This window comes from Pantoea sp. RG18, from assembly GCF_025910075.1.
Taxonomy (GTDB): domain Bacteria; phylum Pseudomonadota; class Gammaproteobacteria; order Enterobacterales; family Enterobacteriaceae; genus Pantoea; species Pantoea agglomerans.
Map to the genome: position 1 here is coordinate 346029 of NZ_JAPCIL010000009.1, position 57671 is coordinate 403699.

Here is a 57671-nt window from a genome sequence, read left to right on the forward strand (position 1 = left end):
GGACTTCTCAGCACAGCTCAGCGCCTGTACCGCCTGGTAATCAGCCAGCCGCTGACTGGCGATCAGCACCGCGCCCGCTTCAAGATGGAGTTCAAAATCAGAGGGCAGATTCAGGCAGCCGCTGCGATAACGCCCGGCAGGCAGGGTCAGACGGCCACCGCCCGCCGCCGCAATCTGATCCATAGCGCGTTGCAGCACGGCCGTGTCCGGGGTTTCGCCATCGGCGACAGGGTGAAAATCAGCAAGGGAAAGGTGCATCATGCGTCTCCCGCAGGATTGAGGAGGAGGAATTGCAGCACGATACGGCGCGGCAAACCTTTGTCTGGCCGCCAGTGCGCCGTTTCGTGCGGGCTATCACAGATTACTTCACGGCCCCTTCGGTGACGCCGCTGATGAACTTGCGCTGGAAAATCAGGAACACCACGATCAGCGGCATAATCACAATCATCGCGCCCGCCATCAGCACCGGAATGTCGATGGTGTTTTTGTTCTGGAAAAACATCATGCCAATTGGCAGTGTGCGTAACTCATCCTTGTTGACCAGAATCAGCGGGATCAGGAACTCATTCCAGGTCCAGATAAACAGCAGCAGCCCCAGCGTTGAGAGGGTCGGCCAGATAGCGGGCACCAGAATGCCCCACAGAATTTTGACCCGCGATGCCCCATCCATTACCGCCGCTTCCACCAGTTCTTTCGGCACCTGCTGGAAAGCACTGGCGATCATCAGCGTGGTAAAGGGCAGCGACAGGGCAATTTGCGGCAGGATCAGCGCCAGATAGGTGTTGGTCAGCCCCATCCAGCGCAGCTCGTGATAGAGCGGAATGATAAAGGCTTCACTCGGCAATACCATCCCTAGCGCCAGCATCGCTCCGATGACTTTTTTACCAGGGATTTTCAGCCACGCGAAACCGAACCCGGCCAGAATGCCCAGCAGCACGCTGAACAGCACCACCGGAATCACCACCAGCACTGAGTTGAGGAAGTAGACGTTGAAGTGTCCCTGTTGCCACGCGGTCAGGTAGTTTTTGAAATTCAGCGAGGCGGGCAGCGTGAAGACCCCCTGAAACAGCTCCATCTGGGTTTTGAACGACGTCATCAGCGCCATCAGGAACGGCAGAATCGTCATCAGCGCCACGATCCAGATCAGCGCGCGTGAAATCACCGGCGTGCTTCGCATCAGTAACGCTCCTTTAAGGCCAGATGGATCAGATAGTTAATCCCTAAAACAATGACCATGCTGAACACCGCTACCGACGAGGCGTAGCCAAAGTAGTGCAGATCAAAGCCCTGCTTATACATAAAGATGTTGGTCACCATGGTGGAGGTGCCCGGGCCGCCCTGCGTCATCACATAGACCAGGTCAAAGGCTTTCAGACTGGCGATCACCGTCAGCAGCAGTGCAATCCGCAGCTCGGGTCGCAGGCCTGGCAGCGTAATGCGCATAAACTTCTGGCGACGCGACGAGCCATCGAGATCGGCCGCTTCCAGCAGTGACGGATCCATGCGCTGCAGGCCCGCCATAAACAGCACCAGACAGAAGCCGAAGAAGTACCAGGTGGCGACCAGACCCACGGCGGGCAGCGCCCAGGTAAAATCACCCAGCCAGGAGAGCGCCAGCTGGGGCAATCCGATTGCGCGTAATATCTGGTCGATCGGACCAAACGCCGGGTTATAGAGCCAGCGCCACACCACGCCCAGCACCGCCATCGGCATGATGTAGGGCAGGAAAAAGAGAATGCGCAGCACGCTGCGTTCGCTGTTGTTGCGCGTGTCATACAGAAAGCTGCAGAGCAGCAGGCCGACGCCAATCGGCAACAGGGTATAGAACAGCATCAGGATGGCGTTATTGCCCAGTGCAATCCAGAACACCGGATCGCTGAACATCCGCAGATAGTTGCTGACGCCGCTAAACACCGGCAGCGAGGTGCCGTCCCATTCGGTAAAACTGATGCCCAGCGAGGCCAGTAGCGGGAACAGCAGAAACACCGCATAGACCAGCACCGCAGGCAGAACATAGAGAAAATTACGCCAGCCACTTAAATTCAACATAACTCTACTCGTGGTTCAGAACGAGGCTCAGGCCCGGCTGTTCGCCGGGCCTCCGGCTTAATGCTTCAGTGTTTTCAGGTAACGCTGATAGTTGTTATCAAAATTAACTACCATCTGATCGGGTGTCTGACGGCCCGCCAGCAGCAGCTGAACGTTCTGATTCAGCTCGGCGTTCATGGTGGGTGTCGCCCAGTCCACGTAGTGACCTAAACCGTCGTAATCATTGAGCGTCAGCCAGACCTGATACGCCTCGGCCAGCAGCGGATTGTCCGCTGGCATTTTCGCCGCTTTGTTGGTGCTGGCAGGCAGGAAGCCCACCTTCAGCCAGCGGTTCGCCATGGCATCAGAGACCATATAGTTGATGAACTTCGCCGCACCTTCCTGCTGGTCTTTGCCTTTGGCAGTGCTGGTGATGGAGAACGCCAGATCGGTACCGCCCACCATCAGCGGTTGCTTTACGCCTTCACCGGCAGGCATCGCGGCAAAGTGAATATCTTTGTTGTCTTTAAACTGGCCGAGATACCAGGTGCCGCTGACCAGGAACGCAGCCTGGCCGTTCTGGAACAGCGTCGCCGCATCGTCGTGACCGATGCCCTGGAAGCCAGGGAAGAAGTACCCTTTGTCGGTCCAGCTCTTCATCATAGAGGCGGCATTGACCAGCTTGCTGTCTTTGAAGGTGCCGCCCACATCGTAAATCAGATTATCCAGCGTCTTGCGGTCGTGGCTCTCAATCTGCGCCTGCCACAGGGTGCTGAGCAGCTGCTGGCCCATGTTGCCATCCAGCAGACCGAGCATCATCGGCGCGGTGCCCTGCTGCTTCAGTTTCGCCATCGCGCTTTCCAGCTCAGCCAGCGTTTTCGGCACGGCAATACCTGCTTTATCCAGCAGCGCTTTGTTGTAATAGAGCCCGACCATCTCGCCCAGGCTGGCGACGCCATAGAGTTTGCCGCTGCCGAACTCGCCGCTGTCTGACCAGCGGTTACGTTTCAGAATCGAGTCCGGGAAGCGTGTGGTCCAGCCGTTGCTGGCAGCGTAGCTGTCGAGCGGCAGCAGCAGCTTATCTTTAACCAGCGAGCCCATATCACCGCCGCCCTGGTTGACCTGAGCGATCTGCGGGCCATCACCGGCAGTCAGCGCCAGCTTCAGGGGAATACGGGTATCTTCAAAGGAGTGAACCGAGCGGTTAATCACAATGCCGGGATTCTGCTGGGAAAACTCTTTAATCCCTTCATCTACCGCGGCAGTCTGCTCCGGGTAGTTGTAGATATCCCACTCATTCAGGGTAACGGCGGCGTGGGCGGCATGCGAGACGCTGCCCGCCAGCAGGCCCGCTGCCAGCAGCCGACCCACATTGCGAATTCGGAACGAACGAACGGAGGAAACAGACATTATGCTCACCTTCTTCAGACCAGGATCGGCATCCTTTCATCTCACCGCCTGACATCCTGCAGGCTGCAGCCGCACACAAACGCACTCACTCATACTTACTTTAATAAAAAAATAAAGTCAAACAGCCTGCGCGGGGAATTGCAACGCTGTGAGCACGCGCAAATAAACAGCGGCATGGCGTGAAATACAGCACACTGCGCTGGCATTTACGCGATTAACCGTGGCGGTGCGTCGCCAGCTACTTTTTCTGCAGCAGGAGATGCCAGTGCAATCATCGCAAAATAACCTCCTGATAAAACATACGAAAATCCTATCACGCTCACACTTTTCCCCTTTCACTGGCCGTGAATCTGCTGCCAGCCGCCACAATCCGGGCGTGTTGGCGATCACAGTTGTGCATCCCGATGCCGGTAAACATTGCCGAAGCGCCCGTGTTAGTGAGATAAGGTAATTATTCTATCTTGAAAACTAAGTCCACTTTCATTAACGTAACTTTTATCTGCGGATCTGTTCAATCCCTGACCGATTCACTCACTCACGAGAATTCACCATGGCGAATCAAGGTGTCATTCGTCCGGCCACCCCGGCGGACTACCCGGCGCTCTACCGCATCTGCCTGGAAACAGCCGATGCAGGTGGCGATGCCCGCGCGCTCTATTCCGATCCTGACTATCCCGGCCAGCGTTTTGCTGTGCCTTATGCGCGTTTCGCGCCTGACTTTGCTTTTGTGCTGGAGCGGGACGGTGAGGTGCAGGGTTATGTGGTCGCCGCGCCCGATACCCGCGCGTTTGAAGCGCAGCTACAGGCCGAATGGTGGCCGCAGCTGCAGGAGAAATATCGTGATCGCAGCGCCAGCGCGCCGCTCGACAGCAAAGTGCTCGATGCGATCCGCCACCCCGACCAGGCCGCTGACACGCTGGTGACGCAGTGGCCCGCTCATCTGCATATCAACCTGCTGCCGGCGGCACAGAAAGGCGGCTGGGGTCGCCGGATGATTGAGCATGAGCTGGCGGCGCTGCGCGCTGCCGGTGTCACTGGTGTCCATCTTGGCGTCAGCCTGCAGAATGAGCAGGTCTGTGCCTTTTATCAGCGCATGGGGTTCACCCCAATCCTGCGCAGCAATGCCATCTACATGGGCCAGTTACTCTGAGTGAGGTAGCCGATGACCAGCCTGCGCTTGCAGAATGTGAAGAAGTCTTATGAACACGTTAATGTCATTCATGGCATCGATCTGACGATCAACAGCGGCGAATTTGTGGTGTTTGTCGGGCCATCCGGCTGCGGCAAATCGACACTGCTGCGGATGATCGCCGGGCTGGAGGAGATCAGCAGCGGTCAGTTGCTGATTGAGGAGCAGGACATGACGCAGCAGCCCGCCACCGAGCGCGGCATTGCTATGGTGTTTCAGTCTTATGCGCTCTACCCCAACATGACGGTGCGCGGCAACCTGGCCTATCCGCTTGAGGTAATGAAAAAGTCCAAAGCGGAGATCAACGAGGCGATTGCCCGGACGGCCGCCCGCCTGCATCTCACCGAACTGCTCGACCGCCTGCCGCGCGCGCTCTCTGGCGGACAACGGCAGCGCGTGGCGATTGGCCGGGCAATTATCCGTCATCCGCGTATCTTCCTGTTCGATGAACCGCTCTCTAACCTCGATGCCGAGCTGCGTTTGCAGATGCGGATTGAGATTGCGCGGCTGCACGCCTCGCTCGGCAATACCATGATTTATGTCACCCACGATCAGCTGGAAGCGATGACGCTGGCTGACCGCATCGTCGTGCTGCGTCAGGGCCGCATTGAGCAGGTCGGCGCACCGCTGACGCTCTATCACGACCCGGATAACCTGTTTGTCGCCGGCTTTATCGGCTCGCCAAAAATGAACTTCCTGCGGGCGGAAATCAGCGCCACGGGCAAGGGTGAAGTGCAGCTGCGGGTGCCGGAACTGAAGATTGAGGGGCTGGTGCTGAAAATCGCCGCCGACTGCCGCGAGGGGCAAACCGTGACGCTGGGAATTCGTCCCGAGCATTTCCAGCCTGCCGCGCAGACGCCGGAGGCATTGCGCTTTCACGGCGAGCTGGCCTATGGCGAAATGCTGGGCCACACCAACTATCTCTACCTGGATATCGGGCGTGAAGAGATGCTGGTGGTGGAAGAGCGTGAAGCAACCACGCGCGATCTGGGAACCCAGGTTGAACTGGGCTTTTCTGCCGCACACTGCCTGCTGTTTGATGATCAGGGGATGCGCCTGCGCTAAGGGAAGCGCGGAAACAAAAACGGGCGCCGTGGCGCCCGTTTTTATTCGAGGGATAACTCAGGTAACCGGCTCTTCATCGGCCTGCGCCGCCAGCAGATCAAGCAGCCGGTTGACAGCAAAACCCGCCGCGCCCAGCGCCCACATGCGGTTCGATTCAGTCAGGAACTGCAGCGGCGTCATGTGCGGCGTCAGTTTAAGCCGGTAGGCCTGGAAGCTCTGGGTGATGTGATCGAGCAGAATGCGTGACGCCATGTGCGGCTCCATCGCCAGATAAACCACATCCGGATCGTAAGCCACCGACAGGTTCGCCAGTGAAATTCCCAGCTCGCGTCCTGCCTCTTCCAGCACCGCCAGCACCTCGGGCGTTGGCCGCTGATCCAGCGCCTGCAACGTGAGGCCTTCCACCGGTTCCTGCTCAGCAAGCCGTTGCAGAATGGCGCGCGATGAGGCGACATCTTCCAGCAGACGCAGTGAGCCGTCGCCCACCAGCCCGTTGCCAATCTCCCCCGCCTTGCCGTGACGACCGCGGTAGAGCTGACGATTCAGGATGATGCCCGCCCCGATCCCTTTGCCGTAGGTGGCGATCACCGCCGACTGCGCGTTGCCGAGCTGACCAAACACCAGCGCCGCCATTGCCATGGCGTTGGCGTCATTCTCGATAAACACCGGCAGCGAAAAACGCTCTTCCAGCAGGCGCGCAATCGGGACGTTGTCCCAGTCGAGCACTTTGGAGCGGATACAGTAGCCGTTTTCGGCATCGACCAGTCCCGACAGTGCCAGGCCAATGGCGCCCACCCGCTTCTCCTCAACACCGCGCAGGAATTTCGCCAGCGCATCGCCGAGCTGGCGCGGCGTCAGCGTGCCTTTCGACATCTGCTGCTCGCCCAGCAGATTGCCGCTGAGATCGGTCATGACGATCAGGTTGCGTTCCGCATTGAGCTGAATGCCAATCACGCTGGCGCGATCGGGATTGAGCCCAAGCAGCGTTTTTGGCCGCCCCATCGACACGCGACGCAGCCCCAGCTCCTGCACAATTTCCTGCGCCAGCAGGCGATTAGTCGCCTGCGACACGGTCGACATGCTCAGTCCGCTACGAACTTTCAGGTCTGACTGGCTGATCGGCGCATTTTCAACAATCAACCGCAGAATGCGCGCGGTTACGTTGGGAGCGGTCATAAATTCCTCGGGTTATCCGGCTGAGGATGCTCAGCCAGCTTCAGATCGGTAATCGGGCAGGCGTCAGCTGCTGCGCCAGTATCAGCGCCCCGCTCAGGGCATCGCCCTGCGGCGTCACCAGCCGGGCCTGAATATCGTCATCCAGCCAGCGCTGAATCGGCGTGGCCAGTCCCCCCATCAGCGCCACGGGTCCGCTGCTCAGGGCAGTCAGACGGCGGACCATCAGGCCGATATCGGCTGCGGTCTGATGCAGCAGATCCTGTGCATGACCATCGCCCGCGTCGGCGGCCGCAAAAATCTGTGGCACCACGCGAGCCCAGTCTGCAGGCGTCGCTGAGCGCGTCCAGAGCAGCATGGTTTCCGGGCCGTGGTCGAACTGCGCCATCAGCTGCCGGGTAAGAGCGCTCGGGGTAATAATCGCTTCATGGGCCAGCAGCGCCAGCCGCAGCGCACGACGGCCCAGCTCAGCGCCCGATCCCTGGTCAGACAAGGCAAAGCCCCAGCCGCCAAGCAGCGTAAACTGTTCGCCATCCCACGCGGCTCCCTGACTGCCGGTGCCGATAATAAAGACGGCGCCAGGTGCGCCGCCATGGGCGCCCGCACAGGCGATCTCCACATCACTGACCACCTGTAACGCCGCGCAGGCAGGTTGCCAGCTGGCGAGCCGCGCCTGTACCGAGGTGACGTTCGCACCGGCTAATCCGGCCACCAGCGCGGTTTGCGTCAGCGCCTCCGGGGCTAATCCCGCCTGTGACAATACCCGTTCGATCAGCTGCCCGACGCAGGTCAGTGCCGCGTCATAGTCTGACCAGACGTTGGCAGGCCCGCCGGTGGCTTCCGCCAGCATGCGACCCTGCAGGTCGGTTAACCGCGCGCGACACTGTGTACCGCCGCCATCAATGCCCAGAAGATAGTGTGGTTGCACGCGCTTCCTTCCCTGATTAAGGGTTATAGCCATAATGAGCGAACGATAGGATAAAAAAACTTAAATCGCAATAACAAATAAATATAGCAAAATCATATCTGAATTTTCTTCTTATTTTACATCATCATAACAAAAACCCCCTCGCAAAACTCGCAGTGCGTTATTGACATTAGTTTTTCTGTCGTAATAAGTTGGTGGTCAGATTATCAACAGGCGCGCCCGATCACAGGCGGGCTATGCATCATGCGATTTCAGGAGCAGGGGTTTAACATGAAAGTAGGCATTATCGGTCTCGGCTTTCGACTGTCCCACGTGATCAAAGAGTTCAGCAAAGCCGACGACGCCTTTTCGGTAGTGGGTTATTACGATCCGGCACCCGCCGGACTGCCTAATCTGCACAGCTTTGGTATCGCGCCCGGCCAGGCCTTTGCGTCAATCGATGCTCTGCTGGAACATGGCGGAATGGATGTCGTGCTGGTTGGCTCTCCCAACTTTCTACATCTGGAGCATGTGGGTCAGGCGCTGGCAGCGGGTTACACGGTGTTTACCGAAAAGCCGGTGGTGATCAATGAAGAGCAGACCATGGAGATGGCGAAGCTGGTGCGTCAGTATGGCGAAGCGCGCATTCTGGTCGGCCTGGTACTGCGCTATTCCCCGCTCTATCACGATCTGCTGGCGGCACGCGATGCGGGTCAGTTGGGTGAGATCACCTCGATTGAGGCGACAGAACATATCAAGCCTTATCACGGCGCATTCTTTCAGCGCGACTGGCGCCGTCTGGAGAAATATGCCGGTCCGTACATTCTGGAAAAATGCTGTCACGACATCGATCTCTATCAGGGGCTGTTGCAGGAGCGCCCGATCCGCGTCGCCAGCTTTGGTGGCCGGAAATCCTTTACTCCCGCTCATGCGCCGCAGGGAGCTATCACCGCTGACTCAGAACTTTATCACGTGAAGCCCAGCGGCTGGTCGAGCACCGATGCGGTGTTCGACAGCGATGCCGATATTGTCGACTACCAGACTGCCCTGATTGAGTACGAAGGCGGCGCGACGCTGGCCTTCCACGCCAATCTGAATGTGCCGGATGAGTTCCGCCGTTTCTGTGTCATGGGCACCGACGGCATGGCGGAAGGCGACTTCGTGCGCAACTACTTCCGCGTACACAACGCGCGCAGCGGCGAGAAAGAGGTCGATACCGCCTACAGCGGCAATGCGTATGATGGCCATTACGGCGCAGATGCGTTGATGGCTGAAGAGATCGTTAAACATATTAAACAGGGAACACCGCTGAAAGTTTCAGTAGTGGACGCGCTGGAAGCGGGCCTCACGGCAATTAAAATCGATGAGGCTCGTAAAACCCGCAGCGTAGTGGACATGCGTGAAAGCTGGCTAACATTTGACGCCAACCTGGGAAAAACCGGGGCCTGATGGCCCCAGCCTGCGGGTCGGCCTCCCCCTCTGACCCCAGGATTTTAATGGCAGTATGACTGGTAACTTCCTGTACTGGCCTTCGGGCCAGTGACAATATTGAGGTTGAGCTGGCTCGGGAAACCGTTGCCAGCGACAACTCAACCGCCCCTTCTCCAGCCCTCTTCTCCGAAGGCGTATTTGATTAAGCTGAAGGTAGCGCTTAATGAAGGTTTTTTTCATTCCGGGCGCAGACCGAGGGGCGCTGGCAGTGAAGGTATTCATACAGCAGCAGCATTCCTACCGGGTTATCCTCCAGATTTTCGAAATCAACGTGAGTTTTTTCCAGAAGATATTTTCTCAGGGCGCTAACCGGGATGTTTTTATGGGAAGCCAGCGCCCGGCACAGCTGCGCCACGATCTCGCACTTTACTGAATACGGCACATCAGGATTATAAATTTCCGGAATGGAGTGAGTCTGATTCATAACGGTACCCTCTATAAGCGCTTAAGCTGACTGAGGAGGCCACAGGCCTGCCGATGAGAGATAAGTTATAGCAAGGAACGCGTTTTCGTGTAAATCAGGAACGTTTTGAAAGGCGTCACGGAGCTTTGCGTTCGTCCGGTTTGCGTTTCAGTCAGAGGCAACTTACATACTCACAGCGAATGGATGGCGCTTTTGCGTCTTTGCGCAAGGCATAGGCTCCCTGAGACTGCACTCAATTCTACAACCGCATCTGCCTCACCAACCTCGGTTGTTCAAACCGGATCCACCTCATTCTCCAGCTTCTGACGACGCCGCAGATGTGGAAACAACTTCATCCACAGCGCCACCACCACCAGCGTACCGATGCCGCCAATCGCCGCCGCCGGTGCCGCACCCATCCAGGCCGCCAGCAACCCAGACTCAAACTCGCCCAGCTGATTCGACGTATTAATGAAAATCGCGTTAACCGCATTCACCCGACCACGCATGGTATCCGGCGTATCCAGCTGCACCAGCGCACCCCGGATCACCATACTCACCATATCAAAGCCACCCAGCGCACAGAGCGCCACCAGCGACAGCCATAACTGCGTGGAAAGCGCGAACACCAGCGTGGCAACGCCAAAGCCCGCCACCGAGCCAAACATAATCATCCCGACATGCTTCTCCAGCTTGTGACGGCTCAGCCAGATGCCCACCAGCAATGCTCCCACCGACGGCGCGCCGCGCAACATCCCCAACCCCCAGGGCCCGGTATGCAGAATATCTTTGGCAAAAATCGGCAGCAGCGCCGTTGCACCGCCCAAAAGCACCGCAAACAGATCGAGCGAAATTACCCCAAGCACATCTTTGCGCTCACGGATAAAGTGAATCCCGGCAAACAGATTCTTCATATTCATCGGCAGACGAGCCTGCACCGGGCGTTCATAACGCAGCAGACTCACCAGCGTCAGCGAAACCAGATAAAATAGCCCGGAAACCCCATACACCACATGCGGCCCGGCGACATAAAGCAGCCCGCCAATCGTCGGCCCGACGATAACCGCTGCCTGACCGCCCACGGAGTTCATCGCCATCGCACGCGCCAGAATCGAAGGCGGCACCAGCGATGGCAGCATCGAAGACATCGCAGGCCACTCCAGCGCTTTCGCCACTGCAATCATAAACACCAGCCCCCACAACGCGGTCTTATCGGGGGTATGGAATAAGGTAAGCACCACTAATGCCAGCAGTGCGGCAAATTCCACCAGCTGACCCAACAGCACGATCCGTCGCCGGTCATATTGATCCGCCAGATGACCCGCTGGCAGCGCCAGCAACACCGACGGCAGAAACTGCATTAAGCCAATCATCCCTAACGCCATTGCGCTGTTGGTCAGCGCATAGATCTGCCAGCTGATTGCGACCGAGAACATCTGAAAACCAAATGATGAGCAGGTACGCGCCACCCAGAAGGCGACAAATGTCCGATGTCGCCACAGCGACTCTTCCGCTGCCGATGCCATAAATCCCATGTCTTATCCCAAATCAGGTGAGGAAACCCGCGTCGTTGCGCGGTGTTATTGGTGTGGTGATTGTCGGCTTCACGATAGCAGACCGGATGCGAGCAGAAGGCCTGCGGCTCCAGCGCAGCCTCCCTGCGCGATAAGCAGCGTCCCTGTCCGGCCGAGGCGCGTCAGACCCCTCATGATTATTACCAGCCTATTGGTCCCGACTATTGAATATATTCCAGCACATCATCAGACGCCAAAGAAATTATCGTTTCTTTGCTAACAGGTTTATTTACTTTCTCAGGCAATAAAAGGATGATTTGGATTAAGCATGTGATCTATATTTATTCACGCGTTTAGAAAAATGCGACTTTTTATATGCTTAATTAACAACAAATCCTTTCTATTGAATTTCATAGAGATAATGAAAAACAGTTTATATAACCCCTATGTTACTGAACCAATCCATCACGTTAAGCGTAATGTCACTGGCATTTGCTATAGCGTGCCTTATCTTCAGCAAAACCAGGATAGCGGCAATATACTTAATACAAACAACATTATTTCATTACACAATCAAATTGCTACTGAAGCAGCATTAATGGTTGTTCCGGTGGAAGATATTCGATTACGGGGAATGATCGCGGTTCCGGATGCCTATACGCATTTACAAAATGCGCGTATCCGGATTGGAATTAATTATTCCAGTCTGGCAGCACACAGTACGTCACTGCTTGAATTAACAAAGAAATTTGATTTCTGGCTTTATGATTTTGCGCCACCGGGTGCAGACTGGCGACTACTGGAATCTTTTCCTTTTTCAGGAATTGTTTTAACCGAATCTTTCTTTAATGATAATTATGAGAAATTTACCTTTCCCTTTTTTATGGCGACGTTTCGTGAAAAAGGGGCAGAGGTAATCGTACGAAGTCATACGCCGCCCTTAACCGCTGAGCAGTTTGCTGAGATAAATATCAGCGGCTGGCAACAGCAACGCTCGGACGGCGATCTTATTAGCTGCTGATTCACAAATCCTGCCTTCCGGCGTTAAGGGCACACGGCGGTGCGCTTAACGTCCTTTAATCCCCCATAAAATGTCGTTTTATTCCAGTTGTTAAGCGGTTTAAGCCAAAAAAATCAAACCTCGATCTGATTTTGCTATAACATTTAACACAAAGGGATCGTCTGTCTTAACGGAAGAGATACTTCAGAACACCCTAATCATTTGTACTTGATAACTGGAAACAGCCTATCTGGTTGTTTTCGTGTGTTTTATGGCAACGAAACGAGGTCGATATTATGGGGAAAAACTCCTCATCTTTTGGCGTAATTCGTTTCCTGACGGTGCTGTTCGCAGTGCTGACGGGCGCGTTTATGCTGATTGGCGGTGGCTGGTTAGCCGCCATTGGTGGTTCCTGGTATTACGTTTTTGGCGGTGTGGTGATGCTTATCACCGCTTATCTGCTTTCCCGTCGTAAAAGCACTGCGCTCGTTCTCTATGCGCTGCTGCTGATCGGCACCCTGATCTGGGGTGTATGGGAAGTGGGCACCGACTTCTGGGCACTGGCACCACGCACCGATGTGCTGGTGATCTTCGGTGTCTGGCTGATCCTGCCGTTTGTTTATCGCAGCTTCAACGCGGGCAGCAAAGCCGCGCTGGGTACCATGGCTGTGGCGCTGATTGCCAGTGCCATTGTGCTGGCCTATGCGGTATTCAACGATCCGCAGGTCATCAACGGGTCAGTACCAGAAACCGCTGACAACGCCCCGCAGGCTGCGCCGCTGAGCAACATCCCGGACGCTGACTGGCCCGCTTATGCGCGCGATCAGCAGGGAACCCGTTTCTCTCCGCTGAAGCAGATTAATCATCAGAACGTGAAAGAGTTGCAGGTTGCCTGGCAGTTCCAGACTGGCGACATGAAAACCCCTAACGATCCGGGTGAAATTACCGACGAAGTCACGCCGATTAAAATCCGCGACACGCTTTATCTCTGTTCGCCACACCAGATCCTGTTTGCACTGGATGCGGCCACCGGTAAGCAGAAGTGGAAATTTGATCCGGGCATGAAGGTCAACCCGACCTTCCAGCACGTGACCTGTCGCGGTGTTTCTTACCACGAAGTGCCGGCAGCCGCCGATGCAGCGAACACTCAGCCTGCGCTGTGTTCACGTCGTATCTATCTGCCGGTCAACGATGGTCGTCTGTTTGCACTGGACGCAGAGACCGGCGAACGCTGCCCGGCATTTGGCGTCAACGGCGAGCTGGATCTGCAACACAAACAGCCTGTCACCACTGCGGGTCAGTATGAGCCGACCTCACCGCCGGTGATTACTAACACCACCATCGTGATGGCGGGTGCGGTTACCGATAACTACTCAACCCGCGAGCCGTCAGGCGTGATTCGTGGCTTTGATGTGAATACCGGCAAACTGCTGTGGGTATTTGATCCAGGCGCAAAAGATCCTAATGCCATTCCGGCTGATGAACACACCTTCACCATGAACTCTCCGAACTCATGGGCACCGGCAGTTTACGATCCGAAACTGGATACCGTTTACCTGCCGATGGGCGTGAGCACACCGGATATATGGGGCGGTAACCGCACACCAGAGCAGGAGCGTTATGCGAGCAGCGTGCTGGCCCTGAACGCCACCACCGGTAAGCTGGTCTGGTCTTATCAGACTGTGCATCACGATCTGTGGGATATGGATCTGCCGTCGCAGCCGACGCTGGCTGACATCACCGACAAAGATGGCAACACCGTACCGGTTGTCTACGCGCCAGCGAAAACCGGCAACATCTTTGTACTGGATCGCCGTACCGGCAAGCCAGTCGTGCCTGCGCCAGAAACGCCAGTGCCACAGGGTGCTGCTAAAGGCGATCACGTTGCCGCCACTCAGCCCTACTCTGAGCTGACCTTCCGTCCGAAACAGAATCTCACGGACAAGGATATGTGGGGCGCAACGATGTTTGACCAACTGGTGTGCCGCGTGATCTTCAAGCGCCTGCGCTATGAAGGTCCGTTCACCCCGCCATCTGAGCAGGGTACGCTGGTGTTCCCGGGTAACCTCGGTATGTTCGAATGGGGCGGCATCGCAGTTGATCCTCATCGTCAGATCGCGATTGCTAACCCAATGGCGCTGCCGTTTGTCTCTAAGCTGATTCCACGTGGCCCAGGCAACCCGATTGAGCCGCCGAAAGGCGCTGAAGGTGGTTCAGGTACCGAAACCGGTATTCAGCCTCAGTATGGCGTGCCGTATGGCGTCGAGCTGAACCCGTTCCTGTCACCGTTTGGTCTACCATGCAAACAGCCTGCCTGGGGTTACATCTCCGCGGTGGATCTGAAGACCAACAACGTGGTGTGGAAACAGCGTATCGGTACCGTTCGCGATAGCGCACCGGTTCCGCTGCCGTTCAAAATGGGTATGCCGATGCTGGGTGGTCCTATCACCACCGCAGGTAAGGTGTTCTTCATTGGTGCGACCGCAGATAACTACCTGCGTGCTTTCAGCACTGATACCGGCGAACTGTTATGGCAGGCACGTCTGCCAGCAGGCGGCCAGGCGACACCAATGACCTATGAAGTGGATGGCAAGCAGTACGTTGTCATCGCGGCAGGGGGTCACGGCTCGTTTGGTACCAGGCTGGGCGATTATGTCATTGCCTACGCGCTGCCAGACCAGAAGTAATTCACGCAGCTGTGAATAAACTAAGGCGGACTCCGGTCCGCCTTTTTTGATCGCACTACTTTTTCATGCCACGCCAGTTGAGCCAGGCGCAAAACAGCATCACCACGCAGGTTGCCAGAAACACCGGCCGCATCCCGAATGCACCGCCCACCAGCCCACCGAACAGCGGCCCGCTGACCTGGCCGATATATTGTGCCGATGTCGAATATCCCAGCATCCGCCCAACCTGTGAGCCCGGCACGTTATGACGAATAATCGCCGTGATGCACGGCATCAACCCGCCCAGCGCCATTCCCATCAGAAAACGCAGCAGCACCAGTTGCCAGGCCGCCGTGATAAATGCCTGGGGAATCAGCAGCAGCCCGCTAACGACTAAACCGCCGGTCAGCACCCGCCAGTGCCCTACCCGATCGGCCAGCCGACCCAGTCGTGGTGCCGCCAGGACCGTGCCCAGCGCCGCCGCGGACATCACCAGTCCGGCTATCAGGGTGATCTGGTGGTCGCCCTGCACAAACTCGCCTACGTAAAGCGTAATAATCGGCTCAATCGACATGCTGGCGAAGATCAGCAACATGCCAGAGAGCCACATCAGCCGTATCAGGCTGTGATTAACCGGCCCGGCTTCAGGATGCGGTTGCTGGCTGGCGCGCGATGTAGCGGGAGCACGTGGCTGCTCTTTGAGTAAAAAGGTGGTGGCGAGGAAGGCGAGAAAAATCACGGCACCGGTCAACCAGAAAGTCTGACGAATCCCGATCAGTGGCGGTAACACACCGCCCAGCAGCGGCCCGACCACGTTGCCGGCCATAATGCCGGAGGACAACACCCCCAGCGCCCAGCCGGTCTGCGCTTTCGGCGTTTGCGCCGCCACCAGAATGGTCGAGCCCGACGCGTAGCCGCCCAGCAGCCCCGCCAGCAGGCGCAGCGCCACCAGTTGCCACGGCGCGGTCGCCATGCCAATCAGCGACATCGCAATCGCCATCCCGAGACTGGCCCGAATCAGCATCAGCTTACGACCATAGCGGTCAGCCAGCCTGCCCCACAACGGCGCCGTCAGTGCGGCGCTGAAAAAGGTCGCGCCGTAGGCAAGGCCGGACCAGCGGGCGATAGCGGCAGGCTGCTCAACGCCGAGTTGCTGAACATAGAGCGGCAGGAACGGCAGCAGCAGCGTCATCGCCACGATAGTGGTAAAAGAGCCGACGACGCAGACCCCTAAGTTACGTCGCCAGTGCTGAAACTCTGCAGTTTCGGGTGACTGTTGCATGATGATATCCGGTGAGTAATCAGGGATACAGGCTAACCGGCGTAGCGGAGTAACAACAGTCGCGGCGGGATAGTTACTCTGTGGCGCTGATTGTTGTCAGCAGGCAACAATCAGCCTGTATTCAGCGCCGCAACCAGGGCATCGCACAGCAGCGTCACGGGCGACGCCGGTTCAGGCGTGTCGTGCAGCAGCAGATAACTTTGCAGACGATCCATCTGCCACTCCGGCAGCAGTTGCTGAATATCACCGCGCGCCATCGCCTCCTGGGCCATGTAGGAGGGCAGATAGGCGATGCCGCTCCCCGCCAGTGCCGCATTGAGCAGCGCCATACTGTTATTGGCGCGAAAACGGCTGCGTACATCCAGTGCCAGCCGCTGTTTATCACGGCGGAACGGCAGTGCGGCGGTGTGCGCCGGACCATGAAACAGCAGCAGGTCGTGGCGTGGCAGCATCTCAGGATGTGTGATAGCGGGCCGCTGCGCCAGGTAGGCGGGCGCGGCATAGAGCCCCCACTCGATTTCGCTCAGTACCCGAAAATTGCCCTGCTGTGGCGATCGGGATCGGATCACAATCGCCAGATCCGCCTGATCATCCAGCCGATCGTGACTGCGATCGGTCAGATCAAGATCGACATTGATATGCAGATGCCGACGCAGAAAGCGATTAAGGACAGGGACTACGCACTGGCAGCCGAACGTAACGGGTGCCTGCAGCCTGACATGGCCGACGGGCTGCTGATGCACCTGTTGCACAAAGGCTTCGGCGCGCTGCACTTCTGCCAGCATCCGCACACAGTAGGGATAGTACGCCTGGCCCAGCTCGGTCAGCGCCAGCCGCCGGGTGGTGCGTTGCAGCAGCCGGATACCGAGCCGCAGCTCCAGACGGGCGATCTCCCGGCTGACATGGGATTTGGACAAGCCGAGTGCGCGTGCCGCCTCACTGAAACTCTGTAATTCCACAACCCGTGCAAATACCAACATGGCGGTTAAATTCGCGCCGTTTTCCATGTTTCCCGACTCCGACAGTAAAGGGATGCTGGCAACAAACTAACACGTCCGGGCGGGGTCACTGTGGCTGATGGGCAAAAAAAGGCGAGGCGAAAAACAAGTGGAGAGAAGCGCAAAGCGCGGGCCGACCTTCCCGTCCGCAGGCTGTGACGGGAAGGTCTTATCAGGCATCAGCTGGCCATCGCCAGAGGGAATAGCAGCCGATCCGGCTCGACGCGACGCTGACGGCGCAACTGGCCAGGCGTCACCATAAAGTAGTTTTTAAACGTGCGGGTATAGGCCTGCTGGGTATCAAAGCCATAGTTCATCGCCACCTGCAGTATCGCTTCGTTGCTGCTCAGCAACGTGAGCGCAGACTCGGTTAAACGGCGCTGACGGATATATTCTGCCAGTGAAAAGCCGGTATGCTGGCGAAACAGCCGTTGCAGATGCCAGCGCGAATAGCCCGAGCGGCGCGCCACCTCATCCAGATGCAGATCGTGTCCTAAGTTGTTCTCAATCCAGTCCAGCAAACTCCGAATAAACTCGCGCTGATTCATGGTTCCTCCTGTTGATGCTGATGTGCAGTGGAGCCACTCTACCCGCTAAAATTTATCCCTTAATTAGCAGAAAATTAGCGCAGAATTAGCAACGGCGGAAACGGAGGCGGAATCGCGCGGCCAGCGGGGCTTTAGTGTGAAAGCTCGTGAAGAGATTGCTGCTGAAAAAAGGCAGAAGATAAAAAACGCTGAGTCAGACAAATTTATTTCTGCATCATAAGTGACGGGGCATTCAGCCCTGTCAGGCGTCAACATGTTTGAGATATCGCTGATATTCCTGAGCCAGAAAATCAACGCCTTCCTTTCGGGTGACATAATCAACATCAATTGAGGTTATGGATGTTACATCAGGCTGATCAGGATAAAGATGCAGGTAGGTCAGATACCAGTACATAACAGCCTGACCGCCTACAGTAATAACCGGTGACGGAAGTTGTCCGGCATTATCAATAAGATAACGGTTGAGTTTAAGGATCTGTTCTTCTGGAGGAATAGCGTGCAATGTCATAAAAAAAGCCCACCTGTATGATGAGCTTATTTTACTACCTGGCTGATTTCAGCACGGCGTGACATCAGAAAAATGCGAGGCTGCGTCCACTTTTTGCAGGCACAATACCCTGAGGACGTTTTTCAAGCACGCGGCCCGGAGCCTGACCATTTCGGACGGCTTCAACACGCTCCTGATACTCGCGCTGATGTCTGATTTTTGCTTCCTGGGCTGACATACTATTCACCGCTGAAATGTCTGGCATTACTCTGTTGCTCAAATATACGTCACCCCATTTACGCTTGCAATCGCTGGCATCTCAATGGATATGGATGGGGACATCAGGCCACCTGACTCCTCCATAAAATACCGGTGACGGCGGTCCGCGAAATAATTCGTGCTGTGGCAAGGCGGCAACTGCGTGAGTCCCCAGGAGCTGACATCAGTCAGTGACTGGGATGAGCAAAAGCAGCCAACGCCGCCACAGTGCGAAGTATGACGGCAGAAGTCCGCCAAAATAATCCGTGCTGTGGCAAGGCGGCAAATGCGCGAGTCCCCAGGAGCTGACATCAGTCAGTGACTGGGGTGAGCAAAAGCAGCCAACGCCGCTACAGCGCGAAGTATGACGGCGGATAATTCTGGCCTAACAATTGGTGAGTAAACTCCCCTCATCTTTCTGAAGGAGATCAGCCATGCGCGTGTTACTGGTTGAAGATGATGAAATGATCGGCGCGAACCTGCAGCAGGCACTGGAGGGCGCGGGCTGGTCGGTGGACTGGGTGCGTGATGGCATCTATGCCCAGAATGCCTGGAGCGAAGGCGGCTACAGCTGCGTGCTGCTCGATCTCGGCTTACCGCGCGATGATGGCCTGCAGGTACTGCGCCGGGCGCGCGGGCGCGGCGACGCCACGCCGGTGCTGATTCTTACCGCACGCGACACGGTAGCGCAGCGGATTCAGGGACTCGACAGCGGCGCTGACGACTACCTGCTTAAACCATTCGATTTACAGGAAGTCATGGCCCGGATGCGCGCGATTACCCGACGCAGCCACGGCGCAGCAGACTCGGTGCTGGGCAGCGGCGATGTGCAGCTGGATATGATGACCCGCGAAGTGCTCTACAAAGGACAGCGCGAGCAGCTTACGGCGCGCGAATATGCCCTGCTCTACGCCCTGCTGGAGCGGCCAGGCGCTATTCTGTCGCGCGAGCAGCTGGAAAATCGCATCTATGGCTGGGGCGATGAAGTCAGCAGCAACGCGGTGGATGTTCTGATCCACGGGATGCGCCGCAAGCTGGATAACGACGTGATCCGCAATGTGCGCGGACTGGGCTGGCGGGTACCGGCAATATGAAACCCTTCACCTTTATGCGTTCATTACGCAACAAATTACTCTCTACGCTGCTGATTATTCATCTGCTGATGATCGGCGGCGTCACCTGGTATTTCTTCAGCTGCTACGGCGATATGGTCGGCACCATGAAGGACGATCAGCTGGCAAAAATCGCTGATGCCTGGTCCACTAATAAACAGATGCCCGCCCTGATGCCGATGCTTATTGCGCCTGACAAGGCGAAGAGCGCCTTTGTGGTGCAACTGTGGGACGATCGGGGTCAGTTACGGGCCAGCTCATGGCCGGAGCTGCAGGCTCCGCTGCAAAATCAACGGGGCTATCGCGACGTGCATGTGGGTCAGTGCGATGACTGCGAATGGCGCATCTATACCCGGCCCGGCTTACCTGGCAGCGAGATCAAAACCATCCAGGTGATGCACAACCTCAGCTACATGAAGGCATTGATGGTCAAGCGGGCGCTGTCAGCGATCATTCCGTTGATCCTGATGATGCCGCTTTCACTGCTGGTGATCTGGCTGGTGGTGCGCAAGATCACCCGGGATCTGCAGGTCGCTTCGCGTCAGATTGCCGCGCAGGAGACGCACCATCCGCACAATGTCTCACCCGAAGGCTTGCCGGATGAGATCCTGCCGCTGGTGGCCGCCTACAACTCGCTGCTGAGTAAGCTGCGTGAGGCCTGGTCGTCGCAGCGTCAATTCCTGGAAGATGCGGCGCATGAGCTGCGCACGCCGGTAACGGCGGTGACCTTGCAGCTGGAAAATCTGCGTCAGCACATCCAGCCAGGCGAAGCGAGCCGACAGTTCAGCCAGCTGGAAGCGGGCGTCACACGCACCCGTCATCTGGTCACGCAGTTACTCAATGTCTCGCGTCAGGATGACCAGAGCGTGGTCGCCAGCGTCGAGCATATCGAACTGGACGATCTGCTGAAAGAGAGCATTGAGCAGCTGATGGTGGTGGCAGATAAACGCGGCATCGATATCGGCTTTAATGGCTCCACGCAGTATCGTCTGCAGGCCAGCCGTTCCGAGCTGCGCAGCCTGTTCGATAACCTGATTGGTAACGCCATGTTGCACACGCCGGAGGGCAGCCTGGTCGATGTGCTGCTGCATCGGGTCGCAGGTAAAACAGTGGTCGATATTGTCGATAACGGGCCAGGCATGCCGGAATCCTTTATCGAACGCGCCTTTGACCGTTTTACCCGTTCACCTGACGTTAAAGCCCAGGGCAGCGGACTGGGATTATCCATTGTGCGCAACGTCGCACAGAAGCATCAGATTCACGTCGCCCTTTCCAATTGCCTGACGCCACAGGGTGCCATTTGTGGTTTGCAGGTTCGCGTCACCCTTCCCTGATCCCGCCCGTTTGATCACGAACCAGACAACGTAAACGGTTGCCTGGTTCCGTTCGATCCTGGTCATTATTGTGAAGCGCATCACATTTTAGCTGAATTGTAATGCAACACTTTTTGACAAACGTGAGCAAAATCTATTTTCTATCGATCTGTTACAGGCACGCTACGCGGGCTGAAGAACTGGCTGTTATTTGCTGTGAAACCCTCATTCCCATCAAGGGACCGATTTCTCTCTGACTGCGTCTGCTGTGCGGCGGTCAAAAGCATGTGGCTGATAATAATGAAATTTAAAACGTTGATAGCAGGTGCCGTGCTGGCATGTTCATTGAGTGGCGCTGCGCAGGCCGCTGAAAGCGATCCGCAGTATGTCTCCGACTGGTGGCATCAGAGTGTTAACGTGGTAGGCAGCTACCACACCCGTTTCGGACCGCAGTTTAACAACGACGTTTATCTGGAATATGAAGCGTTTGCGAAGAAGGACTGGTTCGATTTTTATGGCTACCTCGACCTGACCAACTTCTTCGGCGCAGGCAACAGCAACGCCAACGGCATTTTTGATCACGGTTCACCGATGTTTATGGAGATTGAGCCGCGCTTCTCTATCGACAAACTGACCGGCACCAGCCTGGCCTTTGGTCCGTTCAAAGAGTGGTATTTCGCTAACAACTACATCTACGACATGGGCCGCAACAGCGATAGCCGCCAGAACACCTGGTATATGGGTCTGGGCACCGATATCGATACGCACAGCGATGTCGGCCTGTCGCTGAACGTCTACGCCAAATATCAGTGGGAAAACTACGGTGCGGCGAATGAAAACAGCTGGGATGGCTATCGCTTCAAGGTGAAATACTTCGTGCCAATCACCACGCTGTGGGGCGGTAATCTGGGCTATGTGGGCTTCACCAACTTCGACTGGGGTTCCGATCTCCGCGATAAAGGCGGTTCAGCACGCACCAGCAACTCCATCGCCTCCAGCCATATTCTGTCACTGGGTTACGATCACTGGCACTTCTCTGCGGTGGCGCGTTACTTCCACAACGGCGGACAGTGGGCGGATGGACAGGAACAGAATTTCGGCAATGGGCCGTTTGAAGTGAAATCGACTGGCTGGGGTTACTACCTGGTGGCGGGTTATAACTTCTGATTACATGCGGCGGCCTGAATAGCGCCGCCGCGCATTAATCCGGGCAGTTGCCATTAATTAATACGGCGCCGCAAATTGCGACGCCGGCTGGCCCGATTATTCCTGCGGCTTCTCGACATTGATGCGCCACGGAATGTTGAACTTATCAATGAACATCGCGAATCCGTTCGACCAGAACGTCTCCTGCCACTCAGTTGTCACCTTGCCGCCTGCCGACAGTTTCTCAAACCAGGCTTTACCCTTTTCGACATCGGTAGTTGAGAGACTGACCGCGTAACCAGCATGCTCAGACGCTGGCGGCTGATCGGTGTTGCCATCGCTCAGCATCAGCTCACCGTCACCAATACGCAGCTGGGCATGCATGATCTTTTCTGGCGGCTGCGGCGCGGCAGACTGATCGCCGACCTGCTCACCCTGATCCGGCATATCACCGAATTTCATTTTAGAGAGCAACTCTCCCCCGGTCGCCTGCAGGTAAAAGTCGATAGCCTCTTCGCAACGGCCATAGAGAAACAGATAAGGACTGACTTGCATCGTAACCTCTATATTTGTCGGGTGGATTTTTTTCAGTACCTTAACAGTGTAGACGATCGACTTTACTTACTGATTTTACTGGCAATAACGGCGAAAGAGTTGTGCCATATAACTGCTCATTGGGGTCAGCGTCGTGTCTTTGCGCTGGATCAGATAGAAAATCGCTTTCGGCAGGGGTTCGTCGAGCATCAGCGCCACCAGCGACCGACCCAGAATCGGGTCGTCAATGACGTCGACCGACAGAATACTGATGAAATCGCTTTGCGCCACCAGGCTGGTGCAGGCCATAAAAGTTTCACAGGTCACCACGATTTTCGGGGCCATGCCGCGCTCGCCAAACAGATCGTGCAACAAGCGGTAGTAACTGCCTTTGGGCGTTGGCATCGTCCAGTCCGCCTGCTGTAACTCCGCCAGAGAACGCGCCTTTTCCAGCGGATGGCCTTTGCGCACCACCACCTTGTACTCGCGCTCCATCATCCGCTCATACATCAGCTCCTGATCGAGATGGCTCTGATCGTAGGTATTAATGGTGAAATCGAGCGCGCCCTGGCGCAGTTCATGCACCATCGACACCAGCTGGCCTTCGACGATGCGCACCTTCACCAGCGGGTATTCGCGATGAAACTGGTTAATCACCTGCGGCATAATGGTGCGCGCCACGCTGCCACCGACGCCGATATTCACCTGACCGCCACCCAGTCCCAGCCGCTGCTGAATATCCTCTTCGGCGACCCGCAGCTCTGCCAGCACCAGGCTGGCATGCCGAAAAAAGTTATCACCGATATCGGTTAACACCACGCCCTGCTGACGGCGGATAAACAGCTTTGCCCCCAGCTCGCGCTCCAGTTCCTGAATCGCTTTGGTTAACGCCGGTTGTGACAGCCCGGAAAGACGGCTTGCCGCCCGGATACTGCCCTGTCGCGCCACGTCAACGAAGGCGCGCAGCTGATGGAGCTTGAGATTGGCAGACATAATTTTGCGATAACCGTTGTTTATCAGTCACAAGATATTCGCATCTTATGCCGGTCAATACCATTGTGTAGATTCGGAACAGTGCATAAAAAATCAACAACGAGGAGAGAGCCGATGAACCCCCTTTCAGACCACGTCAGCGCCCGGCTGCCACAGCTGCAACAGTGGCGTCGCGACTTCCATCACTATGCCGAATCGGGCTGGCTGGAGTTCCGCACCGCCACCTTCGTCGCTGAAGAGCTGCATAAGCTCGGTTATCAACTGAAGCTGGGCCGTGAGGTCATCGACGCCGACGCGCGGATGGGCTTGCCCGACGAGGCAGTGCTGAAGCAGCAGGAAGCGCGCGCGCTGCAACAGGGCGCGCTGCCGCAGTGGATCAGCCACTTCTCCGGCGGATTCTGCGGCATCGTGGCAACGCTTGAGACCGGCCGTCCTGGCCCGGTGATGGGCTTCCGCGTCGATATGGATGCCCTGGATCTCAACGAGAGCCAGGCTGACGATCATCTGCCGCAGCGTGAAGGGTTCGCCTCCTGCAACGCAGGCATGATGCACGCCTGCGGACATGACGGCCACACCACCATCGGGCTGGGTCTCGCCTCGGTGCTGATGGCGATGAAAGATCAGCTCAGCGGCACGATTAAACTGATCTTCCAGCCCGCCGAAGAGGGTGTGCGCGGCGCAAAAGCGATGGTGGCGGCGGGCGTAGTCGATGACGTTGATCGCTTCACCGCCATTCATATCGGCACCGGCGTGCCGGCAGGCGAAGTGGTGTGCGGCAGCGACAGCTTCCTCGCCACTACCAAGCTGGATGTTCACTTTACCGGCATCGGTGCCCATGCGGGCGGTCGTCCTGAAGAGGGGCGCAATGCCCTGCTGGCCGCCGCACAGGCAACGCTGGCGCTGCATGGTTTAACCCAGCACAGCGGCGGCGTGGCACGGGTCAACGTGGGCGTGCTGCAGGCGGGAACCGGCCGCAACGTGGTAGCCGACTGCGCCCTGCTGAAAGTCGAAACCCGTGGCGTGACCAATCAGGTCAACGACGACATCTATCAGCAGGCGCTGCGGGTGATTGCCGGTGCGGCGGCGATGTATGGCGTTGAGCAGCGGGTCTCGCTGATGGGGGCCGCGCGCAGCTGTACCCCGACGCAGCCATGGGTTGATTTCATCCATCAGCAGGCGGACGCGCTCGGTATCTTCAACTCCGTGGTCGATCGTAAAGCGCAGGCGGCGGGTTCGGAAGATGCGACCTACATGATGGAACGGGTAAAGCAGCGCGGCGGTCAGGCCTCTTACGTCATTTTTGGCTGTGAGCTGGCGGCGGGTCACCACAATGCGAAATTCGACTTTGATGAGCGGGTGATGCCGGACGCCATCACGCTGCTGGCGACGCTGGCGCTGAACCAGGCGCAGTATGGGGGCTCACGATGATGGAAGACTTTATTGCCGACTATATCGCTCGTCATCAGCTTCGTTTCAGCACGCTCAGTGACGCCATCTGGGACACACCGGAGACCCGCTTTGCCGAAACCCGCTCGTCAGCCCTGCTTTCTGATGCGCTGGCAGAAGAGGGATTCAGAGTGGAACGCGGCGTGGGTGGCATCGATACGGCGTTTATCGCCAGTGCGGGCAGCGGCAAGCCGGTGATTGCCATCCTTGGCGAGTTCGATGCGCTGGCGGGCCTGAGTCAGCAGGCGGGCTGCGCCCGGCCACAACCTCTGGAAGCCAACGGCAACGGACACGGCTGCGGTCACAACCTGCTCGGCACGGCAGGTGTTGCGGCGGCCTGCGCCGTGAAAGCCTGGATGGAACAGCATCACACGGGTGGCACGGTTCGCTTTTACGGCTGCCCTGGCGAAGAAGGCGGTTCGGGCAAGACTTTTATGGTGCGCGAAGGGCTGTTTGACGACGTTGATGCCGCCGTGACCTGGCATCCGGAGGGGTTCAGCGGCATGTTCAATCTGCGCACCCTCGCCAATATTCAGGCGGCGTTCAGCTTCAAAGGGGTTGCGGCGCACGCGGCCAATTCTCCCCATCTGGGCCGAAGCGCCCTGGATGCCGTCACGCTGATGAATACCGGGGCCAATTTTCTGCGCGAGCATATTGTTCAGGAGGCACGTCTGCACTACGCCATCACCAACAGCGGCGGTGTATCGCCAAACGTGGTGCAGGCGGATGCGGAGGTGCTCTACCTGATCCGCGCCCCGGAACTGCCACAGGCGCAGGCGATTTATGAACGGGTGATCAATATCGCCAGGGGTGCAGCACTGATGACCGACACCACGCTGACCGTACGTTTTGACAAAGCCTGCTCGGATTACGTCCCGAATCGCGCGCTGGAAGCGGTCATGGAGCGTTATTTGCATCAGTTTGGTTTGCCCGACTACAGCGACGAAGAACGCGCGTTTGCGGCTGAACTGCGTGCCACGCTCACTGATGACGATCTGCGCAATGCCCGGCTCAATGCCGCCCGAACCGGTGGTGAAGCCGGTCACGCCTGGGCTGAACAACTGGGTGACAAGCTGTTTATGGATGAGGTCGCGCCCTATGCGGTCACACGTGATCTGCTTTATGGCTCCACCGACGTCGGCGATGTCAGCTGGGTGACGCCGACTGCACAGTGTTTTGCGCCCTGCTTTACCTTCGGCACGCCGTTGCACACCTGGCAACTGGTGGCGCAGGGCCGCACCAGTATCGGGCATAAGGGGATGTTTCTGGCGGGCAAAGTGATGGCGGCCACGGTGCTAACGCTGTTAACGGATCGGCAGGCGCTGGCTGGCTGCCGGGCCGAGTTTGATCGGGTACGCGCCGCGCAGCCCTATCACTGCCCGATCCCGGCGGGGATCACACCAACAAAACTGGCCGAATGAGCCAACGGCCGTGTCTTTGACGCGGACCACTATAAAAAAATATTGCAAACACTTCCCCGATTCAGCGGTGCCGGAACTGAACTCACCGCCTGTCGCACAACGCGACCGGCGTCAGGCCTTGCTACCGCCGATAAAAGGGACACAAGACGAGAACCAATACCATGGAAGCAACATCCGAGAACCGCAGTCCTGGCCGGCTCTTCAGCTGGATCGAGCGCGTGGGGAATAAAGTCCCCAACCCGTTTTTACTGTTTGTCTATCTGATCGTGGTGCTGATGGTGGCGACCGCCATTATCAGCGCGCTGGATCTGGCGGTGAAGAATCCGAGCAACGGCGAAATCGTGCGGGTGAATAACCTGCTGAGCGTCGCAGGCATTCAGTGGATCCTGCCAAATATCATCAAAAATTTCAGCAGCTTTACCCCGCTGGGATCGATTCTGGCGCTGGTGATTGGTGCCGGACTGGCGGAAAAGGTCGGCCTGCTCCAGTCGCTGATGGTGAAGATGGCGTCACGCGTCAGCCGCCGTTATGCCAGCTACATGGTGCTGTTTATCGCCTTTTTCAGCCATATCTCCTCGGATGCCGCGCTGGTAGTGATGCCGCCGCTGGGCGCACTGATCTTTCTGGCGGTGGGCCGTCATCCGGTGGCGGGCCTGCTGGCCGCCATTGCCGGTGTGGCCTCCGGCTTTACCGCCAACCTGCTGATTGTCACCACCGATGTGCTGCTCTCGGGCATCAGCACTGAAGCGGCTAAAGCGGTCAGCGACACGGTGCATGTCAGTGTCATCGATAACTGGTTCTTTATGGCCACGTCGGTGATTGTGCTGACGATTGTGGGCGCGCTGCTGACCGATAAATTTGTCGAGCCGCGACTGCCAAAGTGGCAGGGCAACGGCGAGAAGCTGGCGGCGCTGACGCCGCTTGAAAACCGCGGTCTGCGGGCTGCCGGGATCGCCGCGCTGCTGTTTATCGCCCTGATGGCGCTGCTGGTGGTGCCGGAAAATGCACCGCTGCGCAATCCCGCCACCGGCGCCATTATTCCCTCGCCTTTTATTCAGGGCATTGTGCCGATCATCATTCTGTTCTTCTTTGTGGTGGCGATTGCTTATGGCGTGGTCACCCGACAGATCCGCCGTCCGGATGATATCCCGCAGTTGCTGGTCGATCCGATGAAGGGCATGGCGGGTTTTATCGTGATGGTGTTTCCGCTGTCGCAGTTCGTGGCGTTCTTCAACTGGAGCAACATGGGCAAATTCATGGCGATCGGGCTGACTGATGTGCTGGAGAGCGCAGGCGTCAGCGGCGCGCCCGCTTTTCTTGGCCTGATGTTCCTGTCGGCGTTTCTCTGCATGTTTATCGCCAGCGGCTCAGCCATCTGGTCGATTCTGGCGCCGGTCTTTGTGCCGATGTTTATGCTGCTCGGCTTCCACCCGGCCTTTGCCCAGATGATTTTCCGCATCGCCGACTCCGCCGTGCTGCCACTGGCACCGATGTCGCCGTTTCTGCCGCTGTTTCTCGCCTTTTTGCAGCGTTACCAAAAAGATGCGCAGCTCGGCACCTATTACGTGCTGATCTTCCCCTATCCGCTGGTGTTCTTTATCAGCTGGATAGCGCTGCTGCTGGTGTGGTATCTGCTGGGTCTGCCGATCGGGCCTGGTGTCTGGCCAAAACTGCCGTAAAGCACAGTGCCACCGATGAATGTTTCATCGGTGGCACGTTTTATTTTTTGTTAAACGGCGTGCAGGGAACAACGGCTCATTGCGCCGCCAGCTCCTTAAAAAATTCTGGGTTTTTCTGGATAGTGACCAGTACTTTAGCTGCCAGCCCGGTCGGGTTACGCCGTCCGGCTTCCCAGCTCTTTATGGTATCGAGGCTGGTTCCCAATGCCGTCGCCATCTCGCTCTGTGAGACGTTAAGCTGTGCCCGGATAGCCTTCACGTCGGCAACCGCGTAACGGGTAACACGACCGGGCTCCCTGATACCGTTTTTGATCTCCACAGCCTCTTCCAGCGATGCTTTCAGCTCGTCAAAAAAACTCACGTTACACCTCATCTTTCAGTAATTGTGTCAGCTTCTTTAGCTCAGCTTTTTCCGCGTCCGTGAAAAGGTGTCATAAAGCAAGGCTATGATAACGCAAGGACGCCATTTGCATCCATGCGCTCCTGCCCCCGCGTTACCGGACTGAGAGACAGTCCGGAGTTCGCTGCAATCAGATTCTGGCCTGGTCGCCGCTGCCGGAGTGCGCCTGCCACGGATGGCAAAACCTGCAACGTACGTTGCTAAATAGTCAGCAACGACCCTCTCGGCAACGGCGGATGAATTGACTATTCTGCTATTTCTTCGCTTGCTAACGGTTAACTATTTTAATAAGCCTCCGACCGGCTGCGAGTCGTCTCTACACTGCCTGAGGTTCACGCTGACATGACCACCATCTCCACCAGCCTGCCACCGATGCACGCTTCATCGGCGGCCCGTAACAGCTTAGCCGCACGCGTTGATGCGCTGCCCTCATCCGCCGGATTGTGGCGCTTTATTACGCTGCTGGCGCTGGGCGGCTTTTTTGAGCTTTATGACCTGTTTGAAACCGGCTACATCAGTACCGGCCTGCTGTCGGCGGGCGTATTTCACACGGGTGCGGCAGGCGTGCTGGGCTTCTCCGATCAGGCGGCCTTCGCCTCGGCCACTTTTCTCGGTCTGTTTTTCGGTGCCAGCCTGCTGGCACCCTACGCTGACCGCTTTGGTCGCCGTCTCACCTTTATGTGTGCGCTGCTGTGGTACGGGCTGTTTTCGCTGCTGATGGCGTTCCAGCAGAGCGCGGAGATGATTATTCTGTTCCGCTTTCTGGTAGGGATCGGGCTGGGCGTCGAGCTGGTGACCATCGACACCTATCTGTCGGAATGGGTGCCGACCCATCTGCGCAGCCGCGCCTTTGCCTTCTCCTTTTTCGTGCAGTTTTTATCGGTGCCGGCCGTGGCGCTGATGTCGTGGTGGCTGATTCCGCAAACGCTGTTCAGCCTTGAAGGCTGGCGCTGGGTGGTCATTGCGGGCGCGGTCTGTTCGCTGGTGATCTGGCTGGTGCGCAGGAACCTGCCGGAGTCGGCGCGCTGGCTGGCGCAGCAGGGTCGTCATCAGGAGGCGCATCAGGTGCTGTCCACGATGGAGCAACGCTGCGGCATCCCGGCAGGACCCGCTTTTTCAGCCGACGACGCCGCGGCGCAGCTGCCAAAACGGGGGCGCTTCAGCGAGATCTGGTCACCCGCTTACCGCAAGCGCACCCTGATGCTGGTGGTGATGAATTTTTTCCAGGCGATCGGCTTTTTCGGCTTTGGTAACTGGCTGCCTGCGCTGCTGTCAGGCCGCGGTGCCACGGTGACGCACAGTTTGCTTTATGCCTTCTTCATCACGCTGGCCTATCCGCTGGGATCGCTGATCTGTAGCCGCTACGCCGATAAGCTGGAAAATAAGTGGCAGATTGTCCTGTCGTCGCTGATGACGGTGGTGTTCGGCACGTTGTTCGCCTTCCAGACGCAGCCGGTGTTGCTGATTCTCTGCGGCTTCCTGATCACCTGGTCCAACGCCTGGCTGACCTTCAGCTTCCACGCCTATCAGACCGAGATTTTCCCGACCCATATTCGGGCGCGGGCGGTTGGCTTCTGCTACTCCTTCAGCCGTCTCTCTACGGTATTCAGCAGTATTTTGATTGGGGTGATCCTGCAGTATGCCGGTACGCCAGGTGTGATTACCTTTATCGTGCTGAGCATGGTGATGGTGATGCTGTCGGTAGGGATTTATGGGCCGAAAACGCGCGGTATCGATCTGGAGAATATCTAAAAGAAAAGGCCGTCATCCTGATGATGACGGCCTTTTTTACTGCCGATTATTTGCCTTCCAGTACCCGGATATCTGCACTGCCCAGCCGATCTTTCTCATCTTTACGCAGCTCAGCGACCTGTTTCGCGCTGACCGGCTCCGACGCCTTGTTGCCCCAGCTGTTACGCACGAAGTTTACCACGTCCGCTACCTGCTGATCGTCAAGACGCCAGCCAAATGCTGGCATGGTAATGGTCGACGGCGCGCCATTTACGCCAGGCAACTGTCCGCCCACCAGCACGATATGGATCAGTGAGGTCGGATCGTCCGCCAGCACCACCGGATTACCGCGCAGCGCCGGATAGAAACGTTTGTAGCCGCTGCCATCGGTTTTATGGCACGCCGCACAGCTGTCGACGTAGGTGGCTGCACCCGTCGCACTGTCGTCACCTTTCCACAACGCTTTGGCCGTGGCGTCATCGACGCTGAAGGCTGCCTGATGGGGATCTTTCGCGCCCAGCGACTTCAGATAGCGCGCAATCGCCGTGATATCGGACTCGCTCAGGTGCTGCAGGCTGTGTTCCACCACGTCGGTCATGCCACCAAAAGCGGCGGTCTGATCGTTGCGGCCATAACGCAGGAACTGACGCAGGTCCTCTTCGCTCCAGCGACCCAGTCCATCGCGGTTGTCGCCACGCAGATTGCTGGCGGTCCAGCCATCAATCGGTGCGCTGCTGCCCGCCAGATAGTCGCTGCCCTCATTGTTGGTCAGCGCCTTCTCCTGCATCGTGATGCTGCGCGGCGTGTGACAGGCTCCGCAGTGGCCCAGTCCTTCAACCAGATAGCGACCACGTGCCAGCACAGGATCTTCCTGGGCTGCAGGCTGGAACGCTTTCACGTCGGGCGCAAAAATCCCGCGCCAGATCGCCAGCGGCCAGCGCATCGACAGCGGCCAGGGAATGTCGCTCTCCCGGTTTGGCTGCCCGACCGGCGCGACGCCATGCATGAAGTAGGCGTAAAGCGCCTTCATGTCTTCATCGCTGACCACGGCGTAAGAGGGATATGGCATCGCCGGATAGAGCGTTTCGCCATTTTTCGCCACGCCCTGACGCACCGCTTTCTGGAAGTCGTCGTAGCTGTATTCGCCAATGCCAGTCGCGGGATCGGGCGTAATGTTGGTGGAGTAGATGGTGCCAATCGGTGTTGCCATCGGCAGACCACCGGCAAACGCTGCGCCGCCTTTGCTGGTGTGGCAGGCCACACAGTCACCGGCTCGCGCCAGATACTCACCCCGTTTAACCAGATCGTCCTGGCTGCTCTCCGCCAGGGCGGCGAACGTCAGGGAGCCAAGAATCAGAGCCAGAATGCCATTTTTCATCGCCATGTCCTTATGCCTGCACCAGTGGGCCTGGATTTTTCAGGTAGTGTTCGCGAATCGCTTTTGCTGACCAGTAGGTCAGCGCCGCCACCATGCCGGTCGGGTTGTAGCCCAGTCCCTGCGGGAAAGCTGATGCGCCCGGTACAAACACATTCGGTACGTCCCAGCTTTGCAGATAACGGTTGACCGCACTGGTTTTTGGATCGTCGCCCATGATCGCCCCGCCACTGATGTGGGTAGTCTGATAAACCGTGGAGTCGAAATGGGTGCCAGGCTTTTTCGCGCCGCCGATGATCATCTTCGGATTCATCGCTTCCGCGATATTGCGCATCTTACCGACCATGAACTGCGCCATTTTGATGTCGTTATCCTGCCAGTCAAAGGTCATGCGCAGCAGCGGCTGTCCATAAGCATCTTTGTAGTTGGGATCGAGATCAAGGTAGTTGGCGCGATAAGACTGGTGGGCGCCGTGCGCATCCATCGACAGATGATGGGTGTAGGTATCCGCCACCGCCGCTTTCCATTTGCTGCCCCAGTTGGGCGTACCCGCCGGCACCGGCAGGCCGGAGATCGGTTTGGTGCCCGCCTGGTTAACCCAGAATGGCGAACCACCAACAAAGCCCAGCGGCCCATGGTCGAAGTTATCCGCGTTGAAATCATCAACCGCAACGCCTGCGCCACCCGCACCGATAAACGGATTAGTGGTGGTGTTCTTATCAAACAGCGCCTTCAGCGTAGAGAGGTTCTGATAGGCGAAGTTGCGGCCTACGGTCCCTTCGTTGGTAATCGGGTTGTAGGGTTTGCCGATGCCCGACAGCAGCATCAGGTGAACATTGTGGAACTGGAAGGCGGAGAGGATCACCAGGTCAGCGGGCTGAATCTGCTCGCGGCCCTGCCCATCCACATAGGTCACGCCGGTCGCACGCGTTTTGTCATCGCTGAGATTGACCCGCAGCACATAAGAGTTATTGCGCAGCTCAAACTTCGGCTCCTGACGCAGCGCAGGCAGGATATTGACGTTAGGCGACGCCTTGGAATACATGTAGCAGGCGTAGCCGCTGCAATAACCGCAGAAGTTGCACGGCCCCATCTGTGCGCCGTAGGTGTTGGTATACGGACCCGAGGTATTGGCGGACGGCAGATCGTAAGGGTGATAGCCGACCGACTCTGCCGCCTGAGCAAACAGCTGCGCCGAGTAAGTGCGCTTCTGCGCGGGCAGCGGGAAGTTATCTGAGCGATCGGGCGCAAACGGGTTGCCGCCTGTATCTTTGCCGACCACTTTGCCTTTGATACTCCAGGCGCTGCCTGAGGTGCCAAAAACCTTTTCCGCTTTGTCGAAGAACGGCTCCAGCTCATCGTAGCTGACGCCAAAATCCTGAATCGTCATGCCTTCCGGAATGAAGTTCTTGCCGTAGCGCTCTTCGTAATGGCTGCGCATCCGCAACTCAACCGGATCGACACGGAAATGGACGCCGGACCAGTGAAGACCCGCGCCACCGGTACCGGTGCCGGGCAGAAATGCCGCCAGCTGACGATAGGGCACTGCGGTCTGCGACGCATCATGACGAATGGTCACGGTGCTTTTGGAGAGATCCTGGAAAAGCTTTTTGCGGACGTTATAGGTCAGCTCATCAATGGACTGCGGATAGGAGCCATCGGGATAGGTATCACGATGCGGTCCGCGCTCCAGCGCCAGCACGTTCAGGCCCGCTTCGGTCAGCTCTTTCGCCATAATGGCACCCGCCCAGCCGAAGCCGACAATCACCGCATCCACTTTTTTCATTTCGTTTGCCATGCTTAGCTTCTCTCCCCGCGAATCGACACTGACGGGAACGGATAACGTTCGCCGCGCTCTACCCAGTCCATAAAGTCGGCGCGTGCGCCAGGGAAGTTAATCAGCTTCCAGCCGACCATGCCCTGATTCCCGCCGTGTATAGGATCGCTGAAGAAGCCTTCACGGGTATTCTGCAACAGGAAGCTAAAGAAGACTTTTGCCGGCAGCTGGCTGAATTCAGCACTGCCATTTTCCATCGCCTGCAGTAAGGCATCCTGCTGCTCGCCACTGAGCTGGGCGAACACCTTGCCGTGCTGCTTTTTGCTGTAATTATCGGCATCGGCCAGACCGAGGCGGTAGATCTGCTGTGGCACCAGCGGCAGCTGATAGCCCAGCTCTTTCGGCAGGTCGGGGTTAAACGGCCCCTGCATATACCAGTTCGACCCCGTGGCATACGGCGTATTCATCTGACGATCGATAAACTCAGGCACGCCCGCTTCCAGCGCACCAGGCCCGCGTTCATCACTGGGGATAAGCCGTGCCACGGCGGCGGTAATAAAAGCAAACTCTTCGGCGGTGAACCAGTTCGGCTGGTATTCGCGCGCCTGCTGTGGCGTGGCCGGGGTTTCAGCCGCCTGTGTGGCCAGCGGCAGGGAGAGTGCACCCATCGCTGTGGAACCTACCGCCATTGCAGGCGCCAGGGTGATTGTCTTCAGCAAAAAATCCCTGCGTGAATGACCCTTTTTTTGTTCTGACATGACATTGCCTCATTCCCGCGCTGACCGGCGGTATGAAAAAAATAGGTGGTTGCGTTGTAATGGTTTTTATCAGCAGATACAGGCCAGGAGCCTGTTTGTTACCGGTAACAAACAACCTATTGTAACACTGCCATTCACAAAGATTTAGTTCCAGGAAACAAAACCGCACAATTTCATTAACATCTATCCCCCTCCTGTCATTAGCAGAAACAACAGACTACAGACAGCGACCCGTCAAAAACGTTATAACAGGCAACACACAACAGCGGAGTGCCTATGTTTAAGTCTTTTTTTCCGCGGCCAGCGCTGTTTTTCAGCTCTGCGGCTGTCTGGAGCTTAGTAGCGATTTTTGCCTGGTTCGGCTTTGCCAGCAATTTACCTGCTCATTTTTGGCCTGCTTTTCAGGCTGCGATAAAGCAGCCTTTGCCCACGACAGTGATGCGCTTCATTGCACCAGGTGAGTTATGGTTTTATGCCTATTACTGGATAATGGTTGCCCTGTTCGCACTTGCCTGGCGAGTGATTGATAACCACCCCTGGCAGCGTTGGTCAGTGTGGGGCTCTGCGCTAATTATTTTTGTTACCTGGTTTGGGGTTCAGGTCGGCGTAGCAATTAACGCCTGGTATCAACCCTTTTACGACTTGATACAAAAGGCAATAACAAAAGCCGGTTCTGTATCAATTAGCCAGCTCTATTCTGAAATTGTGGGCGTAGCAGGCATTGTTATGGTTGCTGTGACTATTGGCGTAATAAATGCCTTTTTTATTAGCCACTGGGTATTCCGCTGGCGTACCGCGATGAATAATTATTATATGCACCACTGGCAGCGATTACGTCATATTGAAGGCGCAGCGCAGCGTGTGCAGGAAGATACGATGCGCTTTGCTCTCACACTGGAGGGATGGGGAGTCAGTTTCATACAGGCTATCATGACGCTCATCGCTTTTTTGCCAGTACTGGTTCAGCTGTCACACCATGTAAAAAGCGTACCGATTCTTGGCGCCATACCTTATGCATTGGTCATTGCCGCCGTTGTCTGGTCTGTACTGGGAACAGGACTGTTAGCAGTAGTCGGATTAAAATTACCAGGCCTGGAGTTTCGTAACCAGCGAGTAGAAGCAGCTTATCGTAAAGAACTGGTTTACGGCGAAGACAATGCTGACCGCGCTACACCGCCGACGGTAAGAGTGCTTTTTGACAACGTCAGACTGAATTACTTTCGTCTCTATTTTCATTATCTGTACTTCAATATCGCCAGAATGTTCTATTTACAGATAGATAATCTCTTTGGCCTGGTCATGTTGTTCCCATCAATCGCCGCAGGAACGATAACACTGGGTCTGCTCAATCAAATTAGCAACGTGTTCGATCAGGTTCGCGGTTCTTTCCAGTATCTGATCACCTCGTGGTCAACGCTGGTTGAACTGATGTCGATTTACAAGCGTCTGCGCAGCTTTGAGCAGATTCTGGATGATGTTCCGCACGATGAGATGATGCGCGAAGCGTCGGAAGAGGTGTAACGGGTTGGAAAGAGAGAAGCCACGATAATGTGGCTTCTCTCTTCTAATCACAAATCAAAAGCTATTCTTTTGCCTGTCGGCAATTTGACATCGATACTTATCTCGCCTCCCAGAGCCGTAACGTAACGCTTCAGCGTAGAAAGGCGGGGATCATTATCAGCCTGTTCCATTCTGGCGATAGTTGGCTGTTTCACACCCATTGCGTACGCCATCTCTGTCTGTGACAGGTTAAGTTCTTCGCGCAACATGTGTAGCGCGATAACCTGCCGCATTGCATCGACTTTTTTGGCAATGCGTTCGCGACTCTCCGGACTTTGATTTGCCATCAGCTCTTTTAAATTAGCCATTATCCCCTCCATTCAAATATTTGCGGAATTCAGCATCTGCCAATTTGATCATGTCTTTATAGAATTTCTTTTCCTTAACCCCGGTTTTATCGCCTGCACACAACACAATGCCGCGGCGAGAAGGATCAAAAGCAAAGAAGGCCCGTATCGGTTTGCCTTGATGCTGCACTCTTAATTCTTTCATATTCGGAAAATCAGAGCCGTCTACGGTATCAGCAAACGGCCTCGCTAAATGCGGCCCATACTCAGACAGGATAACTATCGCGGCGAGCATATCCTCCTTCAGTTCCTCACTCTGAGCCTTAAACCACTCATCAAATCTTTTGGTTGTATCCACATCCCACATCGCAACATCCTTATAGCGAATAAGCTATAAATGATGCTATAGCCTGTTCGCTATAAAGGCAAGTGTCTCGCGGGCCGCCAGGGCAAAAGGATATCCCAGACTACAAAACGGCTTTGAAAATAAAAAAAGCCACTCGTCAGAGTGGCTTTCTCGTTTACAAAGACCGGATGTAAAACAGCTTCAACACAGCAGTGCCCGGGACGTCACGCCTTACAGTGCAATACGCATCACGCTGTCAGGATTTTTTGGCGGCGCCTTACGCGAGCCAGGCTGCTTCACGCTGACATAAAGCACCTTGCCGTCTGCCGAGAGTGCCAGACTGTTAGGCAATGCCGGGGTTTTCACCGTGCGCTTCACCTTATAGCTGCTGGCGTCGATGATGCTGACTTCACCCGCTTTGCGATGAGTAACATAAAGCTCATCGCGATCACCATTAAACAGCACCGCCAGCGATTCCGGCACATCAATCCGCTGAATCACCTGCTGATTACGCAGATCAACCACCAGCACCTGCGCCTGCTTTGAATCTGTCAGGAAGGCGCGCTGACCGCGCGTATCCAGAGCGATGTTCAGGAAGAAGTGCTCTTTATCTCCGTCAATCTTCTGCTTTTTCTCAATGGCATTGGTGCGCGCATTGATCGTCACCAGTTCACCATCACCGTTGGTGACGTAGACCTTTTGCGCGTCTGAATCTACCGCCAGGCCGGTGCCCATTTTACCGGTATTCGGGATGGTACTGACAAGTTTCAGCGTGCTGCCATCCACCACCCAGACCACGCTTTGCGGTCCCAGGCCGGTGATATAAACCCGGTTAGTTTTAGCATCAACCGCCACCTGACGCGGCTGCAATGGGCGCACGGTCTCACTGCGCTTACGGCTATCCAGCACCAGCGTGTTGAGCACTTTGCCGCTGCTGGCGTCAATGGCCGTAACCGAGCCGTTTACGGTGTTGCCGATGTAGAGCACGTTGGTTTGCGGGTTGATCGCCGCGCCGAACGATTTCAGCTCCGTGTTGATCGACTGCTGTACCGCCAGCGTAGCCGGGTCGAGACGGAAAACTGTGCCGCCGTCACCGCTGCTGTTCTGCGCTGTCGCCACGAACAGCGCGTTATCTTTCGGGCTGACTGCCAGTTCATAGACGCCTTTACCCACGGCCTGATTGAGATCTTCAGCCTGCACCGCCAGCCATCCTGAGGCAGAGAACAGGGCCGTAGCCAGTAACAGCGGACGCAGGGTCCGGCACGTATTGGTAATCGCTTTCATAACTTCTCCATAGTTAATCCACTGCAGACGCAGTGAAAAGAAAGCCCGACATTGCAACCAGAAACAGCTGACCAGCAGTCAGATGCAGAATTGTTTTTGAGAATAATAATTATTTCGGGGGGAAAGGGACAGGATTATTAGCGGATAAACGCCGCCAGGACGCCCAAAGGCGTCCTGTCAGCACAAGAGGGTAAAACTTAACTTATTTCAGCAGCTCAGCGGTCATGTGAACGCCGTTGTTAGTGTAAGCTTCAGTGATTTTATATGAAGCACCAGCTTCCTGAGCCTGCGCAGCGATTTTCGCTTCAGCACCATCCAGCGTAGAGTCGATGGCGGTCACAGATTGTGCGAAGCTGGCAAATGGCAGAACAGAAAGCGCGATAACAGCTGCAAAAGTTTTGATAGATTTCATGGTCAATTCCTCGGTTAATTTTTATCAGGTAAGGCGTGCTGCCTTGTTGATAGATATATTAGTCCGGAAGTTGATCAGTAAAAAGCGGAGGGTTTTGCTTAACTCGTTCAGTAAAATTGATGATAAAAAGCACATTTCGCACAGTTATCACTCAAAAGGTTAATAATCTACCCCCATAAAAAAAGGCAGCATATATTGCTGCCCTTGAGGATTTAACCGTGATGTCGTACCCGGGTGAAGATGGTCAGCGCGGCCAGCAGCATCAGCACTCCGCTGGCAACGAACACACCGCCTGCGCCGCGCAGGTCAAACATCCAGCCGCCCGCCGCCGCGCCGACAGTAATCGCCAGCTGGATGGTGGCAACCAGTAAACCGCCGCCTGACTCCGCATCATCCGGCACCGCGCGCGAAATCCAGGTTGACCAGCCGGTTGGCATCGAACCAAACGCCATCCCCCAGATCGCCACGCCTGCACCTACCATCCAGCTGACATCGCCAAAGCTCACCAGCAGCAGCGCGGTGACACTCATCAACAGCGCCATGCCACTCAGGGTCAGTGATACGCTGCGGGTGACCAGGAAACCGGCCAGCGAGGTGCCAAAGAAGTTCGCCACACCAAAGGCCAGCAGCACCAGCGACAGCTGATTGAGGTTGAGCTGCGCAACGCTTTCCAGAAATGGACGCAGATAGGTAAAGAAGGCGAAGTGACCGGTAAACATCATGATTACCGCCAGCATTCCCCAGCGCATCACACCAATACGCAGCAGCGCCAGCACCCCGCCGTTGCGGGCTTTGTTCTCTGCCGGCATGGCGGGCAGGGTAAAGAACTGCCACAGCAGCGCCACCGCACCCAGTCCGGCAGTCAGCATAAAGATGTTGCGCCAGCCCACCAGTCCGCCGAGATAGCTGCCCAGTGGCGTAGCGATAATCGTCGCCAGCGAGATACCGCTGAAGACGATAGAGAGCGCACGCGGCACCTGATCGGTGGGAACCAGGCGCATGGTGATGGCGGTTGAGAGTGTCCAGAAGCCGCCAATGGCCATACCCAGCAGCACCCGCGCCAGCAGGATCACCGTCAGGTCAGCCGCAAACGCCACCATCAGTGCCGACGCGATCAGCAACAGCGAAAACACCAGCATGACGATGCGGCGGTCGATGCGCCGCGTGACGCTGCCGGTGACCAGACTGGTAAACAGCGCCACCAGCGCGGTGATGGTGACGGTCTGTCCCGCCTGCCCTTCTGATACGCCGAGGCTGTGGGCCATCGGCGTCAGCAGACTCACGGGTAAAAATTCGGCGGTGATGAGGCTGAACACCCCAAATGCCATAGCAAATACCGCGCCCCACGCGGGACGGGTCGGCGAGGAAACCTCATCAGCCACTTCGGTTGTCAGACTCATGCTGCTTCTCCGGAAGATAAAAAAAGTGAGTGTGAGCATAGAGCGACGCGTCAGGACGATCTATGATGCTTACACCTTCATTTTTGATAATTCGTCTGGAATCACATGAGCCACTATGGAGATCTGACCAGTGAGCTGCTGATGGGGATGCGCCTCTATGGCGTGAACTATCAGCGTATCGCAGTGAGCGCGCCGTTCGGGCTGCGTTATGAGCACGCGCCGGGCCGGGCGCAGTTCCACTTTGTCGGACGCGGCTCACTGATGGTGCGCAGCGCCTCCGGCGAGGTTTTTCAGCTCAACAGCGGCGATGCGCTGCTGGTGCCGCACGGCAAACCCCACAGCCTGATCTCCAGTGAGGAGGCGAGCTGCCAGTGTATTAAGAACATGGCGAGCAAGCCGCTCTGCGACAGCGTCTGCGCCATTGCAGCCCCGGAAGATGCCTGTGATGACGAGCACAGTGTGCTGCTGTTCAGCGCCTGCATGGCGTTTGAGCTCGGCGGCATGCAGCCGCTGATCAACACCATGCCCGATGTGATGCTGGTGAGTACTCTGCTGTCGCAATACCCGGAGATTCAGCCGATTCTGGCGGCGATGGAACGGGAGTCTCGCACCCGCCAGGCGGGATTCGCCGGGATTCTGTCGCGTCTGGCAGATGTGGTTGCCGCGCTGATTGTGCGCGGCTGGGTAGAGAACGGCTGCGGCGAGCGCAGTGGGCTGGTGCAGGCGATGCGCGATCCACGTCTGAGTCAGGCGATTGCTGCGATGCATCGGGAGCCAGGCGAAAACTGGACGGTGGCGCGGCTGGCCAGCGTGGCAGGCTGTTCGCGCTCAGTGTTTGCCGGACGGTTTCTCAATGCCACCGGCATGACGCCGCTGCGCTATCTGACGGAGTTGCGGATGCGGCTGGCGGTGCAGCGGATTGTGAACAACGGTGAAGCGGTGGAAGCCGTAGCTTATCATCTCGGCTACGGCTCGATTGCGGCATTCAGTCGCGCCTTTAAACGGATTGTCGGTCAGTCACCAGGCGCACTGCGTGCCGGACGCGACGGCACGCAGGCGCTGGCCTCTTAACCGGGCCGCTGAATCTCTTCTCTTAACGAAAGACGCTGATCGCTTCGACCAGACGGTTAGCCTGATGGGTCATTCGACCTGAAGCCTCGGCGCTTTCTGTCACGCGGGCGGCATTCTGGTGGGTGATATCATCAAGATCTTCCACCGCTGAACTGACTTCGCTGAGCGCGGTCGCCTGTTCGGCCGTGGCGGCGCTGATCTGGGCGATCAGTGCGGTGACATTCTGCACCTGCGACACGATATCCTGCATCGTGCGGCCTGCCGCGCTGGCGTGCTCATTGCCCGAGTTGACCCGGCTGGCGCTGGTTTCAACCAGCATTTTGATTTCGCTCGCGGCTTTGGCGCTGCGCTGCGCCAGGCTGCGCACTTCTCCGGCGACCACCGCAAAGCCTTTGCCCTGCTCACCGGCCCGCGCCGCTTCCACGGCGGCGTTCAGTGCCAGAATATTGGTCTGGAACGCAATCCCGTCGATAACGCTGGTAATATTGGCAATCCGCTTTGAACTGTCAGCAATTTCGCCCATCATGCCCATCATTTCGGTCATCACCTCGCCGCCTTTGCTGGCAGCGTGGCTGGTGCCGGCTGAGAGGGTATTCGCCTCATGCGCAGTTTCAGTGTTGCTCTTCACCGTGGCGGTCATTTCGTTCATGGTGGCCGCAGTCTGCTGCACGTTGGCAGCCGCCTGTTCGGTACGGCGGCTGAGTTCGTTGTTGCTGCGGGCGATGGCGTCGCTGGCGCTCAGCACGTTGATCGCCTGGCCGCTGACATCATCCACCAGCCAGCGGAACATCAATCCGAGCTGACCGATGGCGCGCAGCGTCACACCCACCTCATCAACGCGGTCCATCTGCTCCACTTTATGGCTGGCACCGGTTGCCACGCTCAGCGCCTGTTTGCACATCCGCTCAATAGGGCGTGAAATCTGCTGCTCCAGCCACAGGCTGCAGAGCAGAAGCAGCGCAGCCATTCCCGCGGTAAAGCCTGCCAGTGCCGCGGGCGTCATGCCCAGCGCCCAGACGCCTGCCACCGAGAGGGGCAGTAACGTCAGTAGCGTTGTGCGGATCCGCCAGCGAAGGGGCAGCGTCTTCAGGATTGAGGCGGGACGACGCCAGCCGCTGCGAACCAGCAGGCCTTTGTGAAAACGTCGCCCTCTGGCGCGGCCTTCACGAAAATCCTGATAGAGCACCTCAGTCTGACGCACTTCCTCTGCCGTGGGTTTGGTGCGCACCGACATGTAGCCCTGCACTTTACCGTCGCGTACTACCGGAATGGCGTTGGCCCGCACCCAGTAGTGATCGCCATTTTTACGGCGGTTCTTGACCAGTGCCGTCCAGGGTTCACCCTGTTTCAGCGTCGCCCACATGTCGGCAAACGCTTCTGATGGCATATCGGGGTGACGTACCATGTTATGCGGCTGGCCGTTAATCTCGTCGGCGGTGAAGCCGCTCGCCTCAATAAACGCGTCGTTAGCGTAGGTGATGTGGCTGTTAAGATCGGTGGTCGACATCAGTGTCGCATTATCGTCGAACAGATATTCACGCTGAGAGACAGGCTGGTTGTTACGCATCAAAAGTCCTTGGAGACCCGACGTCCTGCACGCGACGGTCTGAGTGTCGGCATGAAAACTGTGGGCTGAGAGATAACGATTACCTTTTTTTATGTTTTCGGCATGCTTCTGCCTACTCTTTAGCGTTTAAGTTAAATTAGTGGCAATAATAAAGCCGCTTTGTAGCGGCTTTCACATTTTTGGTTGATTATCCATCCGTTAGCCGGACTGGAGAATTCCGGCAGCGGGTCAGCTGAGGTCGACATTACGGGTGCCAAACCACCAGGTGAGCAGGAATCCGCCGATCCAGGCCACCATCAGCCCGGCCAGATAGACCGCCATGCCAGCGAAGATCCCCTGGCTGGAGGTCATCAGTGGCAGCGTGACCAGGCCGGAGGGTCCGAATACCGTGTTCATCCCGACCGGCAAACCCAGCCACGCCACCAGCCCGATAAAGAACCCGCCCAGCGCACCACCGCCGCAGGCGGTGATAAAGGGCTTGAGGCGCGGCAAAGTGACGCCGTAGATCAGCGGTTCACCGACGCCAAGCAGCCCCGGCACGATAGCGCCTTTGATCTGCGCCCGCAGCAGCGCCCCTTTTTCTGCTTTGCACCACAACGCCAGTGATGCGCCGACCTGGCCTGCTCCCGCCATCGCCAGAATCGGGAAGAGCGAGTTAAACCCCTGGGTTTCCATCAGCGCAAAGTAAACCGGAATAAAGCCCTGATGGATGCCGAACATCACCGCGATCAGGAACAGCCCGGCCAGCAGCGCACAGCCAAAGGGATTGTTATTGAGATGGATAAACAGCCACGACATCCCTTTAAACAGTTCGCCGCCCAGCGGCATGATCAACAGATAGGTGATGGCGCCGGTGATCACCAGCGTAAACAGCGAGGTGAGGATCATATCGAGATTGTCGGGAATGATTTTGCGCAGCTGTTTTTCAATCCACGCCCCGATAATCGCCGCCATCAGCACGCCAATAATGTTGCCGCGCGGGTCGATCGCCAGGCCAAAGAAGTTTTCCATGCCGCTGTAGTAGCCGGTGGTAGCCGTGGGCACATAGCCGAGCACAAACAGCGAGGCGATGATTGCGCCATTGACGCCGCTGCCGCCAAACGCTTTCTGCGCGTTATAGCCAATCAGGATGCTGAGAAAGGTGAACAGCCCTTTACCGAAGACTTTCATGTACGCCACGGTATGCAGCAGCCAGGGCGCGTGGTCACCGGGTGCGTTGAGGTGGAGACTCTGTTCAATCAGCGTGGCAAATCCCAGCAGCAGCCCCGCGCCGATAAAGCCCGGAATCAGCGGAGTGAAGATGGTGGCGAAACGCGACAGGAACTGATGCACGCCGCTGGTCTGTTTCGCCTTTAGCTGCTGCTTCTGCTGCGCCGCCAGCAGGCTTAGTTCCGCTGTTTCGCCCTGCGGTGCCAGCGCGGTATCACCCTGAGCCAGCAGGTTCTGCATCCCCTCGGCGGCGGTTTGCGCCTTGCCAGGCCCCAGCACAATCTGCAACTGTGCCTCGCTGTCGATAACGCCTAAGACACCCGGCAGGCTTTTTAACCGTGCCAGATCACTCTCTCCCGGCTGATTGAGCGTCAGGCGGAGCCGCGTCATGCAGTGACCACAGGCCGCGATATTTTGCGCGCCACCGACCGCCTGCAGGATGTCGCGCAACAGTGCCTCGGTGATTCTGGCCATTAGCGTGCTCCCGCTGCCTGTAAAGCCTGACGGATAAAGCCCTGATGCTGACTGAGCAGCGCTTTCGCCTCATCGGCAGCCAGGTCAGCCAGCACCATCAGAATGGCGGTTTTGCAGTGTCCGCCACAGGCGGTGAGCGCGGCGCTGGCCGTCGCCTCATCACAGTCAGTGGCCTGCATGACGATGTTAACCTGACGCTGCACCAGTTTCTGATTGGTGGCTTCCACATCGACCATCAGGTTGCCGTACACTTTTCCGCTGCGGATCATCGACCCGGTAGTGAGCATGTTGAGCACCAGTTTTTGTGCCGTGCCCGCTTTCATACGAGAAGACCCGGTGACCACTTCGGGGCCGACCACCGGCGTGAGCGCAATCGCGGCAACCTGCGACATGGCGCTGCCTGGATTACAAGTGAGCGATACAGTAGTCGCGCCAAGTTCGTTCGCGTATGCCAGCGCGCCCAGTACGTAGGGTGTCCGACCGCTGGCGGCGATGCCAACCAGCACATCGTGGCGGCTAAAGTGGATATCTTTCAGATCCTGCGCGCCCTGCTCCCGGTTGTCTTCCGCGTTTTCTACCGCCTGGAGTATGGCGGTATGGCCTCCTGCAATCAGGCCGACCACCTGCTCGCGGGGTGTGCCAAAGGTAGGTGGGCACTCGCTGGCATCCAGTATGCCAAGTCGACCGGAGGTGCCTGCGCCGCAATAGATCAGTCGTCCACCGGCCTGGAATGCGGCGCAGATGGCGTCAACGGCGGCGGCAATCTGCGGCACGATGGCCTCAACCGCCAGCGCCACCTTTTTATCTTCATCATTGATGACGCGAAGCATCGCTTCGGTGGAGAGTTCGTCAATATTCTGGCTGGCCGGGTTGCGGCCTTCGGTGATCATCTGGCTGAGGTCGAGTTTCATGGCGGGCTCCGCAAAGGAATAAATTATTCAAATTACTAACTATCATAACGAATGATTAATTCATTGGGTGAGATCTTTTTTCGATGGATGTGGGGTGAGTCATGTTGCGGAGGATCAGGTTGAGTGAGTGATGTTGGACATTGGGAGCTTAATCGCTCCGCATTCCGGCTTGGGTGCGGTGCATGTGAGAGGAATCGCTGGGAGACTGGCGCAGGTCAGAATAGGTTCACCTGATCGTAAAGACGCATTCGTCATCCATGACGCTCGGCCCACGCGATTATGCACCTCATCCATGAGGTGCGCCCGTTGCCGGGCCAACGCTCTGTGTTGTTCAAAAACGCTCCCGGCGTCTTTGTCCCTGCCGTGGGACGCTTTACTCTTCAGGTGAACCTTTTCTTCTATTGGAATTTTTGTAGCTGCGGTAAAGAGTGCAGTGGTTGGATCATTTTGGACATGTTTAAAGCGTTGTAATGTAGTCGCGGAGTGAATGTGCCTTTCTAAAACAAAAGAGAGAAAACCAGAGGAGCAGATGACTTTAAGTGAACAGTCTGAGGCTACCTGAGTTGGTACTTCGCTGAGATGTTATGAGAAATAAGGACATAGTGACTTTACACAGGACGAAACAGGAATATTCAGGATGAGTAAACGAAAGGACATTATTGATGGTAGAGATGCCAGCACAGCCAGATTCGGGATAGTTTACACGGAAGTGCTTGGCTGGGTGGATTTGGGACACGCCCAGGGGACAGACATTCGAGAGCTTTTTAGATCAATGACGCAGGGTGAATCATTGGGTAAAGAATTTTATGATGTCAGATATTCACAGGGCATGACATCACCCTTTCGATTACTCCGATCGGGTAAGGTAATGACCTGGCGAATCCGGCGTGGGCGACCTTACTGGGAGCAGAAAAGCATTGCCCTGGCGATGATGATGAATATGGCTCGCAAGTTTGAGGCATTTCAGGGTTCGTTTCCCAATAATCTGGTGACTGACAGCGGTTTTAGTGGTGAAGACTTGGTTTCAGATCTGTTGGGTTTTTACCGCGTGGTGTCGGTTCAAAACCCCTTCAAGATGCTCCGTCCGGTAAGTAAAGAAGAAGCCCTTAAACGCTGGGACTATTACGGTAAAACTGGCAACTGGAAAAATGAGACTTTTCAGCCTCTGCTATTTCCCGACCCAGAAAGATTCCCGCACTTACGTCCCCGTAAAGCTTTGTTGCCGCAGTTCATGCGGACGGTGGTCCCCTATAATGATTTTCTTTCCGGGAACGTTATCCTGCCGCAGCATGACGGGACATTTGTCATATTTGGTACCAACAACGCCAGGATGGGATTATGAGGAAAGCTATCGTCATTCTAATTGGTACGGTTGTCATCGCTGCTCTTGCGATAGTGGCTGGCTGGCCATATGTGAGAATGGAGTTTGCCAGCAGCGCATATTATACCGAGCAAGATAAGCGGTCGTATGAATATTACACGCCTGAATTGTTGAAAAAAATACCCAGAATATCAGACGATTATAAATTTGAATTCGGGAGAATAACAGGCACCGAAGCTAACGTCTTTACCGTAAAATTTTATGGTGTTACTGAAACTCATAGTATCAGGAATTACTTAAAATCAGAGGGGTATGAGCTCCAGACATCTTGTGATGTTGAAGCCGAGTGCTGGGAAAGTCGAGCGACCACCGATAAAGTCACAGTCGGAAACATTCATTCTCAAAAAGGCGTGTTTGTGCAGATATATCGGCGTTTATAAGGCACAGGAGCTGTCGTTCATATCCTGGCTGGCCGGGTTACGCCCCTTAAAACAAAAAAAGGCCCAACTTTCGTTGAGCCCATTTTTACGTTAATGCCGTGTTCAGCTTGCGGTCTGTGTCCGCAGCTCCAGCTCATACTCTTTCGCCTTTTCGACGTCGAACTGGTTTTCCCAGCGGGCAATCACCAGCACCGCCAGCGCATTACCAACCACGTTCAGCGCGGTACGCGCCATATCCATGATGCGGTCAACACCGGCGATAAACGCCAGACCTTCCAGAGGAATGCCGACGCTGCCCAGTGTGGCCAGCAGCACCACGAAGGAGACGCCTGGCACGCCAGCGATACCTTTCGAGGTCACCATCAGCGTTATTACCAGCACAATCTCGTCGGTCAGCGACAGGTCAATGCCGTACAGCTGCGCAATAAAGATCGCCGCAATACTCTGATAAAGCGTTGAACCATCCAGATTAAACGAGTAACCGGTCGGCACCACGAAGCTGGTGATCGCTTTCGGCGCGCCGTAGGCTTCCATCTTCTCCATGATACGCGGCAGCACCGTTTCCGAACTGGAAGTGGAGTAAGAGAGAATCAGCTCATCCTTCAGGATACGCATCAGCGTGGTAATCCGCAGCTTACAGAAGCGCGCCACTCCGCCCAGCACCACAAAGGCGAAGAACAGAATTGCCGCGTAAACCAGCAACACCAGCTTAGCCAGCGGCCAGAGCGAGGCAAAGCCGAAGTTAGCAATCGTCACTGCAATCAGCGCAAACACACCCACCGGGGCATAGCGCATGATCATGTGCGTCACTTTAAACATCGCTTCAGAAATGCCACGGAACAGGTTCACCAGCGGATCGCGCTGTTCTGACGGCAGTGACGACAGGCCTAAACCAAACAGCACCGAGAAAAAGATAATCGGCAGCATGTCGCCCTTCGCCATTGAGGCGAAAATATTCTGCGGGATCAGCGACAGAATGGTGGTCACCAGGCTGTGCGGACCGCCCTGTACCTCTGCCGTTGTCGCTTCATATTTAGAGATGTCCACCGTTGCCAGCGTTGACATATCAATGCCGGTGCCGGGTTGAAATACGTTGGCCAGCGTAATACCGACCACAATGGCAATGGTGGTGATCACTTCAAAGTAGAGAATCGTTTTGACGCCGATGCGTCCCAGCTTCTTTGCATCACCCACGCCAGCGATGCCGACAATCAGGGATGAAATCACAATCGGTACCACAATCATCTTGATAAGATGAATAAAGATATCGCCTGCCGGGCTGAGAATGTTGGTGACTAACCATTCACGATTGTCTGGCTGATTATGCAACACAGCACCCACAACGATGCCAAGCACCAGGGCTGTCAGAATCTGCCAGGCCAGGCTGATTTTAAAACCTTTCATAACGTGTAATTTCCTCAGTCAAAACCCGTTTCTCTCTACTGCGAAGGTGCAGAAGACAATACACACAGGGAGTGAGCAAAAAGCCCGGTAAATTAGAGGGTGTCTTGAAACAGCGCCTCGTATGAAAATCTGATGATTCCCATACCCATTTTCAGACGCGGTCTGAGTTGATACCTGCAGAACAGGGGCGAGATAAGTACCATTTTCACTGTGGTAAATGCAACCCCTGGCGGATCCGATTAAAAGTTCACCATCTAAGCAGCATAAAGTGCTGCTGGAGCTGAAAAACCCTAACCTGCTGTTATGAAAAGTATTACTTCGATGAATTTACGCATAGCTATGCAGAAACGATTAAAAACTGATCCGGCGCGTTTGCTCGCTTTTTATTCAGGATAAAAGCGTAAAAGCGATGCCTGACTTCTCCAGCGCCGCCAGAGCGTTAACCTGATAGATCAGAATGGCTTAACGCTTCTTGGGGGATGTGTATCACGTGATCTGTGGCGCAAAAAAGAAACAAAGCTCTGGCGCAGGCTTTAATTAACCATTGATTGACATATCATTAACATCTTCAAGGAGATCCGCCATGAGCCAAATACACAAACATCCCGTTCCAGAGAATATTGCAGCAAACACCCTGATTACTGCAGAACAGTATCAGGCGATGTATCAGCAATCTGTCGACGATCCAGACAGTTTCTGGGGCGAACAGGGCAAAATCCTTGACTGGATCAAGCCTTACAGCAAAGTGAAAAACTGCTCGTTTGCACCAGGTAACATTAACATTCGCTGGTACGAAGATGGCACGCTCAACCTGGCGGCAAACTGCCTTGACCGTCATTTAGCCACGCGCGGCGATCACCCGGCGATTATCTGGGAAGGCGACGACGCCAGCGAAAGCAAAACCCTGACTTTCCGCCAGCTGCATGCAGAAGTCTGTCGCTTCGCTAACGTGCTGGAACTGCTGGAAGTGAAAAAAGGCGACGTGGTGGCGATCTATATGCCGATGGTGCCGGAAGCCGCAGTAGCGATGCTGGCCTGTGCGCGTATCGGTGCCGTTCACTCGGTGATCTTTGGCGGTTTCTCACCGGAGGCGGTCGCGGGCCGCATCGTCGATTCCAGCGCCTCGCTGGTAATCACGGCCGATGAAGGGATCCGCGCCGGTCGCAGCATTCCGCTGAAGAAAAATGTCGATGACGCGTTAAAAAATCCTAATGTCACCAGCGTGAAAAACGTGGTGGTGTTCCAGCGCACCGGTAAAGATGTGGGCTGGGTTGAAGGCCGCGATCAGTGGTGGCACGACCTGATGCTGAACGCGAGCACCAACCACGCTGCCGCAGAAGTCGGCGCGGAAGATCCGCTGTTTATCCTTTATACCTCCGGTTCAACCGGCAAACCCAAAGGCGTGTTGCACTCCACCGGCGGGTATCTGGTCTATGCCGCGACCACCTTTAAGTTCGTCTTTGATTACCATCAGGATGATATCTACTGGTGCACCGCCGATGTTGGCTGGGTGACGGGCCACAGCTATCTGGTTTATGGCCCGCTGGCCTGTGGCGCCACCACACTGATGTTTGAAGGGGTGCCAAACTGGCCAACGCCGAGCCGTATGGCGGAAGTGGTCGATAAACATAAAGTCACGCTGCTCTACACCGCGCCCACTGCCATCCGTGCGCTGATGGCGGAAGGTGATAAGGCGATTGCCGGCACCGACCGCAGCAGCCTGCGCATTATGGGATCGGTCGGTGAGCCAATTAACCCGGAAGCCTGGGAGTGGTACTACAAGAAAATCGGCAACAGCCGCTGCCCGATTGTTGATACCTGGTGGCAGACCGAAACCGGCGGCTTCATGATCACGCCGCTGCCGGGTGCGACCGAACTGAAAGCGGGTTCCGCCACCCGACCGTTCTTTGGCGTGCAGCCCGCGCTGGTGGATAACGAAGGTCAGCCCCAGGAAGGCGCCTGTGAAGGCAATCTGGTGATCACCGAGTCGTGGCCGGGTCAGGCACGTACCCTCTATGGCGATCACGACCGTTTCGAGCAGACCTACTTCTCTACCTTTAAAAATGTCTACTTCAGTGGTGATGGTGCCCGTCGTGATGAAGATGGCTACTACTGGATCACCGGACGCGTCGATGACGTACTCAATGTTTCCGGTCACCGACTCGGCACCGCCGAAATTGAATCGGCGCTGGTCTCGCACCCTAAAATTGCCGAAGCGGCGGTAGTGGGGATTCCGCACAGCATCAAAGGCCAGGCGATTTATGCCTATATCACGCTGAATCATGGCGAAGAGCCGTCGCCGGAGTTGTACACCGAAGTGCGCCAGTGGGTCCGTAAAGAGATTGGCCCGATAGCCACACCGGATGTACTGCACTGGACCGACTCACTGCCGAAAACCCGCTCCGGCAAAATCATGCGGCGTATTCTGCGCAAAATTGCCACCGGGGATACCAGTAATCTTGGTGATACTTCTACGCTCGCCGATCCTGGCGTAGTAGAAAAACTGCTTGAGGAGAAACAGTCGATCAAGATGCCTTAAGCGCACGCTGTCCGGCGGGAAGATCGCTTCCCGCCACACCCGCCCTACGCAGTCTGTTTCGGTAGTCACAAATATTATAACCAGCTGAATCCGCGCCCTGTCGCGAGGTTCTCGCCTGCAAGCCCTCTGGAGAAAATGTGATGAATGACGCCCTTTCGAATCAGGATGCCATCAATCAACAGATTGAGCGTAATCCCCTTTTTCATGAATTAGTCCGTAAGCGCCAGGCGTTCGCGACGCTGCTGTCGCTGATCATGCTGGTGCTCTATGTCGGCTTTATCCTGCTGATCGCGTTTGCACCCGGCTGGCTCGGTACCCCGCTGCATGCCGGCACCAACGTCACGCGCGGTATCCCGATTGGGGTCGGGCTGATTGTGATGTCGTTTGTGCTGACCGGCGTCTATGTCTGGCGTGCCAACGGTGAGTTTGACCGTTTAACGAAAGCGATCCTCAGCGAGGTGAAATCATGACTCGTCTCACCTTATGGCTGCTGGCCTTAATGCTGCCGTTTTCAGCGCTGGCTGCCGATGCGATAACCGGTGCCGTGCAGCGCCAGGCGACCAACTACCAGGCGATTATCATGTTTACGATTTTCGTCGGGGCCACGCTGGGAATTACTTACTGGGCCTCAAAGCGCACCCGATCACGTAATGACTACTACACCGCGGGCGGCAATATCACTGGCTTCCAGAATGGCCTGGCGATGGCGGGTGACTTCATGTCGGCCGCCTCGTTCCTGGGCATTTCGGCGCTGGTTTACACCTCTGGTTATGACGGGCTGATCTACTCGCTCGGCTTCCTGGTCGGCTGGCCGATGATTCTGTTTTTAATCGCTGAGAGACTGCGCAACCTGGGTCGCTACACGTTTGCCGATGTCGCCTCATATCGTCTGAAGCAGATGCCGATCCGCACGCTGTCAGCCTGCGGCTCGCTGGTGGTCGTGGCGCTCTACCTGATCGCGCAGATGGTCGGGGCCGGTAAACTGATCCAGCTGCTGTTTGGCCTTAACTACCATGTTGCGGTAGTCCTGGTCGGCATTCTGATGGTGATGTATGTGCTGTTTGGCGGCATGCTGGCCACCACCTGGGTGCAGATCATCAAAGCCGTGCTGCTGCTGTTTGGCGCCACCTTCATGGCGGTCATGGTAATGAAGGCGACCGGTTTCAGTTTTAATACGCTGTTCACCGAAGCGATGGCGGTCCATCCAAAAGGCATCGCGATTATGCAGCCTGGCGGACTGGTTAAAGATCCTATCTCGGCGCTGTCTCTGGGGCTGGGGCTGATGTTTGGTACGGCCGGATTGCCGCATATCCTGATGCGCTTCTTTACCGTAGCGGATGCTAAAGAGGCACGTAAAAGCGTCTTCTGGGCCACCGGCTTTATGGGTTACTTCTACTTCCTGACCTTTATTATCGGCTTCGGTGCCATCCTGCTGGTGGGCGCTAATCCGGCCTTTAAAGATGCCAGCGGCGCGCTGATTGGCGGCACCAATATGGCGGCGGTGCATCTGGCGAACGCCGTGGGCGGCAGCACCTTCCTGGGCTTTATCTCTGCGGTTGCCTTCGCCACGATTCTGGCCGTTGTCGCAGGCTTAACCCTGGCGGGTGCATCGGCGGTGTCTCACGACCTCTATGCCAGCGTGTATCGTAAAGGTCAGGCGAGCGAGAAAGATGAGCTGCGGGTTTCAAAAATTACCGTGCTGGCGCTGGGCGTGGTGGCGATTGCGCTGGGTATTCTGTTTGAGAAACAGAACATCGCCTTTATGGTCGGGCTGGCCTTCTCGATTGCGGCCAGCTGTAACTTCCCGATCATCCTGCTGTCGATGTACTGGTCAAAACTCACGACGCGTGGCGCGATGGTGGGCGGCTGGCTCGGTCTGCTGACCGCCGTTATCCTGATGATCCTCGGCCCGACGGTGTGGGTACAGGTGCTGGGCAACGCGAAGGCGATTTTCCCCTATGAGTATCCGGCGCTGTTCTCCATGGCGGTGGCCTTCGTGGGCATCTGGCTCTTCTCGATTACCGACCATTCGCAGCAGGGCGCAGAAGAACGTTCACGCTTCCGTGCACAGTTTATCCGCTCGCAGACCGGCACCGGCATCGAACAGGGCAAAGCGCACTGATCGTGGCTTTTCGTTCATAAAGAGCAGGCAATAAAAAAGGGCGGCTACCGAAGTAGTCGCCCTCTTCTTTTGCGCAGCAGAATCAGAAGCGCAGCGATGCACCCACGTACGGGCCATCGACCAGCACGTTATCTTTGCGTCCATCTTTGTTGTTCAGTTCGATGTACTGATAACCCACACGCAGGTTAAGCAGTGAAACCGGCGTGAAGCTCAGGCCGCCACCGGCTTCCTGATAGCTGTCGAGCTGATCGGTGAAAGACTCTGGCGCGTAATAATATTCGCCATACAGGCCCCACATGCTGTTGAAGCTGTAGTGTGCTGCACCACCCAGCGCCACCGCAAATCCATCTTTTCCATCTTCAGGATGGGTGAAGATCGCTTTTGCGGTCGGCGCCAGACGCAGCGGCCCGAAATCAACGTTGTAACCCAGACCGGCACCGTAGGTACTGCCGTCATGGTCGCTACGCAGCCAGTTACCTTTCAGAAACAGACCGGGTGTTGTGGTGCCCAGACCCACATTCAGGTTGGTGTTGTGTTCGCTGACATCAACACTGCCTTCAATCGCCTGAGCGGCACCGCTCATTAAAACCAGCCCGAGGGCGCTCCCGGCAACAAGTTGCTTAAACATGATTCCACTCCGTGAAAGGACAATTAATTCGGCCGCAAGGTTAACAGCCTGAAATGGGGAGACAACAAAATCTGGAAAACTTTACGTAAAAATACGTGTCTCAGCGCAGACCAGCGTCTGTGCGACGGAGTGTAGCCTATATTGTCCACATCAGGTGCCCAATCAGCGGGGCCAGCACCACGGTCACCACGCCAGAGAGCATCATCACCAGGCTGGCGACCACGCCCTCCTGCTCGCCAATCTGATAGGCGCGTGCCGTGCCGGCACCGTGTGACGCCGCACCGAATCCCGCGCCTTTCGCCACGCCCTGCTTAATGGCGAGCCGCAGAAACAGCACGTCGCCGATTGCCATGCCAAACACGCCTGTAATCACCACGAACAGCGCTACCAGATCGGGCTGCCCGCCAATCGGACCCGCCGCAGCCAGCGCAAACGGCGTGGTGATAGAGCGCACGGCCAGGCTGCGCTGAATCGACTCCGGCAGGGTTAACAGTCGCGCCAGCCAGACGGAACTGCAGACGGCGACCAGCGTCGCGGTCACTACGCCCGCGCTCAGCGACAGCCAGTGGCGCTTAATAATTTCCACGTTCTCATAGACCGGCACCGCAAACGCCAGCGTCGCTGGCCCCAGCAGCCAGAGCAGCCAGTGGTTTTCGGCGATGTAATCCTGCCAGCTGATATGCGTCAGCAGCAGCAATGCCACCAGCACCAGCGGCGTCATCACCAGTGGCATCAGCAGCAGCGTCCGCCAGCGGCGATAAAGCCGTTTATTCAGCGCATAAACCAGCAGCGTAACGGCTACACACAGCAGGCTGAGAAGAAAATCACGCATGCGGATCCTGCTTACGCGCGGCGCGCGCGAATTCATACTGATAAAGCCGGTCCACCACCCAGGCAGTCGAGGCCAGCACCAGCAGCGTACTGACGCCAATCACCACACAGATGCGCCAGCCATCAACCCGCAGCAGATCGCCATAGTTCACCACCGCCACCACCGCCGGAATAAAGAACAGCAGCATCTCGGCCAGCAGCCAGCGTGATCCGGCTTTCACCCAGTTCAGCGGCACAATCCGCGTCACGATTAACGCCAGCAGCAGCAGCATCCCGACGATATTGGCGGGCAGCGGCAGATGCAGCCAGCTCACCAGCCGGTCGCAGGCGATAAACAGGCCGATATAGAAACCCAGCTGGAGCGGCAGGCTGAGCCATTGCACTGCGCGGTTGCTGCGTAAAGTGAGCGCTAACGCCATCACCTTGTCTCCCCGATTAAATTGATGTCACCAGTATAAATCGTCAACAGAAGGTGAAAAAAATGAATTAAAATTATCGAAATCATGCCTGAAAGGAATAGTTATGGATGTCCGCGCCCTGCGTTACTTTACTGAAGTCGTACGCCAGCAAAGCTTTACCCGTGCGGCGCAGAAGCTGTTTGTGACGCAACCGACCATCAGCAAAATGTTGCGCCAGCTGGAGGAGGAGCTGGGCTGCACGCTGATCCTGCGCGATGGTCGTCGTCTGCACCTCACCGACAGCGGCCAGGCGGTCTATCAGCGCGGCCTGGCGATCCTGCAGGAGTTTCATCAGCTGGAAGCGGAGATTGGTGACATCAACCAGCTCAAAACCGGTGAGCTGCGACTGGGTATTCCGCCGATGGTCGGTATGCAGATTGCCGGTTCGATTTCCGCGTTTCGCCGCCGCTATCCCGGTGTGAAGCTGAAAATCTCTGAGTTCGGCGGTCTGACCGTCCAACAGGCGGTGCTGGCGGGCAGTCTGGATATCGCCCTGACCGCGCTACCGGTCGATGCCGAGCTGCCGCTGAACACCCTGCCCCTGATGCATCATCCGCTCTGCGTACTGCTGCCGCGTCGCCCGGAGTGGCTCAGCCGCCAGCAGATTGGACTGGCAGAACTGGCAGAGCATCCACTGCTGATTTTCAATGAGGAGTTCTCTCTGAATCGTCAGCTGATGCAGGCGTTTCAGCGGCTCAACCTGACGCCAACGGTGGCGGTTCGCAGCGGACAGTGGGATTTTCTGGCGGCGATGGTGCAGGCGGAGATGGGGCTGGCGATTCTGCCGGAGCCGATCTGTCAGCGGCTGGATAAGCAGTCGCTGCTGTGGCTGCCGCTGGAATCGGAGCTGAAGTGGAGTCTGGGATTGATCTGGCGGGAAGGGAGTTATCTGTCGCGCAGTGCGCAGGCGTGGATAGCCTGTTGTCGCGAGCATTGGCCGGATGAGCCGCCGCGCCTGTCGGTGTGAAAGGCTGGCACGCCGCATTAACGCGCAGGCGTGCCAGTCAGGACTTACTCCTCTTTTTCGATCAGCAGCGCTTCCAGCAGATCCAGGTCGTGCAGTAACTTCTGCATCGTCTCATTGGAGATTTGCTGGGTGGCGCGCAGATGATAGACCTCAGCGCGTTCGGCACGCAGTCCGGTCAGGCGGAAGCGACGCTCCAGGTTCTCAGCAAATAGCGCGTGTTCAAGGTCATTCTTCCCTTCGGCGCGACGACGTAAGTTGCCAATCACCCGCAGACTCACCTCTTTAAGCAGCTCCGGATCGATGTTCTCTTCCGACTCATTCTCCAGCCGCTCTTCCATCTTGTGCAGGCTTTCAATGGCTGCGCCTGCCATTACCGCTCGCGCATTCTGCAACTCGCGACGGTGTGCGCCTTTATCAATGGTATCAATGCCGCGCAGCAGAATCGGCAGGATCACCACTCCCACCAGCAGCGAGAAGAGAATCACGCCGGTGGCGATAAAGACCAGCTCATAACGCGCCGGGAAAGGCTCGCCGTTGGTCAGGAACAGCGGAATCGACAGGACACCGGCCAGGGTAATCGCGCCGCGCACACCCGCAAAGGAGGCGATCAGCAGTTCACGCAACGAGTAGTTGGAGAACTCCAGCGGCTTCTTCTTCAGCAGGCGTTTGCTGAAGCGCTGCATAATCCACAGCCAGCCAAAACGCACGATCATCAGCGCGGCATAGACCAGCCCGATATCGGCAAACAGCATCCAGAGCTCGACGTTCGGATCGGCCTGCGCCTGATCAACAGAGGTCTGCAGAATATCCGGCAACTGCAGGCCCAGCATCAGGAAGACCATGCCGTTAAAGACGAACTCCAGCATCTGCCAGACGCTGTTGGCACGCAGGCGCATCGCCAGCGGTGCCTGACGAATAATACCGGAACGGGTGATGGTCATACCGGCAGCCACGGCCGCCAGGATGCCTGAGACACCCAGATGTTCAGCAATCAGGTAAGAAGCGAACGGCAGCAGCAGCAGCAGTACGGTCTGGGTAGCCGGATCGTCACCGCTCCAGCGGCTGAGCAGGCGCAGTGACTTACCGTAGAGCCAGCAGATCGCGACACCCGCAATCAGACCACCCACCGCCACTTTCAGGAACTCAACGCTGGCACCGCCCCAGGTAAACACCATGGTACCCATGGCGACTGCCACGGCAAATTTCAGCGATACCAGGCCCGAAGCGTCATTCATCAGGGCTTCGCCCTGCACGATCGACATAATCTTCTTGGGAATACGGCCTTCACCGACAATGCCTGAGAGCGCCACGGCATCGGTCGGTGACAGCACCGCCGCCAGCGCAAAGGCAGGGATCAGCGGGATACCTGGTACCAGCCAGTAGATCAGATAGCCGATGCCGATCACGGTAATCAGGACCAGCGCCAGTGCTAAGCCAATTATCTCGCGACCATGATGCAGGAACTCACTGATCGGCGTCTTCCAGCCATCCGCGAACAGCAGCGGCGGAATAAAGAGCACCAGAAACAGCTCCGGGTCAAAGTCGACATGCAGACCAAAAGTTGGCCAGGCCAGCATCGCACCCACGGCGATCTGAACCAGCGGCAACGGGATCTGAAAAGGGAGGATACGAGCCGCGACGCCAGAGAGCGACACGACCAGCGTCATGATGAGAATTGTAAAAAAGATTTCCATGCTTTCCTTAGGCGTCGTTTCTTTCAATCATTGGTTAAGCGCTAAAGTGTAAAACAAACTGCGGTGAAGATTGTCAGCTACGCGTGCGCCGGGCGGGAAAATAGTGAAAAATTCCGGACGTGCAGCCGCACGCCCGGTTGTACAGTCAGATCGCCCAGCCACCGGCGTAAAACGCCACCAGCGCGATAGCAATAATGACGGTGCCGACGTTGAGCTTGCGCCATTCCCCCGCGAAGAGACGCCCCACGACCAGGCTGGCGAAGCCGATCATAATGCCGGTGACGATGTTACAGGTGAGCACGATAATCACCGCCGTTAACAGGCCCGACATCGCATCGACAAAATCATTAAAGTCGACTTTCGCCACATTACTGAGCATCAGCAGACCCACATACATTAATGCAGGCGCGGTGGCGTAAGCCGGCACCAGATACGCCAGCGGTGACATAAACAGAATGGCAAGGAACAGCAGGCCGACCACAATCGCGGTAAGACCGGTTTTACCCCCCGCCGCCGTTCCTGCCGCCGATTCGATATAAACCGCAGCCGGTGACGCGCCCACCAGACCCGCGAACAGGCTGCTGACGGAGTCGCTAGTCAGCGCACGGCCACCATTGATAATCTGGCCCTGTTTATCCAGCA

The 57671-nt window shown here is 56.6% G+C and carries 52 protein-coding genes (2 of these 52 cut by a window edge); 21 read left to right on the forward strand and 31 right to left on the reverse strand.

Annotation, left to right across the window (positions count from 1 at the left end; all coding sequences use genetic code 11):
* The 4 genes from OK409_RS12660 to OK409_RS12675 form a co-directional block, all read right to left on the reverse strand.
* A protein-coding gene (locus OK409_RS12660) for a glycoside hydrolase family 28 protein (protein WP_264367139.1) crosses the window boundary here: on the reverse strand, positions 1–258 show its 5' end (the start). It extends 1074 nt beyond the left edge of the window; only the first 258 of its 1332 coding nucleotides appear in the window; the start codon lies at positions 256–258; the stop codon falls past the left edge of the window.
* Between the two features lie 103 nt (positions 259–361).
* On the reverse strand, positions 362–1177 hold the full coding sequence (locus tag OK409_RS12665) for a carbohydrate ABC transporter permease (RefSeq protein WP_010252038.1): 816 nt from the start codon (positions 1175–1177) through the stop codon (positions 362–364).
* A complete protein-coding gene (locus tag OK409_RS12670; RefSeq protein ID WP_010252041.1) occupies positions 1177–2049 on the reverse strand; it encodes a carbohydrate ABC transporter permease in 873 nt (290 codons plus the stop codon). The genes OK409_RS12665 and OK409_RS12670 overlap by 1 nt, the downstream gene beginning before the upstream one ends.
* A 57-nt stretch (positions 2050–2106) precedes the next feature.
* Complete coding sequence (locus OK409_RS12675; RefSeq protein ID WP_010252044.1) at positions 2107–3438, reverse strand: extracellular solute-binding protein; 1332 nt, start codon at positions 3436–3438, stop codon at positions 2107–2109.
* 550 nt (positions 3439–3988) lie between these two features.
* Between OK409_RS12675 and OK409_RS12680 the strand changes: the two genes are divergently transcribed.
* Entirely contained in the window at positions 3989–4588 is a 600-nt protein-coding gene (locus OK409_RS12680; RefSeq protein ID WP_264367122.1) for a GNAT family N-acetyltransferase, read from the forward strand.
* Positions 4589–4600: 12 nt separating this feature from the next.
* Positions 4601–5692, forward strand: a complete 1092-nt coding sequence (locus tag OK409_RS12685) for an ABC transporter ATP-binding protein (RefSeq protein WP_157353499.1) — start codon at positions 4601–4603, stop codon at positions 5690–5692.
* 57 nt (positions 5693–5749) lie between these two features.
* On the opposite strand, the gene OK409_RS12690 is transcribed toward OK409_RS12685, so the two are convergent.
* Positions 5750–6868 carry an ROK family transcriptional regulator gene (locus OK409_RS12690; protein WP_264367123.1) on the reverse strand — a complete coding sequence of 373 codons (1119 nt, stop codon included), beginning with the start codon at positions 6866–6868 and terminating at the stop codon, positions 5750–5752.
* 40 nt (positions 6869–6908) lie between these two features.
* Positions 6909–7793 (reverse strand): BadF/BadG/BcrA/BcrD ATPase family protein, encoded by an 885-nt coding sequence (locus OK409_RS12695; RefSeq protein WP_264367124.1) that lies wholly within the window; start codon positions 7791–7793, stop codon positions 6909–6911.
* Positions 7794–8063: 270 nt separating this feature from the next.
* Here OK409_RS12695 and OK409_RS12700 point away from each other — a divergent pair, with 270 nt between their 5' ends.
* Both OK409_RS12700 and OK409_RS12705 read left to right on the forward strand, forming a co-directional pair.
* Entirely contained in the window at positions 8064–9221 is a 1158-nt protein-coding gene (locus tag OK409_RS12700) for a Gfo/Idh/MocA family protein (protein ID WP_010252054.1), read from the forward strand.
* 205 nt (positions 9222–9426) lie between these two features.
* Positions 9427–9636, forward strand: coding sequence for a hypothetical protein (locus tag OK409_RS12705; protein WP_033780442.1), 210 nt, complete (start codon positions 9427–9429; stop codon positions 9634–9636).
* 323 nt (positions 9637–9959) lie between these two features.
* On the opposite strand, the gene OK409_RS12710 is transcribed toward OK409_RS12705, so the two are convergent.
* Positions 9960–11201 carry an MFS transporter gene (locus tag OK409_RS12710; protein WP_010252060.1) on the reverse strand — a complete coding sequence of 414 codons (1242 nt, stop codon included), beginning with the start codon at positions 11199–11201 and terminating at the stop codon, positions 9960–9962.
* Between the two features lie 400 nt (positions 11202–11601).
* Between OK409_RS12710 and OK409_RS12715 the strand changes: the two genes are divergently transcribed.
* Positions 11602–12201: a hypothetical protein gene (locus tag OK409_RS12715; protein ID WP_050679816.1), complete on the forward strand. Its 600-nt coding sequence runs from the start codon at positions 11602–11604 to the stop codon at positions 12199–12201.
* Positions 12202–12476: 275 nt separating this feature from the next.
* Complete coding sequence (locus OK409_RS12720) at positions 12477–14867, forward strand: glucose/quinate/shikimate family membrane-bound PQQ-dependent dehydrogenase (protein WP_010252065.1); 2391 nt, start codon at positions 12477–12479, stop codon at positions 14865–14867.
* A 55-nt stretch (positions 14868–14922) separates the two neighbouring features.
* Here OK409_RS12720 and OK409_RS12725 read toward each other — a convergent pair whose 3' ends face one another.
* The 4 genes from OK409_RS12725 to OK409_RS12740 all read right to left on the reverse strand — a co-directional run bounded on the left by OK409_RS12725 (position 14923) and on the right by OK409_RS12740 (position 18182).
* A complete protein-coding gene (locus OK409_RS12725) occupies positions 14923–16128 on the reverse strand; it encodes an MFS transporter (protein WP_010252067.1) in 1206 nt (401 codons plus the stop codon).
* Between the two features lie 110 nt (positions 16129–16238).
* Positions 16239–17135: a LysR family transcriptional regulator gene (locus tag OK409_RS12730; protein WP_061703550.1), complete on the reverse strand. Its 897-nt coding sequence runs from the start codon at positions 17133–17135 to the stop codon at positions 16239–16241.
* Positions 17136–17305: 170 nt separating this feature from the next.
* A complete protein-coding gene (locus OK409_RS12735; RefSeq protein WP_009092546.1) occupies positions 17306–17674 on the reverse strand; it encodes a helix-turn-helix domain-containing protein in 369 nt (122 codons plus the stop codon).
* Between the two features lie 241 nt (positions 17675–17915).
* Positions 17916–18182: a hypothetical protein gene (locus tag OK409_RS12740; RefSeq protein WP_010252074.1), complete on the reverse strand. Its 267-nt coding sequence runs from the start codon at positions 18180–18182 to the stop codon at positions 17916–17918.
* 671 nt (positions 18183–18853) lie between these two features.
* On the opposite strand from OK409_RS12740, the gene OK409_RS12745 reads away from it, so the two are divergent.
* The 3 genes from OK409_RS12745 to OK409_RS12755 all read left to right on the forward strand — a co-directional run bounded on the left by OK409_RS12745 (position 18854) and on the right by OK409_RS12755 (position 22011).
* Entirely contained in the window at positions 18854–19513 is a 660-nt protein-coding gene (locus tag OK409_RS12745; RefSeq protein ID WP_010252086.1) for a response regulator, read from the forward strand.
* On the forward strand, positions 19510–20865 hold the full coding sequence (locus OK409_RS12750) for a sensor histidine kinase (protein ID WP_010252088.1): 1356 nt from the start codon (positions 19510–19512) through the stop codon (positions 20863–20865). Before OK409_RS12745 ends, OK409_RS12750 begins: the two co-directional genes overlap by 4 nt.
* A 279-nt stretch (positions 20866–21144) precedes the next feature.
* Complete coding sequence (locus OK409_RS12755) at positions 21145–22011, forward strand: nucleoside-specific channel-forming protein Tsx (protein WP_064704963.1); 867 nt, start codon at positions 21145–21147, stop codon at positions 22009–22011.
* 96 nt (positions 22012–22107) lie between these two features.
* Here OK409_RS12755 and yjdN read toward each other — a convergent pair whose 3' ends face one another.
* Positions 22108–22545 carry a VOC family metalloprotein YjdN gene (gene yjdN, locus OK409_RS12760; protein ID WP_010252091.1) on the reverse strand — a complete coding sequence of 146 codons (438 nt, stop codon included), beginning with the start codon at positions 22543–22545 and terminating at the stop codon, positions 22108–22110.
* Between the two features lie 75 nt (positions 22546–22620).
* Positions 22621–23517, reverse strand: a complete 897-nt coding sequence (locus tag OK409_RS12765) for a LysR family transcriptional regulator (protein ID WP_031594163.1) — start codon at positions 23515–23517, stop codon at positions 22621–22623.
* 114 nt (positions 23518–23631) lie between these two features.
* Between OK409_RS12765 and OK409_RS12770 the strand changes: the two genes are divergently transcribed.
* From OK409_RS12770 to abgT, 3 genes are all read left to right on the forward strand, one after another.
* Entirely contained in the window at positions 23632–24945 is a 1314-nt protein-coding gene (locus OK409_RS12770) for an amidohydrolase (RefSeq protein ID WP_033787530.1), read from the forward strand.
* Positions 24942–26384, forward strand: coding sequence for a M20 family metallopeptidase (locus OK409_RS12775; RefSeq protein WP_061901845.1), 1443 nt, complete (start codon positions 24942–24944; stop codon positions 26382–26384). Before OK409_RS12770 ends, OK409_RS12775 begins: the two co-directional genes overlap by 4 nt.
* Positions 26385–26545: 161 nt before the next feature.
* Positions 26546–28063, forward strand: a complete 1518-nt coding sequence (abgT, locus tag OK409_RS12780) for a p-aminobenzoyl-glutamate transporter (protein WP_010252101.1) — start codon at positions 26546–26548, stop codon at positions 28061–28063.
* 76 nt (positions 28064–28139) lie between these two features.
* Here abgT and nadS read toward each other — a convergent pair whose 3' ends face one another.
* Positions 28140–28424 (reverse strand): NadS family protein, encoded by a 285-nt coding sequence (gene nadS, locus OK409_RS12785; protein WP_022625237.1) that lies wholly within the window; start codon positions 28422–28424, stop codon positions 28140–28142.
* Positions 28425–28805: 381 nt separating this feature from the next.
* Here nadS and OK409_RS12790 point away from each other — a divergent pair, with 381 nt between their 5' ends.
* A complete protein-coding gene (locus OK409_RS12790; RefSeq protein WP_010672040.1) occupies positions 28806–30215 on the forward strand; it encodes an MFS transporter in 1410 nt (469 codons plus the stop codon).
* 46 nt (positions 30216–30261) lie between these two features.
* On the opposite strand, the gene OK409_RS12795 is transcribed toward OK409_RS12790, so the two are convergent.
* The 3 genes from OK409_RS12795 to OK409_RS12805 are packed head-to-tail and all read right to left on the reverse strand — an operon-like array spanning position 30262 to position 34104.
* Positions 30262–31572, reverse strand: coding sequence for a c-type cytochrome (locus OK409_RS12795; RefSeq protein ID WP_172608736.1), 1311 nt, complete (start codon positions 31570–31572; stop codon positions 30262–30264).
* Between the two features lie 10 nt (positions 31573–31582).
* A complete protein-coding gene (locus tag OK409_RS12800) occupies positions 31583–33367 on the reverse strand; it encodes a GMC family oxidoreductase (RefSeq protein ID WP_010672042.1) in 1785 nt (594 codons plus the stop codon).
* Between the two features lie 2 nt (positions 33368–33369).
* Positions 33370–34104 carry a gluconate 2-dehydrogenase subunit 3 family protein gene (locus tag OK409_RS12805; RefSeq protein WP_264367125.1) on the reverse strand — a complete coding sequence of 245 codons (735 nt, stop codon included), beginning with the start codon at positions 34102–34104 and terminating at the stop codon, positions 33370–33372.
* 276 nt (positions 34105–34380) lie between these two features.
* Between OK409_RS12805 and sbmA the strand changes: the two genes are divergently transcribed.
* Positions 34381–35625: a peptide antibiotic transporter SbmA gene (gene sbmA / locus OK409_RS12810; RefSeq protein ID WP_264367126.1), complete on the forward strand. Its 1245-nt coding sequence runs from the start codon at positions 34381–34383 to the stop codon at positions 35623–35625.
* A 47-nt stretch (positions 35626–35672) separates the two neighbouring features.
* On the opposite strand, the gene OK409_RS12815 is transcribed toward sbmA, so the two are convergent.
* The 5 genes from OK409_RS12815 to OK409_RS12835 all read right to left on the reverse strand — a co-directional run bounded on the left by OK409_RS12815 (position 35673) and on the right by OK409_RS12835 (position 39393).
* On the reverse strand, positions 35673–35972 hold the full coding sequence (locus OK409_RS12815; protein ID WP_064690602.1) for a helix-turn-helix domain-containing protein: 300 nt from the start codon (positions 35970–35972) through the stop codon (positions 35673–35675).
* The gene (locus tag OK409_RS12820) at positions 35965–36318 is read right to left on the reverse strand and encodes a type II toxin-antitoxin system RelE/ParE family toxin (RefSeq protein WP_022625232.1); all 354 of its coding nucleotides are present in this window, start codon (positions 36316–36318) and stop codon (positions 35965–35967) included. The genes OK409_RS12815 and OK409_RS12820 overlap by 8 nt, the downstream gene beginning before the upstream one ends.
* 210 nt (positions 36319–36528) lie before the next feature.
* Complete coding sequence (locus OK409_RS12825) at positions 36529–37581, reverse strand: YncE family protein (protein WP_010672046.1); 1053 nt, start codon at positions 37579–37581, stop codon at positions 36529–36531.
* 202 nt (positions 37582–37783) lie between these two features.
* On the reverse strand, positions 37784–37993 hold the full coding sequence (locus OK409_RS12830; protein ID WP_009092571.1) for a DUF1471 domain-containing protein: 210 nt from the start codon (positions 37991–37993) through the stop codon (positions 37784–37786).
* Positions 37994–38205: 212 nt separating this feature from the next.
* The gene (locus tag OK409_RS12835) at positions 38206–39393 is read right to left on the reverse strand and encodes an MFS transporter (RefSeq protein ID WP_010252123.1); all 1188 of its coding nucleotides are present in this window, start codon (positions 39391–39393) and stop codon (positions 38206–38208) included.
* A gap of 105 nt (positions 39394–39498) precedes the next feature.
* Between OK409_RS12835 and OK409_RS12840 the strand changes: the two genes are divergently transcribed.
* Positions 39499–40464, forward strand: a complete 966-nt coding sequence (locus tag OK409_RS12840; RefSeq protein WP_064704971.1) for an AraC family transcriptional regulator — start codon at positions 39499–39501, stop codon at positions 40462–40464.
* Between the two features lie 22 nt (positions 40465–40486).
* On the opposite strand, the gene OK409_RS12845 is transcribed toward OK409_RS12840, so the two are convergent.
* The 3 genes from OK409_RS12845 to murQ form a co-directional block, all read right to left on the reverse strand.
* A complete protein-coding gene (locus OK409_RS12845; RefSeq protein ID WP_010252127.1) occupies positions 40487–42031 on the reverse strand; it encodes a PAS domain-containing methyl-accepting chemotaxis protein in 1545 nt (514 codons plus the stop codon).
* Between the two features lie 228 nt (positions 42032–42259).
* Positions 42260–43714, reverse strand: a complete 1455-nt coding sequence (gene murP / locus OK409_RS12850; protein ID WP_163637655.1) for a PTS N-acetylmuramic acid transporter subunit IIBC — start codon at positions 43712–43714, stop codon at positions 42260–42262.
* Positions 43714–44625, reverse strand: a complete 912-nt coding sequence (murQ, locus tag OK409_RS12855) for an N-acetylmuramic acid 6-phosphate etherase (protein WP_052271197.1) — start codon at positions 44623–44625, stop codon at positions 43714–43716. The genes murP and murQ overlap by 1 nt, the downstream gene beginning before the upstream one ends.
* 637 nt (positions 44626–45262) lie before the next feature.
* Here murQ and OK409_RS12860 point away from each other — a divergent pair.
* Together OK409_RS12860 and OK409_RS12865 are read left to right on the forward strand one after the other, a co-directional pair.
* Positions 45263–45967 carry a hypothetical protein gene (locus OK409_RS12860; protein ID WP_050679825.1) on the forward strand — a complete coding sequence of 235 codons (705 nt, stop codon included), beginning with the start codon at positions 45263–45265 and terminating at the stop codon, positions 45965–45967.
* On the forward strand, positions 45964–46386 hold the full coding sequence (locus tag OK409_RS12865) for a hypothetical protein (RefSeq protein WP_050679826.1): 423 nt from the start codon (positions 45964–45966) through the stop codon (positions 46384–46386). Before OK409_RS12860 ends, OK409_RS12865 begins: the two co-directional genes overlap by 4 nt.
* A gap of 102 nt (positions 46387–46488) precedes the next feature.
* Here the strand turns inward: OK409_RS12865 and gltP are convergent, their stop codons facing one another.
* Entirely contained in the window at positions 46489–47790 is a 1302-nt protein-coding gene (gene gltP / locus OK409_RS12870) for a glutamate/aspartate:proton symporter GltP (protein WP_010252141.1), read from the reverse strand.
* A 583-nt stretch (positions 47791–48373) separates the two neighbouring features.
* On the opposite strand from gltP, the gene acs reads away from it, so the two are divergent.
* The 3 genes from acs to OK409_RS12885 all read left to right on the forward strand — a co-directional run bounded on the left by acs (position 48374) and on the right by OK409_RS12885 (position 52451).
* Entirely contained in the window at positions 48374–50329 is a 1956-nt protein-coding gene (gene acs, locus OK409_RS12875) for an acetate--CoA ligase (RefSeq protein WP_010252142.1), read from the forward strand.
* 140 nt (positions 50330–50469) lie between these two features.
* Positions 50470–50799 (forward strand): DUF485 domain-containing protein, encoded by a 330-nt coding sequence (locus tag OK409_RS12880; RefSeq protein WP_010252143.1) that lies wholly within the window; start codon positions 50470–50472, stop codon positions 50797–50799.
* The gene (locus OK409_RS12885) at positions 50796–52451 is read left to right on the forward strand and encodes a cation acetate symporter (RefSeq protein WP_022625224.1); all 1656 of its coding nucleotides are present in this window, start codon (positions 50796–50798) and stop codon (positions 52449–52451) included. Before OK409_RS12880 ends, OK409_RS12885 begins: the two co-directional genes overlap by 4 nt.
* A gap of 82 nt (positions 52452–52533) precedes the next feature.
* Here the strand turns inward: OK409_RS12885 and OK409_RS12890 are convergent, their stop codons facing one another.
* The 3 genes from OK409_RS12890 to OK409_RS12900 form a co-directional block, all read right to left on the reverse strand.
* Complete coding sequence (locus OK409_RS12890; protein ID WP_010252147.1) at positions 52534–53079, reverse strand: YfaZ family outer membrane protein; 546 nt, start codon at positions 53077–53079, stop codon at positions 52534–52536.
* Positions 53080–53215: 136 nt separating this feature from the next.
* On the reverse strand, positions 53216–53911 hold the full coding sequence (locus OK409_RS12895) for an LrgB family protein (protein WP_010252149.1): 696 nt from the start codon (positions 53909–53911) through the stop codon (positions 53216–53218).
* A complete protein-coding gene (locus tag OK409_RS12900; RefSeq protein WP_264367127.1) occupies positions 53904–54329 on the reverse strand; it encodes a CidA/LrgA family protein in 426 nt (141 codons plus the stop codon). Before OK409_RS12900 ends, OK409_RS12895 begins: the two co-directional genes overlap by 8 nt.
* A gap of 103 nt (positions 54330–54432) precedes the next feature.
* On the opposite strand from OK409_RS12900, the gene OK409_RS12905 reads away from it, so the two are divergent.
* Positions 54433–55335 carry a LysR family transcriptional regulator gene (locus OK409_RS12905; protein WP_010252153.1) on the forward strand — a complete coding sequence of 301 codons (903 nt, stop codon included), beginning with the start codon at positions 54433–54435 and terminating at the stop codon, positions 55333–55335.
* A 44-nt stretch (positions 55336–55379) separates the two neighbouring features.
* Here the strand turns inward: OK409_RS12905 and OK409_RS12910 are convergent, their stop codons facing one another.
* The gene (locus OK409_RS12910) at positions 55380–57029 is read right to left on the reverse strand and encodes a Na+/H+ antiporter (protein WP_010252155.1); all 1650 of its coding nucleotides are present in this window, start codon (positions 57027–57029) and stop codon (positions 55380–55382) included.
* A 145-nt stretch (positions 57030–57174) separates the two neighbouring features.
* Positions 57175–57671 carry the 3' end of an NCS2 family permease gene (locus tag OK409_RS12915; protein WP_010672052.1) on the reverse strand. 853 nt of this gene lie beyond the right edge of the window, so 497 of the gene's 1350 nt are visible here — the last part of the coding sequence; the start codon falls outside the window, past its right edge; its stop codon occupies positions 57175–57177.

Bases quoted from the DNA above. Each gene is read 5' to 3' on its own strand.
- OK409_RS12665 (WP_010252038.1), bottom strand. From the start codon at position 1,177: ATGCGAAGCACGCCGGTGATTTCACGCGCGCTGATCTGGATCGTGGCG.
- OK409_RS12670 (WP_010252041.1), bottom strand. From the start codon at position 2,049: ATGTTGAATTTAAGTGGCTGGCGTAATTTTCTCTATGTTCTGCCTGCG.
- OK409_RS12675 (WP_010252044.1), bottom strand. From the start codon at position 3,438: ATGTCTGTTTCCTCCGTTCGTTCGTTCCGAATTCGCAATGTGGGTCGG.
- OK409_RS12680 (WP_264367122.1), top strand. From the start codon at position 3,989: ATGGCGAATCAAGGTGTCATTCGTCCGGCCACCCCGGCGGACTACCCG.
- OK409_RS12685 (WP_157353499.1), top strand. From the start codon at position 4,601: ATGACCAGCCTGCGCTTGCAGAATGTGAAGAAGTCTTATGAACACGTT.
- OK409_RS12690 (WP_264367123.1), bottom strand. From the start codon at position 6,868: ATGACCGCTCCCAACGTAACCGCGCGCATTCTGCGGTTGATTGTTGAA.
- OK409_RS12700 (WP_010252054.1), top strand. From the start codon at position 8,064: ATGAAAGTAGGCATTATCGGTCTCGGCTTTCGACTGTCCCACGTGATC.
- OK409_RS12705 (WP_033780442.1), top strand. From the start codon at position 9,427: ATGAAGGTTTTTTTCATTCCGGGCGCAGACCGAGGGGCGCTGGCAGTG.
- OK409_RS12710 (WP_010252060.1), bottom strand. From the start codon at position 11,201: ATGGGATTTATGGCATCGGCAGCGGAAGAGTCGCTGTGGCGACATCGG.
- OK409_RS12715 (WP_050679816.1), top strand. From the start codon at position 11,602: ATGAAAAACAGTTTATATAACCCCTATGTTACTGAACCAATCCATCAC.
- OK409_RS12720 (WP_010252065.1), top strand. From the start codon at position 12,477: ATGGGGAAAAACTCCTCATCTTTTGGCGTAATTCGTTTCCTGACGGTG.
- OK409_RS12725 (WP_010252067.1), bottom strand. From the start codon at position 16,128: ATGCAACAGTCACCCGAAACTGCAGAGTTTCAGCACTGGCGACGTAAC.
- OK409_RS12730 (WP_061703550.1), bottom strand. From the start codon at position 17,135: ATGGAAAACGGCGCGAATTTAACCGCCATGTTGGTATTTGCACGGGTT.
- OK409_RS12735 (WP_009092546.1), bottom strand. From the start codon at position 17,674: ATGAATCAGCGCGAGTTTATTCGGAGTTTGCTGGACTGGATTGAGAAC.
- OK409_RS12740 (WP_010252074.1), bottom strand. From the start codon at position 18,182: ATGACATTGCACGCTATTCCTCCAGAAGAACAGATCCTTAAACTCAAC.
- OK409_RS12745 (WP_010252086.1), top strand. From the start codon at position 18,854: ATGCGCGTGTTACTGGTTGAAGATGATGAAATGATCGGCGCGAACCTG.
- OK409_RS12750 (WP_010252088.1), top strand. From the start codon at position 19,510: ATGAAACCCTTCACCTTTATGCGTTCATTACGCAACAAATTACTCTCT.
- OK409_RS12755 (WP_064704963.1), top strand. From the start codon at position 21,145: ATGAAATTTAAAACGTTGATAGCAGGTGCCGTGCTGGCATGTTCATTG.
- yjdN (WP_010252091.1), bottom strand. From the start codon at position 22,545: ATGCAAGTCAGTCCTTATCTGTTTCTCTATGGCCGTTGCGAAGAGGCT.
- OK409_RS12765 (WP_031594163.1), bottom strand. From the start codon at position 23,517: ATGTCTGCCAATCTCAAGCTCCATCAGCTGCGCGCCTTCGTTGACGTG.
- OK409_RS12770 (WP_033787530.1), top strand. From the start codon at position 23,632: ATGAACCCCCTTTCAGACCACGTCAGCGCCCGGCTGCCACAGCTGCAA.
- OK409_RS12775 (WP_061901845.1), top strand. From the start codon at position 24,942: ATGATGGAAGACTTTATTGCCGACTATATCGCTCGTCATCAGCTTCGT.
- abgT (WP_010252101.1), top strand. From the start codon at position 26,546: ATGGAAGCAACATCCGAGAACCGCAGTCCTGGCCGGCTCTTCAGCTGG.
- OK409_RS12790 (WP_010672040.1), top strand. From the start codon at position 28,806: ATGACCACCATCTCCACCAGCCTGCCACCGATGCACGCTTCATCGGCG.
- OK409_RS12795 (WP_172608736.1), bottom strand. From the start codon at position 31,572: ATGAAAAATGGCATTCTGGCTCTGATTCTTGGCTCCCTGACGTTCGCC.
- OK409_RS12800 (WP_010672042.1), bottom strand. From the start codon at position 33,367: ATGGCAAACGAAATGAAAAAAGTGGATGCGGTGATTGTCGGCTTCGGC.
- OK409_RS12805 (WP_264367125.1), bottom strand. From the start codon at position 34,104: ATGTCAGAACAAAAAAAGGGTCATTCACGCAGGGATTTTTTGCTGAAG.
- sbmA (WP_264367126.1), top strand. From the start codon at position 34,381: ATGTTTAAGTCTTTTTTTCCGCGGCCAGCGCTGTTTTTCAGCTCTGCG.
- OK409_RS12815 (WP_064690602.1), bottom strand. From the start codon at position 35,972: ATGGCTAATTTAAAAGAGCTGATGGCAAATCAAAGTCCGGAGAGTCGC.
- OK409_RS12820 (WP_022625232.1), bottom strand. From the start codon at position 36,318: ATGTGGGATGTGGATACAACCAAAAGATTTGATGAGTGGTTTAAGGCT.
- OK409_RS12825 (WP_010672046.1), bottom strand. From the start codon at position 37,581: ATGAAAGCGATTACCAATACGTGCCGGACCCTGCGTCCGCTGTTACTG.
- OK409_RS12830 (WP_009092571.1), bottom strand. From the start codon at position 37,993: ATGAAATCTATCAAAACTTTTGCAGCTGTTATCGCGCTTTCTGTTCTG.
- OK409_RS12835 (WP_010252123.1), bottom strand. From the start codon at position 39,393: ATGAGTCTGACAACCGAAGTGGCTGATGAGGTTTCCTCGCCGACCCGT.
- OK409_RS12840 (WP_064704971.1), top strand. From the start codon at position 39,499: ATGAGCCACTATGGAGATCTGACCAGTGAGCTGCTGATGGGGATGCGC.
- OK409_RS12845 (WP_010252127.1), bottom strand. From the start codon at position 42,031: ATGCGTAACAACCAGCCTGTCTCTCAGCGTGAATATCTGTTCGACGAT.
- murP (WP_163637655.1), bottom strand. From the start codon at position 43,714: ATGGCCAGAATCACCGAGGCACTGTTGCGCGACATCCTGCAGGCGGTC.
- murQ (WP_052271197.1), bottom strand. From the start codon at position 44,625: ATGAAACTCGACCTCAGCCAGATGATCACCGAAGGCCGCAACCCGGCC.
- OK409_RS12860 (WP_050679825.1), top strand. From the start codon at position 45,263: ATGAGTAAACGAAAGGACATTATTGATGGTAGAGATGCCAGCACAGCC.
- OK409_RS12865 (WP_050679826.1), top strand. From the start codon at position 45,964: ATGAGGAAAGCTATCGTCATTCTAATTGGTACGGTTGTCATCGCTGCT.
- gltP (WP_010252141.1), bottom strand. From the start codon at position 47,790: ATGAAAGGTTTTAAAATCAGCCTGGCCTGGCAGATTCTGACAGCCCTG.
- acs (WP_010252142.1), top strand. From the start codon at position 48,374: ATGAGCCAAATACACAAACATCCCGTTCCAGAGAATATTGCAGCAAAC.
- OK409_RS12880 (WP_010252143.1), top strand. From the start codon at position 50,470: ATGAATGACGCCCTTTCGAATCAGGATGCCATCAATCAACAGATTGAG.
- OK409_RS12885 (WP_022625224.1), top strand. From the start codon at position 50,796: ATGACTCGTCTCACCTTATGGCTGCTGGCCTTAATGCTGCCGTTTTCA.
- OK409_RS12890 (WP_010252147.1), bottom strand. From the start codon at position 53,079: ATGTTTAAGCAACTTGTTGCCGGGAGCGCCCTCGGGCTGGTTTTAATG.
- OK409_RS12895 (WP_010252149.1), bottom strand. From the start codon at position 53,911: ATGCGTGATTTTCTTCTCAGCCTGCTGTGTGTAGCCGTTACGCTGCTG.
- OK409_RS12900 (WP_264367127.1), bottom strand. From the start codon at position 54,329: ATGGCGTTAGCGCTCACTTTACGCAGCAACCGCGCAGTGCAATGGCTC.
- OK409_RS12905 (WP_010252153.1), top strand. From the start codon at position 54,433: ATGGATGTCCGCGCCCTGCGTTACTTTACTGAAGTCGTACGCCAGCAA.
- OK409_RS12910 (WP_010252155.1), bottom strand. From the start codon at position 57,029: ATGGAAATCTTTTTTACAATTCTCATCATGACGCTGGTCGTGTCGCTC.